We start from the raw sequence: 57,671 nt of genomic DNA, 5'->3' as shown, positions 1-57,671 counted from the left end.
GCCCATGCGCCTATATGGATGCTTACAATCCTTCAACCGTATTTAGCTCCATTGACACGCAAGGTCGGTATGCGTATGGTAATCAGCCGTATATTGCAGGATGGAATTTGGCTCGATTTGCCGAGACACTTCTGCCGCTATTGCATGAAGATGAAGAACAGGCCGTGCAACTTGCTCAGGATGCGATCGCACAATTTTCGGAATTGTACCATCATCATTGGCTTAAGGGAATGCGGGCCAAACTGGGCTTGTTGAATGAAGAGACAGAAGATGAAGCCCTGATCAAAGACCTTCTTGAACTCATGGAGAAGCATAGTGCAGATTACACGAATACGTTCTTGGCATTGACCTTTGATAACTTGGAAGGGACAACTTTGTTTGGCACGACAGAATTTGCTGAATGGAATGAGCGGTGGCAAGCAAGATTGGACAGACAGCATGGAGAGAAGGAAGTTTCTCGGCATTTGATGAGAACGAGTAATCCGGCAGTCATTCCTCGCAATCATCGGGTCGAAGAAGCACTTGAGCGAGCGGAGAATTACGGAGACCTTAGCGTGATGGAGAAGCTTTTGGCTGTTCTTTCCGATCCGTTCGCGCACTCACCTGAACAGGCTGAATATGCCGAACTGCCTGCACAGTGCAATACTTCGTATCAGACTTTTTGTGGGACCTGATTGAACAGTGTGTAATGAAGAGGCTGCCTTAGGCAGCTTTTTCATTTTTTCCATTATGTCATACAATAATTATAGAAAAAGTGATTTACTTTTACAGGCAGGTGCATTCAACCAACAGATCGGTGATCCTTATCTGTACTGGTATATGAGAAGTAAACGACAGGAGCTTGAGCGGATGCAACCTACTAAAGAGAGGTGATTGAGTTGAGTGAGCAAGATATTAATGACGTATGTTATGGCTATGCGTTATCATTTGTCAAAAAAAGAATGAATCTGAACAAGGATGGGAAGCCTTAACTTCAAATGAACAGGAAATTGCTGCTCTATGCAGGAGCAGCAACTTGATATGCTGGAGCAGCAATGTTGGAACAATGAGGATCAGATTGCAGAGAAGGCACATCACTATTATCACGGAAAGTTGAACATGATGACCATATAAGTTGAGTTTATGTGCTTGTCCATTGTTATATTTAAAGTTTGCATACTTGACCTTGCAATGACTCCAACGTTCGGCTATACTTGCTATAAATTAAATACATGAATCACGTTGATGGAGCGCAGTAGCGGCTTTGTCCCTGTTACAGAAAGTCAGGGGTTGATGGAACCTGATACATACAAGGGCTGCGAATTACACTCTGGAGTACTTGGGTAATGCCAAGCGGATGGGCAAACGATATATTGCCGAAAGTGGTATGGATAGCGTGTTAAGGTCACGTGTTGTCCATGCAATTTGGGTGGTACCACGGTTATGATAATCGTCCCTGTGTCTAGTGAAGACAAGGAGGCGATTTTTTTGTGTCCAAAAAAGCCGTTCCAGCGTGTAGTTTCTTAATTTAACGTAAATCATGACTGAATCTAGAGGATCGAAAAGGGGTTTTTACGAATGAATATTATTGATGAACTAGAGTGGCGCGACGCCATTAACCAGCAGACCGATGCAGAGGGATTGCGTGAACTGACTGAAACCAAATCAGTCTCATTGTACTGTGGAGTTGACCCTACGGGGGATAGTATGCATATCGGACATCTCATTCCCTTCATGATGCTGAAACGTTTTCAACTGGCAGGACACCGTCCGGTCATTCTGATTGGTGGAGCTACAGGTACGATTGGTGATCCAAGTGGTCGTCAGGCAGAGCGATCCTTGCAAACGATGGAACAAGTGCAGGAGAATGTGGATGCACTGACAGCGCAGATGAAAAAGTTGTTCGTAACAGACGGTGATAATCAGGTTCGTATGGTGAACAACTACGATTGGACACACAAAATCAATGTGATTGAATTTTTACGCGACTACGGCAAAAACTTCAACCTCAATACGATGCTGGCCAAGGATGTAGTTGCGAGCCGACTGGAAGGCGGAATCTCATTCACCGAGTTTTCCTACCAGATTCTTCAATCCCTCGACTATCTGCACCTGTTCCAGAACGAAGATGTGCAACTGCAAATCGGCGGTTCGGATCAATGGGGAAATATCACGAGTGGTCTCGATCTGATTCGTAAAAAAGAAGGATCTGAAGTAAAAGCGTACGGTCTGACCATTCCGCTCATGCTCAAATCTGACGGAACTAAATTCGGTAAAACAGCTGGTGGCGCAATCTGGCTTGACCCGAACAAAACGACACCATTTGAGTTCTACCAATTCTGGGCGAATACAGATGATCGTGATGTCATTAAATACTTGAAATACTTTACTTTCCTGAGCAAAGAAGAAATTGAAGCTTTGGCTGAAAAGGTAGAGACAGAGCCGCACAAACGTGAAGCACAGAAAGCACTCGCGGAAGAAATGACAAAATTCGTTCACGGCGAAGAAATGCTCGAACAGGCTAAACGTATTACAGCAGCGCTGTTTAGTGGAGATATCCGCTCCCTGACAGCTGATGAAATCGAGCAGGGCTTCAAGGAAATGCCAACGTTTGAAACAGACGGCGAAGCGAAAAATATCGTCGACTGGCTCGTGGATCTGGGGCTGGAGCCATCCAAACGTCAGGCACGTGAGGATGTCACTAAAGGTGCGATTTCCATGAATGGTGAGAAAATTACTGAGCTAGAATTCACAGTTTCTGCAGAGCATGCCATTGGCGGTAAATTCATCATTATCCGTAAAGGTAAAAAGAACTACAGTCTGGTTAAGCTTCATCCTAGTGTCTGACAATTAAAACGTACACTTATACAATTACAGAAACAAACAAAAAGACCGCCTTCCATCTCTGTCAGGCGACAGAGGGGAGGCGGTCTTTCGTATATCAGGCCAGTGTGAGTGACCTATCTTATTGATTTACGATCGCTGTAATCTCTTCATCCAGATCAAGTCGTACGTTCTCACGGTACGCCCGGATGTTGTATTCACTGTGCAGGTAGCGAAGAATCGCTTCAATCATGTTGGACTCGACCAGATATTGACTGCGTCCTTGGATCCAAACTTCAGCGGAATAACCTGTATCTTCTTCCCAGCTCAGTTCCACATTCACATCGGTTGGACGTACACCCTTACGTTCTGCCATATGAATACAGATTGCATTCACAATTTCATCCATGCTCAGAACCATAGAGATTAGTACCGTCCGTTTCTGTTACGGTCATCATCACGATCATTGCGACGGTCATGACGGCCATCCGCTGCAGGTTTGCGACGATTGGAGATGGCTCTGAAGAGTGCCATAGCCAGCATAACAATCAACATAATTGCTGCAACGTTCACGAGCAATCCAAGGATGTTACCCAGGGCGCCCATGCCACCGAACAGTCCGCCGAACATCATACCAGCAAGACCACCAAGCATCATGCCTTTCATGAAGCCGCCGCCACCGCCGAAGAATCCACCACCACGAGTTGCAGCTGCGCCAGTACCGGAGTTATTGCCGGAATTGGATTGATTCACGTTGCTGTTGGAGTCGGATTTCTTAGGTGTGTTGGTATAACTTTTCGTGCCGGATTTGAATCCGCCACCACGTCTTGCATCCGCAGAATCCGGATTCGTTACTCCCACTGTTGCGAACAATAATGTAAAGGCCATAAATACCATCATTAGATGTTTAACTCCAAATTTTTTCTTCATTGTAAAGATCGTAACCCCCCGATTAATTTGTTTGACACGCCCAAAAATGGGCCTTACTCATGTAATACGGTCAACTTGCAGGAACGTTTCAAATTTTGATTAAATTTCTGAAACGCTTGGGCTTGGGTCTTGAATTGCAGCTTGGCCATCAAGCAATTGAGTAACCCAGTTACACCATTCCAGGCCTGTTTGTGCATTCATTAACCCTTTTTGTACCAGGATGTAGCTTCCAAAGTCTCGGTTGCCTACACGAAGATTATCCAGAGGTATACGTGACTTCAGTTCCTCGAAATAACGTATGCGTTCCATAAACCAGCTTTTACGCTCGTTAAGAATGCGTCTCATGCTTCCGTCTTCCGCAATGCCAACACACAAGATACGCAAATTAAACTCATCGCGTGTAACCGGTGCGGTAACAGGAGTAATCATCCATTCCAAGAGCTTTTCAATGCCTTTTTCCGTAACTGCGTACATTTTCTTGTCCGGTTTGTCAGACTGTTGTACCCAGCGGGAGGCCAATAACTCATCGTTTTCCATCTTGGACAGGAGTGGGTAGATCTGGCTGTGTTTGGCCTGCCAATGCGGCTGAATCTTCAGCATCAGATCATAGCCCGATGACTCCTCGCGGGTAAGCAGCCCGAGCAATCCGTAGGAAAGTATGTTCATGCACATGTCTCCTTAATATTAGGGCTGGATCAGAGAAAACAATCAATTTTGATTTCTTTGACCGCTTTCATAAAAGTGTACACTGAAACTGTATGGTTTGACAACCTGACAGAACAACTGCCTTAATTTAGACAAAAAAAGTGCGGACCATAAGGTCCGCACTCCAAACCATTTAGAGAGATTCCTGTTGTCCATACCCCTCAGCGACAAGATCAAGCTCACCTGTGGCAGAATCGATAACCATGCCGTGGACGGGTACATTGGGAGGAAGTAAAGGATGCTTCTTGATCACTTCCACAGTATGTTTTACCCCTTCTTCGACGCTGTCAAACCCGCGCAACCACTTTTGCAAACGGATGCCGGAGTTCTCCAGGGTTGTCATGACTTCTTCAGATACGCCACGCTCAACCATATGTCCAATCATTGTCTCTGCGTGAAGGGAAGCCATACCACATTCCGTATGTCCCACAACCAGGACTTCATCTGCACCCAGTTCATAGATGGCGACAAGCACACTACGCATTACACTGCCGAAAGGCTGAGAGATAATCGCGCCTGCGTTTTTGATGATTTTCACATCACCGTTCTTCAGATTCATGGCCTTGGGCAGCATTTCCACCAGACGTGTATCCATACAAGTGATGATAACCATCTTTTTGGTTGGAAACTTGCCAGCCGTATACTTTTCGTATTCTTTGGTCTCGACAAATGATTTGTTGTAAGCCAAAATCTCTTGAATGTTGTTCATGTCTATTGCCTCCTGTTATCCAATACGACGAGCACGGCCACTTGCAATCGATGCAGCTTGTCCTACGCGCCTTTGCTTTTTTGGTATATCACCGTCAGCAGACGGCATTACTCCAACCTTTTTAGAGGTTGTTCAAAAAGTCCACTTTTGATTACGAATCATGCCTTGGGCATCATCAGCATCGAAGATGAAATTCAGCTGAAATGTCCGTTGCTCACGTAGTTTTCCTACGCTCCGCTACTCCATTTCTTCTTCATTCCATCTTCTCGGTACTGAAAACCAGACTTTTTGAACACACACTTGTAGTAGAATAATGCAATTTGCCTCTGTTAAAAGTTGATTATACTCAATGGGAAAAGTATCATCAATAGGGTATAACATTTTTTTTGAAGAGGTGAACGTTAACAATGGATAAACAAACACAGGAACATTTGGATTCCTTCCGTAATTTGGCTCGTAAAATTAAGAGTTATCATGAAGCCATTGGTTTGCTTCACTGGGATTTGCGCACAGGTGCGCCGAAAAAAGGCGTTCCGACTCGTTCGGAGACGCTGGGTATGTTGTCCACCGAAGCATTCAAACTGCAAACTTCGGCTGACATGAAGACCTACCTGGATGCATTAACTGCTCCAGCGGTATTGGAACAACTCGAAGATATAGATCGTCGTCTGGTTGAAGATTGCAAGAAAGAATATGATCGCAGTCAGTCCGTACCACCGGAAAAAGTACAGGCCTATACCGTGCTTACAGCCAAGTCGGAAACGGCATGGGAAGATGCCAAACATAACAGTGATTTCGCAGGGTTCTCACCCTATCTGACAGATATCGTTAAGTTGAAACAAGAGTTTATTAATTATTGGGGTGTGAAGGATACTCGTTATGATACGCTGCTTGATATGTATGAGCCGGATCTGACGGTTGAGAAAGTGGATGCGGTATTTGCCCGTCTCAAAGCACGTTTGGTACCTTTGCAAGAGAAGATTAATGCTTCGGACCACAAGCCGAATACAGAGTTTTTGAACCAGCTGTTTGACACCGAACAACAGCAAAAGTTCAGTCTGTTCATCCTGGAACAGATGGGTTATGACTTTGAGGCAGGACGATTGGACGAGAGTGTTCATCCTTTTGCAACAGGCCTTAACCCGGGTGATGTGCGGATCACGACACACTATCTGCAGGATGATGTAGCAAGCGCAGTCTTCAGTTCACTGCATGAGGGCGGACATGCCCTGTATGAGCAAAATATTGATGACAGTCTGGCGGGCACCCTTCTTGCCGAAGGGACTTCGATGGGTATTCATGAGTCTCAGTCTCGTCTATGGGAAAATATGATTGGTCGAAGCCTGCCATTCTGGACACGCTATTACAAGGATTTGCAACAGCATTTCCCGCAACTGAACGAGGTTGAACTGGAAGACTTCTATCGTGCAATCAACCGGGTGGAGAGTTCGCTGATTCGGATTGAAGCCGATGAACTGACCTATAACCTGCACATTATTATTCGCTATGAGATTGAGAAAATGCTGTTTAACGATGGCCTTGAAGTGAAGGATCTGCCCGAGACCTGGAATGCAAAATACAAGGAATACCTTGGTATTATGCCAACGAATGATGGAGAGGGCGTTCTTCAGGATGTTCACTGGTCCGGTGGCGACTTTGGTTACTTTGCTTCGTATTCTCTGGGTAATATGTATGCAGCTCAAATTCTACATACATTGCGCAAGGAAATGCCGGAGTTTGATACCCATATTGCCGAAGGTAATCTGATTCCAATCAAAGAATGGCTTACAGACAAGATCTATCGCTATGGCAAAAGTCGCACACCTTCCGAATTGATTGTTGCCGTAACGGGTGAAGAATTGAACCCGGATTATCTGGCCGATTATTTGGAAGCCAAATATGCCGAGATTTACAAGCTGTAGTATCCAATAAACACTATATTGAATAGCATTTAGAAGAGCTGAAGAGTCGGGCATCATTGCCCGGCTCTTTTTTGTATTTAAGTTCTTAACCTTTTGTTGGGCAGCGGCATATCCATAATAGAGAGAAACTGCTGAAACCAGTGAAGGAGGGAAAGACACATGAAATACACGCCATGGTTCGTCCGGGGCATCGTTATTCTGCTGATTATCATTGTGGCGCTCACCAGCTGTAATAAGGAAGAGAATGAAGCCAAGATTACGATAGGCGAAGTGACTCGTTCGGTATTTTACGCACCGGAGTATGTGGCCGTGGCTCAAGGTTTTTTTGAGGAGCAGGGACTTGAGGTGGACATTCAGACGACGGCTGGCGGTGACAAAACGATGGCGGCATTGCTCGCAGGTTCGGTGGACATTGCGCTGGTAGGAGCGGAGACGTCCATATACGTCTATCAGCAGGGAGCAGAAGATCCGGTCATTAACTTTGCCCAGCTCACCCAGACGGATGGTACTTTTCTGTTCGCTCGTAATCCGGAAGGCAGCTTTGATTGGGATCAACTGAATCAGAGTGTCTTCCTTGGACAGAGAAAGGGCGGAATGCCGCAAATGGCAGGTGAGTTCACGCTGAACAAACATGGTATTAATCCGCAAAGTGATCTGGAGCTGATTCAGAATGTGGACTTCGCCAACATTGCTTCTGCTTTCGCTTCAGGCACGGGAGATTACGTACAGCTGTTTGAACCGCAGGCCTCCATCTTTGAACAAGAAGGTCGGGGCAAGGTTGTTGCATCGTTTGGAAAAGAAGGTGGTCACCTGCCCTATACCGTCTTCATGACGAAACAGAGCTATCTTAACGACAATAAGAATATCGTGCAGAAGTTTACGAATGGTCTGCACAAAGCGCAAGCATGGGTAGATTCTCATACGGCTGAAGAGATTGCGGAAGTCATTACTCCTTTTTTCAAAGACATTGATCCAGCCATTCTGGTCAGTAGTGTGAACCGTTATAAGGAACAGGGCACCTATGCAACGGACCCGATCATTGATGAGACAGAGTGGAACAATCTGCTTGATGTCATGAGTGCTGCCGGGGAATTGAAACAACGCGTGGACTTGAATGCGATTGTGGATAATGCCTTCGCGGAAGAAACCACGACATCGAAGTAATGGGTATTCAGGAAAGGGAGTGAGCAGAATGCCTGAATCCGAAAGTGTGATCCGACTGGAAGGAATATCTCAAGTCTACGTTAGCGAGCGGGAAGCTTCATTGGTCATTGAAGACTTGAGTCTGGAGATTCAAAAAGGGGAGTTCGTGAGTCTGGTAGGACCGAGCGGATGCGGTAAAACGACGTTGTTGTCGATCATTGCCGGTCTGCTCACGCCTACCCGAGGAGAGGTTAAGGTTAAAGGCAAGCTTGTTGGCGGCCCTTCATCGCAGATTGGTTATATGCTCCAGCAGGACTATCTGTTTCCCTGGCGGACCATTCTGGATAACGCATTGATCGGACTTGAGCTGACAGGCAGATTGGATGAACGGAGTCGTGCGCGTGTACGTGAACTTCTGGTAAGTATGGGTCTGGCAGGAACGGAGAATCAGTACCCTTCAGAACTTTCAGGAGGAATGAGACAGCGAGTGGCGCTTGTGCGCACGCTGGCAACCGATCCGGGAATTCTATTGTTGGATGAACCATTTTCGGCGCTCGATTATCAAACCAAGCTGCAACTGGAGGATCTGGTTTCGGATACGTTAAAACAGTTTGGCAAAACCTCTGTACTCGTCACCCATGACTTGTCTGAAGCCATAGCGGTCAGTGACCGAGTCATTGTACTTGATCGCAATCCTGGCCGCATCCGTCGTGAATTTGTCATTCCCGATGGAATACGCAATTCTCAGCCGTTCCATGCCAGGGAGCAAGAAGGATTCAATGAGCTGTTTCAGGCGTTATGGAGTGAACTGGACCAGTTCGGGGGAGGTGAGAAAGACGCGTGAATCAAACGAATCCGAAGCAGGAAAAGCGTGACGAATGGATGGGGCAGCTGCATCGGAATCACATTCAGGAGGTGGCCAGATGGCGACATCAAGTGCTTGCTGTACAGTTATCCATGCTGGTATCTATGTTTTTGTTGTGGGAACTGGCAGGCAGACTTCGCTGGATTGATGTGCTGCTGTTCAGTTACCCAAGTAAAGTTTTTATTCAGATCGGCAAGGACATCGCCAGCGGCGAGTTGTGGGCGCATGTTGCGGTAACCGTAGGGGAAACGGCAGTCGGTTTTTTGTTGGGAACACTCGTTGGAACCTTGCTTGCCGTTCTAATTTGGTGGTCTCCTTTTTTGTCCAAAGTGCTGGACCCCTATATGGTTGTGTTCAACAGTATGCCAAAGGTAGCACTCGGCCCAATCTTTATCGTTATGTTCGGCGCAGGTTTTACAGCCATTGTCATGACCACGTTGTCCATCACGGTCATTATCACGACATTGGTCGTGTATAACAGCTTCAATGAAGTGGATCCCAATTATATTAAAGTGATTCGTACGTTTGGTGGAGAACGTTCCGAGATTTTTGCGAAAGTCGTATTGCCAGCTTCTTTTCCAGCGATTGTATCGACCTTGAAAGTCAACGTGGGCATGGCCTGGGTGGGTGTAATCGTGGGTGAGTTTCTGGTCGCGAAACAGGGGCTCGGTTATCTGATTATCTACGGATTCCAGGTGTTTAACTTCACGCTCGTATTATCGAGTTTGTTAATTATCGCTGCAGTTGCCACAGCTATGTATCAACTGGTTGTGTATGCAGAGCGCAAATTGCTGGCTGGGCGCAGGTGATTTAATCGTGTTTAACTGATGATATTTTCGTTTATGATATGTATACAATTTCACAAGGGGTGTCACGTTGCCCGATACCATAAAATCAAGTACCATATTTAGTATGAATATTCCGCGCAGATCCGGAATGAATGCGATGATTGGAGAAGAGGGCCTTGAGGTTCTGTCGCAACGATCTAACTTGCCAGCGTCCCTCATTCGGGGCGTGTTGCTGTGACCGGCATGCATGCGCATGTCGGTTGATGTCGTCTAGTTTACAGTTGGTTGAGTCATACTAGTCATGATGGTTCGTATCCGAAGATCTCGTCAGAGATCAGACGATCGGACAAGTAGTCCATATGAATGAGGCGATGAGCTGGCTAAGAACTTTTTTGCAGCTTAGAGGAGATGGAATGTTAAATGGGTTTTAGGGTAATTAAAACCGCAATCGCCGCATTAATGGCCGTATTGATTGCGGACTGGTGCCGCTTGCCGGGACCAACATCAGCGGGATTGCTTGCCATTCTTGGCGTGGATGTAACGAGAAAAAGAAGTATCCGCACCATATCAGCGAGATTCTTCGCTTCAGTGGTCGGACTTTTATTTGCAAGTGTACTTTTTCACTTTTTAGGCTTCCATTACTGGGTGCTGGCTGTATACATATTGATCGCATTTCCGGTGATTGTCCGGGTAGGCTTCAAGGAAGGCATTGTGACAGGTTCGGTCGTGGTGTTTCGGGTGTTTGGCGGCGGGGAGATGGACATTCATGTCATTCTCGTGCAAATTGCTTTGCTGCTGATTGGTCTTGGTTCAGCAATGGCGGTTAACCTGGCCTATATGCCGGCAGCAGATCCACAGATGCTGCGCATTCGCAAACGAATCGATGAACTTTTCTCGAAGATCTTCAAGGAATTCGCGGCGACGCTGCGTAATCCTAATGAAGCGTGGGCAGGGAGAGAACTGATTGAAGCGGATAAAGCGATTTTGGGCGGCATCGAAGCAGCCAAGCGTTCTCTGGAGAATCAGGTAATTCACCCGAATGAGGAATGGAGTGTCTACTTCTATATGCGCAAAACGCAACTGGACTCCATACAGCACATGATGCATCTGGTGTCCCAGATATATGAGAAGATGCCCCATGCGGAAATGGTATCGGAGCTGTTCGATCAACTTAGTCAGGATGTACTTACTGAATCCTACACCGGACGAACTGAAAAACTTCTTGCGGATGTGCAGGAAGAATTCAAACGTATGGAGTTGCCGGATACAAGGGAAGAATTCGAGATTCGTTCCGCAATTCTCCAGCTGTGCCGTGAACTCGCGCTGTATCTGAAAGTCGCGAAGAAGGACAAAGCACCGTCCCCAATCTCGGACCGGTCCCAATCTACAAACGAATAATAGAAAATAGTTGTCACCCTAGACGGATGCCCTGCATACACTTGTAGTGAATGATTGTATGGAGGAGGTTTAAAGATGTCATTGAGTCATAAACATCAATGTAGAGAGATTATCACGAAGGCGATCTGCGGCAAAGGTCGTAAGTTCTCTACCGTAACACATACCGTGACTCCGCCAAATGGTCCGACCAGTATTTTGGGGGCTTGGATTATCAACCACCAATATGAAGCCGTATCAGCGGGTGACGGAATTGAAGTTATTGGTACTTACGATATCAACATTTGGTATTCTTATGACAAGAATTCGCAGACGGATGTAGCCAAAGAAACAGTGTCGTATGTAGAACATGTGCCTTTGTCCTATCTGGACCCGAAACACCGGACTTCCACTGTAGAGGTATCTGCGGATGCAACGCAGGAACCTAGCTGTGTGGAAGCCACAGTATCAGCAGGTGGAAGTAGTGTAATTATCCGGGTAGAACGGGAATTCGCTGTGGAACTCGTTGCTGAGACTAAAGTTTGTGTGAAGGTCTGCACAGATGGTTGCGGTGATTACGAAGACAAGGACTATGACTTTGGCAGTGGCGATGGAGATTATGACGATCTCGATCCCGATCTGCTCGACGATGAGCTGTGAGATTGACGCCTGCATTTAATAACCGTATCATATGCGCCAGAAGGCGCGGTGAAGAGGGCGTAAGCCCTCTTTCTTCTTAATTAGTGAAAAATGGGTGGTAATGAGCCTCGCAAAGTGCCTGGAATACCTTTCACGAGAAGGCTCCGCATTGCGGGGTTATTTTTATTTTAGTTGGGTGAACCGGGAGGAGGGACGTAATGAATGTGATGGAACAAGCGGAGGAAGCAATACGCCAATATGAAAATATGACCTCAGGTGAACGTACAGAACGGTTGAAACAGGCAGGCATTGAAGTATTGTCATTGCGGGATCGTCGCAAGCGTGAACCGGGTTTGCGTGTACGCTATGATGTGGAGATAAGCTGTCTGCAAGCGATCCGGATCAAACGCAAAGATACTAGCGGCATGGGAGGAACAGAGGAAAGTCTGTTGGAGAGTGAGGGGAGTTCAACCTTGTTCAAGCGTGTTGAACGTCTTGCGATCAAAACGCTGTATACGTTAGGACTGGATCATGGGGCTGTTCGAATGGAATCCTCCGGAAGCGGTGGCTGTGCAGTAATTTCGATCGACCCGTGTCCATGGAAAGGTGTGACCAACCTTGCTGCTACCTACAGAGAAAGCTGGAGGCAGCAGCAAGGGCTTCTGGATGAGGAGCGGAGTCACAGACCCACGCCCATACTCGGGATGGACCCGGAGTTTCTTCTGGTACAGATGCCAGAATCCAAAATCGTACCCGCCTCCAGATTTCTTGAACGCACAGGAATTGCAGGTTGTGATTCCGTGACGGTTGGTGGGCGGCGTATATATCCGGTTGCCGAATTGCGGCCCGCGCCCAGCTCTGAACCGCGTGAGCTACTGGCTCACCTGATGAGGGCATTCGCAGCGGCTTCACGCAGCATCAGTGATCACTCGCTCATCTGGCAGGCAGGAGGGATGCCACAACGGGGGTTACCTCTAGGTGGTCATATTCATTTTAGCGGGGTGAATCTTACAGGGGAACTACTCCGCGCACTGGACAATTATCTGGCATTGCCACTGGCATTTCTTCAGGACCCGCGTGGATCGGGAAGACGGCCCCGTTATGGAGCGCTTGGTGACTTTCGCCTGAAATCCTATGGTGGTTTTGAGTATCGAACGTTACCCAGCTTTCTTGTGTCGCCCCTTGTTGCGAAAGGCGTAGTGGCCTTGGCAGGTCTGATCGCAAGCGGTTATACTCAATTACGGCAGCGTCCGTTGGAGAAGGCCGAGGTGCATACCGCTTTTTATGAAGGAAGACGCGAAGTAATCCAGGAACACATCCCAACTCTGGTAGATGATCTGAAGAGATTGGATGGATATGCACGTTATGAACGATATGCAACCCCGTTAATCCTTCAATTAAAACTGGGGAGAACCTGGGATGAGAGCCGGGATATTCGCAAACTCTGGAATATTCGGGCAGGTTCATGAAGAGCGGACGTTTTTTTGATATAATAAGAAACAAGTCTGTTTAAGTGCGTGTTCAAAAAGAACGGTTTTCAGTACCGAGAAGATGGGATGAAGCTAGAAATGGAGTAGCGGAGGTAGGAAAACTACGTGAGCAACTACATTGTTTTCGAAGGAAACAACCTTCGTAAGCACCCGCTTATTTCGGCTGAATGCCATATTCGATGCTGATGATGCCACTAGGCATCCTTCGTAATCAAAAGCGAACTTTTTGAACAACCTTTTTAAGTAATAGCTACGGAAGATATGGAGCAGCAACCTTTGAAGGAAGTGGCGTATAGCCAACACATAAGGCGGAGGCGCAAATACAGTGCCTGACCGTCTTATTGTCCTTCCAGGGAGCGTTTCTTCCTGACATCATAGGAACGGGATGGAGGATATTCATCATGGCTCAGTATACGCCAATGATTCAACAATATTTGCAAGTGAAGGCCGAAGCGCAGGACGCTTTTTTATTTTTTAGATTGGGTGACTTCTATGAAATGTTCTTCGAGGATGCGATTAATGCTGCCCGTGAACTTGAAATCACGCTGACCGCACGTAATGGTGGAGCGGATGACAAAATTCCGATGTGCGGTGTGCCTTATCATTCGGCTGACAATTACATACAGCGTCTGATTGAAAAAGGATATAAAGTTGCGATTTGCGAACAGATGGAAGATGCAAGTGTTACCAAAGGCATGGTACGACGTGAAATTGTACGTGTGGTCACACCCGGAACGGTGATGGAAGGCAAAACCCTGGGAGACAAGTCCAACAACTACATGGTTTGCCTGACAGGTAATCAGAATACGCTGGCGCTGGCAGCTTGTGATCTGTCCACGGGTGAGTTGTATGTGACATCGGTACCGTATTCCAAGGAATGGCTCAAGGACGAGATCGGCATCTATGAACCATCGGAGCTGGTGGGGGATGCAGCGCTGCTTGAAACGGTAGAAGCCGAGGCATCTCCAATCGGTCGCCCAGTGGTGTACACATCGTGGACAAAGAATAAGGAAGATCTGGTCCGTCAGCAGTTTGGCGAGGCCGTGTGGGCCAGATTGGAGCCTGAGCGTCAAGCATGTATTGCACGACTTTTCTCCTATCTGAGTGAGACTCAGAAACGTTCTCTTGGGCAATTAACACAGATCTCAACCTATGAGCCGGATCATTATATGATTTTGGACCCGTTTACCCGTAGGAACCTGGAATTAGTGGAAACCGTGCGTGAACGCTCCAAAAAAGGTTCATTACTCTGGTTGCTTGATCGGACGGAGACATCCATGGGTGCGAGAATGCTACGTCGTTGGGTTGATAAGCCATTGCTACAAAAAGGGAAAATCAATGAGCGTCTGGAAGCGGTAGATACGCTGTACAACCAGTTTATACTGCGTGAGGATCTGCGCGCAGAGCTCAAAGACATCTATGATCTGGAGCGCTTGGTAGGCCGTATTGCTTTTGGTAATGCCAATGGTCGTGATCTGAATTCGCTCAAGTTATCGCTGGAGAAAATTCCAGGGCTACGCCAGCATTGCGCAGGATCCTCCTCTGCAACACTGCAGCATATTGCCGAAACGATGGATGATTGCAATGATCTGCGTGAAGCGATCGGGCTAGCCATTGTGGACGAGCCGCCGGTATCGGTAAGGGACGGAGGTCTTATTCGTGAAGGATACCATGAACGTCTGGATGAATTGCGTGAGGCTTCGGTCAACGGGAAACAGTGGATTGCGGAGCTGGAAGCACGGGAGCGTGAGGCGACAGGCATTCGATCGCTGAAGATTGGATATAACAAAGTGTTTGGTTATTATATCGAGATCACCAAGTCCAATCTATCCTCGTTGCCAGAGGGGCGTTATGAACGTAAACAGACGCTTGCCAATGCAGAACGATACATTACGCCTGAATTGAAGGAAAAAGAGACGCTGATTCTTGAAGCTCAGGACAAAATGATTGATATTGAGTATGGGCTGTTCGCAGAGCTGCGCGAGCGACTGAACAAAGAGATCGCAAGACTGCAGAAGCTGGCCGAACAGGTTGCAGAGATTGATGTGTATCAATCTTTTGCGGTGATTAGTGCAGAACGCAATTTTGTACGCCCTACGCTGACCGACGGTTATGATCTGGTTGTGGAAGAAGGACGCCATCCGGTCGTTGAGGCTGTCATGCGAGATGGTGCATTTATTGCCAATCACACCGCAATGACCAAGGAAGAGGCGCGTATTCTGCTGATTACCGGTCCGAATATGGCTGGTAAGAGCACGTATATGCGACAGGTGGCTTTAATCTCCATTCTGGCGCAAGTGGGTTGTTTTGTGCCTGCGGGCCAGGCGGAAGTGCCGATTATGGATCGTATTTTCACACGGATTGGTGCCGCGGATGATCTTATTGGCGGACAAAGCACATTCATGGTGGAGATGGCCGACATTCAGGTCATGACGGACAAAGCGACACCGCGCAGCCTGATTATTATTGATGAACTGGGACGGGGAACGTCGACCAGCGAAGGTATGGCGATTGCTCAGTCTGTCATTGAATATGTGCATGATATTATCGGTTGTAAGGCTCTCGTATCGACTCATTTCCATGAGCTTGCTCATCTGGAAGAGAGCCTGGACAAGCTAGCCAATTACTCGATGGCGGTACAGGAAAGCGGCGATAAGGTTAATTTCCTGCGCAAATTGATTGCCGGAGCTGCCAGCAGCAGCTATGGTATCTATTGCGCGCGTCTGGCAGGTCTGCCTGATAGCATTATTGAGCGGGCGAATGGACTGTTGCATGGGTTTGAACATGCGGCTGCTCAAGTAGCGGTGGGCAGTGAATACATCGGAAACGAGAAGCAGGAAGCAGGCCTGAATGGAAAAGGCGTAGAATTCCAGCACACGGACTCGGCGCCAATGATCCGGGAGCATGATACTGCGGAAAGTGCAGATTACACATCTTCTATTGAAGATTCGACCGGGAAGCCGTATGCCAAGAAACCAAACAGCAAGGTACAGTCCAGTGCGAGCCATTCGGATGTGGTTCAACTGTCCATCTTTGGCGATGATGAGCCAAGTGTGGCAACGAAACCGGATGTAGTTACAGTGGATAAGCCAGCACGAGAATTCATCCGTACGATGAAAGATATCGATGTCATGAATATGACGCCTCTTCAGGCGATGCAGCTATTGAATGATCTCAAAGTGAAGGCACAGCAATTATCCTGAGTATATGGGAGGGGGAAAACCTGTGGCGAAAATACATGTGCTAGATGAACATATTGCCAACCAGATCGCGGCGGGTGAGGTGGTCGAACGGCCTGCTTCAGTCGTCAAGGAGTTGCTTGAAAACTCGGTGGATGCAGGCGCCACCAAGATTGAAGTCACGGTGGAAGAGGGCGGACTCCTCAGTATTCGTGTCAAAGACAATGGTTCAGGTATTGAGCCAGAGGATATGGAAACCGCCTTTTATCGTCATGCGACCAGCAAAATAGCTCATGGCCGAGATCTGTTCCAGATCACAAGTCTTGGATTCCGCGGAGAAGCCTTGGCAAGTATTGCCGCGGTATCCAAGGTAGAGGTGTTATCGGCAAGTGGCAATGACGGGCGAGGGCGCCGCATCGTGATTGAAGGCGGGAACCTTGTCTCTCATGAAGATGCAACCTCACCCCAAGGTACAGATTTTGCAGTGAGAGAACTATTTTACAATACACCAGCCAGACTCAAATATATGAAAACGATCCAGACGGAGCTGGGACATATTTCAGATGTCCTATACCGGATGGCGATGTCTCATCCCAACATTTCGTTCCGACTGCGTCATAATGAGAATGTGTTGCTTCAGACGTTGGGCAACGGAGATCTGCTACAAGTGGTTGCAGCGATATATGGTACAAGTGCAGCAAAAGCGATGCTCCCCATTCAGGGAGAAAGTCTGGATTACCGAGTGAGTGGGCTGATCAGCCTGCCAGAATGGACACGAGCGAACCGTGGTGGTATGTCGACGATTGTTAATGGGCGATTTGTTCGCAATTACGGTCTCAATCAGGCGATTCTCAAAGCCTACCATACCTTGCTGCCCATTAACCGTTTCCCGCTTATCGTGGTGCAACTGGAGATGCACCCATCTCTTGTGGATGTGAACGTGCATCCGGCCAAATTGGAAGTTCGCTTCAGCAAGGAACCGGAACTGTATGAATTCATAGAGACGACGTTGCGGGGTATACTCCGGCAGGAGGTATTGATTCCACAGGTCAAAAAACAGCAGATTCGACGTGGAGACGATAGTTCCTTTATCCAGGAACAATTCCTCTTTCCACGTGGTCCGCTGAAAGATGCATCTGATGCAGAAGGATATGGGCAACAAGGTCCACTCGGGAAACCTACTGCTTCACCGCTGAAGTTGACTGCGGAAGATGATGATCTGGATTTAGATGCTCCGGCGGATGTGTCTGCAGCACAACCGGTATCTGAACAGGGACAGACAGTGCCGTTGCCCGAAGCTCCACCTGAGATTACAGACCCCCCAGAGCAGTTAGAAAGTTGGAACGGGGATATTTTGCAGAAGATTGCTCGTAATGACGAAGGTCACACATCTGACAACGTGCAAGAAGGCACTAAGGATGTAAGTACAAGTTCAAGTACAAGTTCTACCGAAACTTTTTCCAGAACTGACCTCTCTTCTCAAGATGGTGCAGGTCGTGGAGCTACAGAAGAACCGCTGGCTGAGGGCACGCCGGCTACGTATCGTTCCGATTCGATGAATTCACCGGTTAGAGAAGCTCGTTCGTCGTATAATCCGTCTTCGGTTACGCGAAGTGAACGGACGTGGAAAAGTTCAGGATTTCCGGATGCCACTAAACTTGCTGCTGCCATTAAATCAGATGCATCCATGCCTGCTTTTCCAGAGCTGAGTCTGATCGGACAGCATCATGGTACGTATTTGATCGCGCAAAATGACCAAGGTTTATATTTAATCGATCAGCATGCCGCTCATGAACGCGTAAATTATGAGTACTATTACGAGAAATTTGGCAACCCTGCCCAGGCCTCACAAGAGTTATTGCTGCCGATTACGCTGGAGTTTACACCTTCGGAGACGGAAAAACTGAAAACTAGACTGGCCTGGTTCGAGCAGGCGGGTGTATATTTGGAGCATTTTGGTGGACAGACGTTCCGTGTGCGCTCCCATCCGTTCTGGTTCCCCAAAGGGGACGAGAAAGACATTATCGAAGAAATGTCCGAATGGGTTCTTAGTGAACGCAGCATAGATGTGGCCAAGATGCGAGAAGCTGCATCCATTATGTGCTCCTGCAAGGCGTCTATCAAAGCGAACCAAAAGCTGACGGATCAGGAAGCAGAAGTGCTAATTCAGCGTCTGGGTTCATGTCGTCAGCCCTACACTTGTCCGCATGGGCGGCCGATTGTGATTTCATTTTCAACATATGATCTGGAAAAATTATTTAAACGAGTGATGTAGCTATTTAGGGGGACATTATGTACATTACAACCGGTGACAAGGAGATTGCCTCTCAGGTGGAGCGTGCGCGTAAGCTCGCTGAAACGACAGGAGGTACCTACGTACCCCGCAATAGAACGTCTTTACCCAGACTGATTGAACAGTATGGTACCAACGAAATACTAGTCGTGCTCAATGGCAGAGCGCGCTTGTTTCGCAAGGATGCGACGGAGCTTGAGTTTCACCCCAGTATGGGATTTGTTCGCGCTAAACGAGTTTTAAGAGGCGAAGCTGATCCCATGCTGGAAGCTGGTTCGGTGCTTAAGGGTGACACGATTGTTGATTGTACCGCTGGACTTGGTTCAGATGCGCTGGTATTTTCGGTTGCGGCTGGTAAGAGTGGTCGGGTCATCGCATGTGAGAGTTCTCAACCGCTCTATACATTGCTGCTGGAGGGCATGTCCCATTATAAGAGCAACCAGCCCTTGGTGGATGAGGCTTTCCGGCGCATAGATCTGCGGCATGTGGATCATCTTGAGTTGCTGCGGTCCATGCCGGATCGAAGCTGTGATACCGTATACTTTGACCCCATGTTCCGTGAACCGATGATGGATTCAAGTGCTATACAGCCGTTGCGAGATTATGCGAATGCTCACGCACTGGATGAACAGAGCATCATGGAAGCGAGACGGGTCGCACGTAAACGTGTAGTGATGAAAGAAAAGCGCGGCAGCGCGGAGTTTGACAGGCTCGGTTTTGAAATACTTGATCGGGCGAATGCAAAAACCCTGTACGGAGTGATTAATGTTGAAAGTGGTAGTTAAACCAAAACCTAAACTGCTTGTGCTGGTTGGACCAACAGCAGTAGGCAAAACGAGAATGAGCATTGAGCTTGCCCAAGCATTCAATTGTGAGATTATCTCAGGCGATTCGATGCAGGTGTATCGTGAAATGGATATCGGAACAGCCAAGATTACCTCTGAAGAAATGAAGGGTGTACCCCATCATCTCATTGATATCCATGAACCGGAGTACCCGTATTCTGTGGCCGAGTTTCAGGAGAGTTGCACACGATTGATTAGTGAGATCCACGAACGCGGTAAAATGCCTTTTATTGTAGGCGGGACCGGTCTGTACGTGGAATCGGTATGTTACGGCTTCCAATTTTCCGATAGCGGTTCGGATGAAGCGTTCAGGGAGCAACAATTCAGCTATGCTGAGCAATATGGGGCGCAGGCCCTTCATGATCGATTGAGGGAAGTTGACCCGGCAAGTGCGGATCGTCTGCATCCGAATGATCAACGGCGAATTGTACGTGCGCTTGAGATCCATCATCTCACAGGAGAGAAGTGGTCTGATCAGCTGGCAGTACAGAAGAAAGAATCGCCTTATGATCTTCTTATTGTTGGCTTGACAATGGATCGCCAGAAGTTATATGCCCGGGTAGAAGAGCGGATTGATCTCATGATCGAACAAGGTCTGGTGGATGAGGTGAAATCCCTGTTGGAACGCGGAGTGGCCAGAGGTCATATTTCCATGCAAGGGCTGGGGTATAAGGAAATTGCAGCATTCTTGCAAGGAGAAGTGAGCTGGGAAGCCGCAGTAGAGTGGTTGAAGAGAGACACGCGTCGTTTTGCCAAACGGCAGCTCTCCTGGTTCCGGCATATGAAGGATATTGAATGGGTGGACATGACGGATACCGAGGATTTTGAAGGCAATTTCAAGCAGGTAAGTGACTTGATTACACGAAAATTTAACTGATTTGAGCAATGAATAGTATTAGTATTGATCTGACCACTTGGAAAGATCGTGACATATGAACCTCTATCTTGTTGCAATTTAAAAAGGGTAGAGGTTTTTGTATATAACTACAACTGATGGAAGAGTTGGAGGGTTCATCAAACAAGCAAGGAATGTGCTTGGAAACGAAGAATTTGTGCCTCTTTTGCAAATCTGGCAAGCGGTGTATAATGGATAAGTCTTCTAGTTATGAACCACGTCAAGATTGGGTGAAAACAGCAGGCAAGGGGTTTTTGTGGATTATATGAAACTGTTCATGATATAATAGCACGAGAGCTACTCAGCGATATTGAATATTACTCGAACACAATTCAAATGAACCAATGGGGGTACGGCTAATGAACAAGTCCATCAACATCCAAGATACGTTCTTGAACCAACTGCGGAAAGAAAATATTCCAGCTACGGTCTATCTGACTAACGGCTTCCAAATCCGCGGGACGATCAAGGCATTTGACAATTTTACGATCGTCATTGACAGCGACGGACGCCAGCAAATGGTCTACAAGCATGCCATCTCCACGTTCACGCCGCAACGCAGCGTATCGCTGATGCAGCAAGATAACAGCGGCGAAGCTTAAAAAATTACGAAACCTTTTCACCAACCATTTCGTCTACAAGTATAGGCAGTGAAACAGAGCAACCTGAATAAAGGGTTGTTCTTTTCATTCCGGGCAAAATATGTTTAATATATATCTGAGCCAACAGACGAATAGAAATTACGCAACCGAAAGGGAGTCAGGAGGTAACATGCCAAACGATCCGTTGTCGAGGTCTAACAATCGCAACAACAATAACAAGTCAGCAAAAAAAGCGAAGCCAAAGACCTCTAAAAAGAAAAAAATTACGGGTAAACGCGTTGGATGGACACTGTTTTTCACAATGGCAATCGCCATATTCTGTGCACTGGGCGGATATTTATTTATTATGGTGAGTGGCGAAAATCTGCTCAAAGCCAACATGGATAAAACCACAATTAATGAAACTTCAAAAGTATATGATCGCAATGGCCAATTAATGGGGGAGCTGTCGATTCAGAAGCTGGAACCCGTCAAAGAAGATGATATTCCTGAGCTGGTGAAGCAAGCCTTCATCGCAACGGAAGATAAACGATTCTACGATCATCAGGGTGTGGATATCTGGTCCATTGGGCGTGCGGCGGTTAAAGACGTCATGGCCCGTTCCATGGTGGAAGGTGGTAGTACACTAACCCAACAGCTTGCCAAGAACATGTTCTTGTCCCGTGACAAAACGTTCTTCCGGAAAGCAACGGAAGTTTCGATTGCAATGGCTTTAGAGCGCAAGTACACAAAAGACGAGATCCTGACGATGTACCTGAACCGGATATTCTTCGGTCATCAGCGTTACGGGATTAAAGCAGCATCTGAATTTTATTTTGGAGTTACCGATCTCAACAAGTTGAAGCTATGGCAGATTGCCACACTGGCAGCTATGCCGAAAGGGCCTTCTGCCTACAATCCGGTGAGCAATCCAAACGACTCTAAATCACGCCGTGGTGTGGTATTGCAGCTGATGTATGAACAAGGCTACATTACCAAGGCGGAGATGGATGAAGCGAAAGAGATCAACTATAACTACAAGCGACCAGAGAAAGAGAAGAAGTATCAGGCCTTTATCGATTATGTACTTCGTGAAGCTGAGCGAGTAACAGGCAAAACGGAAGATGATCTGAATATCGGCGGATACAAAATCTATACAACCATGGATGCGCAGGCTCAAACAGCGATGGAAACTGCCTTCACAGATGATAGTCTGTTTGAGGCAAGTAAAGATGATCAACAGGTTCAAGGCTCCATGGTTATTATGAACCACGAGAATGGCAGTCTCGTTGCCCTCCTGGGTGGACGGGATTATCAGACCAAAGGCTATAGTCGTGTAACGCAGAGTCGAAGACAACCAGGTTCAGCTTTTAAACCGATTGTGTCTTATGCACCGGCTCTTGAATCAGGAAATTACAGTGCCAACTCACCGCTAAGTAATGAGAAGCAATGTTTTGGTAACTATTGTCCTGGTAACTTGCACGGATATTCTTCAACGATCAGTATGACGGATGCCATTACGAAGTCGGAAAATATTCCTGCGGTTTGGTTACTTGATAAAATAGGCGTTAACACAGGCATTAATTTTGCCAAGAGTGTAGGTATACAGCTGACGGATGAAGACAAAAACCTGGCGATTGCCCTCGGTGGTCTAAGTAAAGGTACAAATACACTGGAAATGGCGCAAGCCTATAGTGCATTTGCCAACCTCGGAGAATACCGGCAAGCCTATGCGATTAAAGAAATTAAGGATAGTGCAGGCAAAACCACTTACAAACATGATAACTCGGACACAACGCGTGTCATGAGTGAGCAAAATGCATATCAGTTGACGCAGATGCTGCAAAACGTCGTTAATGACGGTACGGGACGTTCAGCGCGTCTGGATCGTCCGGTAGCGGGTAAAACAGGAACTGTTCAAAGTGGCATCTCTGGCAACAGTGCCAACCGAGATGTATGGTTTGTTGGATATACACCGGAATGGACTGCTGCAGTATGGATGGGGTATGACAATCCGGATGCAAATCATATGCTTAAGAACAGTAGCAAGCTGTCGGCAGCTTTCTTTGCCAAAGTCATGGGAGATGCATTGAAAGGCGTACCTGTGAAGCAATTCAAAGCACCAGCTGGAGGGCAGGCACCTCCGCCAGTAGAAGAACCAAAGCAACCGGCTCTGTCCGTAAGTGGGCTGAGTGGATCATATGATCCAACTGCACAAACCGTCTCACTGAGTTGGACTGGAACGGGTGACGGGAGCACACAATATCGGGTGTATCGTAAAGAAACCTCTGAAGCCCAGTTCAGTCATCTCATTGATGCAATAGGAGCGACCAACGCACAAGATTTAAGTGCGTTGCCTGGTCTAACCTATGAGTACTATGTGACAGCTTACGACTTGGCATCAGGACTGGAGACGGATCCTACCAATACCATTTCTCTGATGATTGAAGCGCAGGAAATGCCACCGGAGGAACCTGATCCGGGCATAGACCCAGGAACAGAGCCGGATCCTGAGCAGCCAGGTACAGAAAATCCGGATAATGGTTCACCGGATAATGGCAACTCGAACGGTAATAACGGAAATGGTAACGGTAACGGTAATGGGAATGAAAATGGCAACAACGGAAACGGAAATGGTAATAACGGAAACAATGGAAATAACGGAAATAACGGTGGAGCCGGTCAAGGAAACGGTCAACCTGGGGGAGGCAACACGCCCCCACCAGATCAGGGTACAACGGAACCAGGGGACACCGGAGAAGGTTCCGATGATGGGGCCGTAACGACGCCTGGCGAGGTTGTAACCCCGGACAGCGGAACGAGTGGTGATACTGGAGGAACAGATACACCTGCAGACTCTCAAGCTGGAACCGGCGGCTAAGCCATTTGAAACACTAAATAGTTACACCAAAAAACTGCTTCCCGAAATATCGGTGAAGCAGTTTTTTGTACTATACGGAACCTCTTTAGTAGAAGCTGATTTGACGAATAGGTGGGACAAAGGTTGATTTTGAGTGTATACCTTAAATATGGTAAGCTGTAACTATTCGTAATACGTTGTGCAGGCAGGTCCAGAGCGCTGGAGGCTATCATGCGGATGTTATTACATTGTTCACCAATATCAGAGCAGGTCACGGACCTGTAGTCGGCAAAGAGGGGTTCGTATGAAACGGAAATTCGGGGACCGCGCGAACTGGCGCCGGATTACGAACCGACAATTCACATGCCGGTTCGTTCAATCCAAGATTTTCACAGGTTATATTACGTTGTACACCATACAGGATTTGAAAGAACCTCTGTGGAAAACATATGGAGGCAGTACCTTCTGTATCGCAGATAAAGGTTATTCTTGGCTGCAGTACTATCCGAAGGGAGAGCACTTCGTGGTTACGGCGATGTTTGACGATCAGGAACGGATTGTGGAGTGGTACATTGATACATGTCGTAGTCAGGGGATAACTGATCAGGGTGTCCCTTGGTTTGATGACCTGTATCTGGATGTCGTTGTACTGAAAGATGGAGAAGTATTTTTGTTGGATGAAGATGAGCTTGAAGATGCACTGTCACGGAAGCATATTACGACGGGTGATTATGACTTGGCGAACAAGACAGCAAAGGAACTGCTGCATGCCATTGATGCACATGTGTTTCCGTACTTTCATTTATCACTGAAACACAGGCAGAGTTTGTTTGAGAACGGAGAGTTTCGAAAAAACATTCAGATTTGAGACATGTACTTCGCCGCAGAATTCTTCTTCTTGATCCTTCTAATATTGGAGCACCTGATAGAATACATTAATAATCAGGAGAGTTCAGCCCGATAAAATAGAGGTGATGGCGAATGAACGGACGGGTCATGGCTGCAGGAGAGCAACCAGGAGGCAGACCATCCAGACAAATTAATATTGTGTTGCGTAACCAGGAACCTCAGATGTTGGTCAAAGATGAAGCGGCGGCAGTCCAGGCAGCTAAGAGTATAACCAAACATACGCACTTCCAGGAGATACAGGGTGAATTGGAGCAACTGGTTGGACTTGAAAATATCAAAGACTTGGTATTTGAAATCTATGCTTTCTTACAGATTGCTCAGATGCGTACTGAAGCAGGTTTACTTAGTGGTGCGCACGTGTATCATATGATCTTCAAAGGCAATCCGGGAACTGGCAAGACCACCGTTGCCAGGATCGTTGCCAAACTCTTTCAAAAGATGGGGGTGTTGAGTAAAGGACATCTTATTGAAGTAGAGCGTGCGGATCTGGTTGGAGAATATATTGGTCACACGGCTCAGAAAACAAGGGACCTGGTCAAAAAGGCGCTCGGTGGGATCTTGTTTATCGATGAGGCATACAGTTTGGCTCGCGGTGGTGAGAAGGATTTCGGTAAAGAAGCAATCGATACGCTGGTAAAATCCATGGAAGATAATAAAAATCAGTTTATACTGATTCTTGCCGGGTACTCAGAAGAAATTGATTTTTTTCTCCAGACGAATCCTGGATTACCTTCCCGCTTCCCCATTCAAGTGGAGTTTCCAGACTATAGCATTGATCAGTTAATTCAAATCTCTGAGATTATGGCCAAAGAGCGTGACTATATTCTAATGCCACAGACCATACTCAAACTAAAGCAGCATTTGCTTCAGGAGAAAAATGATTCACTGCATGCTTTCAGCAACGCTAGGTACGTTCGTAATGCCATTGAGCGCTCGATTAGGCATCAGGCAGTTCGATTATTGGAACAATATACGGAGGGCAGTCCAGGAAAACTGGAGCTGATGACAATCCGAACAGAGGATTTGAACTTTGAGCGAAAGTAAGCGATAATATAGTTTTTACACCAGCCGGCCGGGCCAACCGGTTCGGCTTAAGGCATGCAATGGCATATTCGTGGCAATGAATATCAACAGATAAGCAATTAGAGGGAGTGAACATATACATGACAAATGGTACACATGATACAGATATGGTCAAAAAAGATCGCGCCGTTTTGGTGAGTTTAGTTACGGATGATGTAAAACGTACAGGCATCAATCCTGAGTACTCTTTAGAGGAACTGGTGAAACTTGCCGAGACAGCCGGAGTGGAAGTCTTAAGTGTACTTTCTCAGAACAGGGAAAAACGGGATACCAAATGGTTTATTGGTAAAGGCAAAGTGGAAGAACTCCGTGCGATTGCGGAGGAACTCGGTGCAACTACAGCTATTTTTGATCAGGAATTGTCAGGTGCACAGGTTCGTAATCTGGAAGAGACCCTGGATCTTAAGATTATTGACCGTACGCAATTGATTTTGGACATCTTCGCACAGCGTGCCAACACAAGAGAAGGTATCATTCAAGTGGAATTGGCTCAACATAGCTACTTGCTGCCACGTTTGTCGGGTCATGGCAAGAACCTGTCCAGACTCGGTGGCGGAATTGGAACCAGAGGTCCGGGTGAAAGTAAGCTGGAGACCGACCGTCGTCACATCCGTGGTCGCATCGATGATCTGAAACGTCATCTGGAAGAACTGACACGTCATCGTAAATTGCATCGTGAACGCCGTAAAAAGACAGGTATTGTTCAGGTAGCTCTTGTTGGTTATACCAATGCTGGCAAATCAACATTGCTCAAGCAGTTGACTGCTGCAGATGTTTATATTCAAGATCAGTTATTTGCTACACTGGATCCAACATCACGTACCATGGAGCTTCCGAGTGGCAAAGAAATCGTACTTACCGACACGGTTGGATTTATTCAAAATCTTCCGCATGATCTAATTGCAGCTTTCCGGGCAACGCTGGAGGAAGTAAATGAAGCAGATCTCATCCTGCATGTTGTGGATGCCTCATCGGCAATGCGTGAAGATCAGATGCGAACGGTTAACACGATTCTGCAAGAGCTTGGTTCAGGGGACAAGCCACAGCTAGTACTTTATAACAAAAAAGATGCATGCACACCTGAACAGCTTGAGATGCTTCCATTAGATAAAGACCACATCAAAGTAAGCGCATTAGACTCAGAGGATCTGCTTAAAATCCGCGAATTGATTCAGACAGAGCTTACAGGTGACACGAAGCGCTTCCGTATACCGGCAGAACGTGGTGATCTTACGTCCGTACTCTACAAAATTGGTGACGTAGTGGATACCAGTTTTGAAGAAAATGATGTGATATATGAAGTGGAACTGCAAAAAGGTGAGTATGAGAAATTTGGTCATATGCTTGAAGATTTCATTGAATTGTAATACTCATGACATATTGATGTGATAAGTTGACACAATAATAGATATGAAACGTCAGATTCGTGCTATGAAGGGGAATGAAGTAAGATGGTAAGCTTTGATTCAGAAATATCTGAACTTCAACATCAAGTGGAGCGTCAGATTGAAGGACAACTACAACAGATTGATCGGATCACGGATCACAACCAATGGAAGGTCATTCATGCTTTTCAACAGCGAAAAGTAAGTGATTTCCACTTTGCAGGTTCAACAGGTTATGCGTATAACGATCGTGGACGTGAAGTGCTTGATGAAGTATATGCTGAAGTTTTCGGTGCAGAGGCTGCGTTGGTACGTCCTCATTTTGCTTCAGGTACACATACGATTAGTACAGCTCTTTTTGGAGTGCTGCGCCCAGGTGACGAATTATTGTACATCACGGGTAAGCCTTATGACACATTGCATAAAGTTATTGGCAAACCCGGCGATGGTACTGGTTCGTTACGCGATTTTGGCATCGGTTACCGTGAGACGGCCCTTACTGCTGAAGGTAAAGTGGACTGGGCAGAAGTTAAGAAAAACATCACACCGACTACGAAAGTCATTGGAATTCAACGTTCACGTGGTTATGACTGGCGCTCTTCCTTTTGTGTTGAAGAGATCGCTGAGATGGTTACGCGTGTTAAAGCGCTGAAGGAAGATGTCATCGTATTTGTGGATAATTGTTACGGTGAATTCACGGAGGAACGTGAACCGACAGAAGTCGGAGTTGATCTGATGGCAGGTTCATTGATCAAGAATCCGGGTGGAGGCATTGCGGAAACCGGTGGATACATATGTGGGAAGGAACAGTACGTACAGCTGGCAGCTTATCGTCTGACAGCCCCGGGAATTGGGGGAGAGGTGGGAGCGATGCTGGGGACAACAAGAGGCATCTACCAAGGACTTTACATGGCTCCGACAATTGTAGGACAAGCTATCAAAGGAAGTACGTTTGCTGCCGCAATGTTTGCTGAATCCGGATTTGTAACCAAACCGGCTTGGAATGAAGCTCGTACAGATCTGATCCAGGCAGTTCAGTTCAGTTCTGCTGAGCATCTGATTGCCTTCGTGCAGGGCATCCAGCGTGCAGCCGCTGTGGATAGCCATGTGGTTCCTGAACCATGGGACATGCCTGGTTATGAGCATCCTGTCATTATGGCGGCAGGTACATTCATTCAGGGCGGAAGTCTGGAATTGTCAGCCGATGCACCTATTCGGGAGCCTTATATCGGGTATATGCAAGGCGGGTTAACGTACTCTCATGTCAAATATGGCGTTTTAATGGCGTTACAGACCATGAAAGATCGTAAATTATTGTGAGTTTATCTAACACATCATTGACACTTGGTAACAACTAAATGTACAATAGGGTGAAGAATAGATGACTGGAAGGTTGATGAACATGGGTGATGAAATTCGCAGAAATATGGCCTTATTCCCGATTGGTATCGTAATGAAACTTACGGATCTGTCCGCACGGCAGATTCGTTATTATGAGCAACACAGCTTGATTGTTCCTGCGAGAACGTCAGGTAATCAACGTTTGTTCTCTTTTAATGACGTAGAGAGATTGCTAGAGATCAAGGCTTTGATTGAAAAAGGAGTTAACATCGCAGGGATCAAACAAGTGATGAATCCTGTTTCAAAAGAATCCGAGGAAGCTACAGTTATCACGCCAGATACTGAAGTCAAACGCAGAGAGCTGTCCGACACGCAGTTGCACCGCTTGCTGAAGCAGCAGCTTGTATCAGGTAAGAGACCTGGTCAAGTATCTCTCATTCAGGGAGAGCTTTCCCGTTTCTTTAATAAATAGTAAGTTCGCATAACTTGGCGAGTGAGACGAAATCATGTACTTGTGATGTCAGACTCCTTGACCCGTGGAACTTTCTAATGTACAAATATAACAGGCAAGCCAAATACGCAGATAAGAAAGGGAGAGGTTATAGTGAGTTATACAAAAGAAGACATTCTCCGCATTTCGAAAGAAGAAAACGTACGATTCATTCGATTGCAATTTACTGATTTGCTTGGAGCTATCAAAAACGTTGAGATTCCTGTGAGCCAGTTGACTAAGGCTCTGGATAACAAAATGATGTTCGATGGATCTTCCATTGAAGGTTATGTACGTATTGAAGAGTCCGACATGTACCTCTATCCAGATCTAGATTCTTGGCTTATTTTCCCATGGGTTGCAGAGAACCGTGTTGCACGCCTGATTTGCGACGTATATCTTCCGGATGGTAATCCGTTCCCAGGAGATCCGCGTGGCATCTTGAAACGAAACCTGAAAGAAGCCCAAGATATGGGATTCACTTCCTTTAACGTCGGTCCTGAACCCGAGTTCTTCTTGTTCAAAACAGACGAAAAAGGAAACCCGACTAACGAACTGAATGACCAAGGTGGTTATTTCGACCTTGCGCCTACGGATCTTGGTGAAAACTGTCGTCGTGACATCGTTATCACACTTGAAGAAATGGGCTTTGAGATTGAAGCTTCCCACCATGAGGTAGCTCCAGGTCAGCATGAGATCGACTTTAAATATGCTGATGCTCTGAAAGCAGCAGACCAGATCCAAACGTTCAAACTCGTTGTTAAAACGATTGCACGTCAGCATGGTTTACATGCAACATTCATGCCGAAACCGCTGTTTGGTATGAACGGATCCGGTATGCATTGTAACCAATCCTTGTTCAAAGGCAATGAGAACGCATTCGTTGACGAGTCGGACGAGTTGGGTCTGAGCAAAACTGCACGTCACTTCATGGCTGGAACTCTGAAGCATGCGCGTGCGTTTGCAGCAATTACTAACCCAACTGTGAACTCATACAAACGTCTTGTACCTGGTTATGAAGCACCTTGTTATGTAGCATGGTCTGCTAGTAACCGTAGCCCAATGATCCGTATTCCAGCTTCACGTGGTCTGAGTACACGTGTTGAGGTTCGTAACCCGGATCCGGCTGCTAACCCTTACCTGGCTTTGGCTGTTTTGTTGAAAGCAGGTCTGGACGGAATCAAACGTGAGCTTTCCTTACCAGCTCCAATTGACCGTAACATCTACATCATGTCAGAAGAAGAGCGTGTAGAAGAAGGCATTCCAAGCTTGCCAGCTGACCTGAAAGAAGCATTGAATGAATTGATCCGCAGCGAAGTCATCTGTGACGCTCTCGGCGACCACGCCTTGGCTCACTTCTATGAGCTGAAAGAAATTGAGTGGGATATGTATAGAACACAAGTCCACCAATGGGAACGTGATCAATATATCACGTTGTACTAATAGCTTAATCCCTTGGCGCTCTAGCGCTGAGGGTTTTTTCTTTTTGTGGGCGGGAGTAGATCAAATCAACGAAAAAATAAAGTACCCACAGAATCCCCCGAATTATTCTTCAGCGGCCAATATAACTTTTCAATATTTTGTCTGTCACCAAGGCTAAAATGTTTATCACAAAATCCAGTAGATCGTTGATTTAGATCTTTGTAAAACTTCCTTTTATAGAAGGGGAACTTTCCTATGTTTTACTTAAGGTCTGCATTTGATAAGTGGTATCTCAATAAGTTTTTTATACTGCATTACAATACTCACCTGTCTTTTAACCTATTAAAGAGAAAAAGAAGTTAGCCTTATTTTTAAAGCGCAAAAAACTCGAACTGAATTGGAAGTGAGAGACTTACATAATACCTTCTAAGGCAACCTGATATACATGAAATAGAAAGAATAGTACCTTTCCCACTCTATGGATCAAGCAAAACAACTGGTGACAGCACAACGTGCATTTTTTTTATACAGGACAAATCAAGAATATCGACTATAGGATTAATGCTCTTCAGGAGCTTAGAAAAGGAATTGAAAAGTATCAGCAACGGATTCAAGATGCACTTCGGGCTGATCTGAACAAATCCGAGACAGAAGCTTATGGTTCCGAGATTCGTATTGTGCTGGGTGAATTGGAATTTGCATTAGAACACCTGCAGGAATGGGCTGCACCAAGACAAGTCCCAACCAGTTCGGCTATGTCGGATGGGGTGAGTACCATTTACCCTGAACCATACGGAGTGGCTCTTATTATTGCACCTTGGAATTATCCTTTCCAATTGGCCTTCGGTCCACTGATTGGAGCAATTGCAGCCGGTAACTGTGCAGTTATTAAGCCTTCTGAATTAACACCGTCCGTATCTCGTCTGACGTACGATCTGATTCAGGAGATCTACCCTCAAGAGTATATTGCCGTTATGGAAGGTGAAGTTGAGGCTAGCACAGCATTGTTAAAAGAGAAGTTTGATTATATTTTCTTCACAGGCAGCACGGGGGTTGGGCGCATTGTTATGAAGGCAGCAGCAGGGCATCTGACTCCTGTAACCCTGGAGCTAGGGGGTAAGAGTCCGGCTATAGTTCATAGCGATGCAGATCTGAAGCTGGCAGCACAGCGTCTTGTTCGCGGTAAGTTCCTGAATGCGGGGCAAACTTGTGTTGCTCCGGATTACTTGCTCGTGCATGAACAAGTTCATGATGAACTGATCGATCTGATTGGTGCAGAGATCAAAGATAAATTTGGAGATGATGTGCTACAGAACGCTGATTTTCCGCATATTGTCAACGCACGTAACTTTGATCGATTGTCGAAATTCCTTAATGATGGTAAAACGCTAATTGGTGGACGTTCTGTGCGTGAGCAGTTGCTTATTGAGCCGACTGTACTTGGAGATGTGAACTGGGAATCACATGTCATGCAAGAAGAGATATTCGGTCCGATTCTTTCTGTATTTACGTACTGTGACCTGAACCCGATGCTGGATGAGATCGTCCGCCGTCCAAAACCATTGGCGTTATATCTCTTCACACAGGACGAGCAGCTGGAGAATCAGGTTCTGAATCAAGTATCCTTCGGTGGGGGATGTATTAATGACACACTTTCTCATATGACATCTCATTATCTCCCGTTTGGTGGTGTAGGAGAGAGCGGTATGGGCTCATATCACGGACAACAGAGTTTTGATGTGTTCTCTCATCACAAGAGTGTTCTGAAACGCAGTGAATAATTAGCCGATAAAACAACATAAAACAAGCAAAGAGGTTGTCCTGTTCGTTAGGGCAACCTCTTTGCTTGTATTATTCCATTGCATCTAGTTTTGTTACTCATGTTTAATGAATATCTCGGAAAAGGCCAATGACTTTACCCAGAATACTAACGTGTTTCAAACGTAAAGGTTCGAAGGTCGCATTCTCCGGTTGAAGGCGAATATGATCTTTCTCTTTGTAGAACGTTTTCACTGTAGCTTCATCGTCTTCAGTCATTGCAACGACGATATCCCCGTTATCAGCAGTTTGCTGTTGACGGACAATAACATAATCCCCGTTAACGATTCCAGCTTCGACCATACTATCTCCGACTACCGAAAGCATAAACACTTTCTGTTCGCCTACATAGTGCGTAGGAAGAGGGAAGTAGTCTTCAATGTTCTCGGTTGCAGTGATGGGAACCCCGGCTGTAACCTTACCAACGACAGGAATACGTGCAACGCTATGAGCAAATTGATGAGAATGCTCAGATTCTTCCTGGCTCAAAAGCTCAATAGCTCTTGGCTTGGTAGGGTCGCGTCGGATCAACCCTTTTTTCTCCAAACGATCCAAATGTCCATGTACTGTTGAGCTGGAAGCCAGTCCAACCGCTTCACCAATTTCCCGTACGGAAGGAGGATACCCCTTCAACCGGACTTCATTTCGTATAAACTCCAGAATAGCCTGCTGCCTGCTGGATATCTTCGACATACCGTATCAACCCCATTTTAGTAACGTTTGGGAAAATTATAACATAGAACCTCCGTTCGTACAAACATAAGTTCTAAATAAAATGGCATTAAATCAGTGTTTTTTAACTTTCAGAACAGAATTTGTACAAAAGTTAGAGCAGAATACTACAAATACTGTGCAAGAGAAATTAAATAAGGATGTCTCTCCTTCAAAAAAAGAAGCGAACAATTGTTCTAAAAAGCTATTGAACAAAACAAATGTTCGTGTTATATTGATTCCAACAGATAGGAACAAACGTTTGGAGGCGGGTATTAAATGAGATATTCTACTTATCAAAGCATTTATGAACCAATGAATTCGGAACTGGTGAAGTCCAACATAGGGAACTACAAGAAGGTTTTAGCACGTTTCAAGATTTCTTCATGGATGTTAAAGGTGGCCATTACCTCTTTGATTATATTTATTGGATGTAGCACTGTTTTAACTGTATTTGCTGGCAATGAGAATGATGTTCTTCCAGGAGGAAAGGTAGCCATTTCAGAAGGGGAAACATTATGGAGTATTTCTTTGGAACACAAACCGTCGAATATGGATACACGTGTTTATATAGAAGCAATTAAGAAAGTGAATCAACTTCATACGACTTCGATCCAAGTGGGTCAGGTATTAGCTCTACCGCAATTTGCAGAATAAAATACACATTACTGTGTCTTAGCGCGTGTCAGCTTGACAAGCTGCCTTTATCATGGCAAAGTTAATATGACTTTGTATTTTTGGAGGGGACAAGCTTGGATATAGATAGTCTGGTAGCACGCATAAACGAATTGGCTCGTAAGCAAAAGTCCACTGGATTGTCGGAGGAAGAACTTACTGAACGTGCCGAGCTAAGAGAGATTTATTTAAGTAATATTCGCAGCAATTTCAGACAACAACTGGATACCATTGAGATTGTTGATGATGAGAATGACAAAGGCCACCAAGGCAAACTCAAACACTAACGAAACCTAATGATATCATTATGATATTTAGGTTTCTTCCTGTTATTTTGAGGGTGCAATCTATAGGGGGAAATATTGGTTTACAGTTATGTAAGCCGATACAAAGACACATAAGGGGGATTCTCATGTCGCGTTCGTTCGAGAGAACGGTTAAGAAAAATTCCAAGCAGTTAAATCAGCAACGCAAAAAAAGTGGTCAACCAATCACAGGTACACCAGGTGAAGAAGTCTTTAAAGGACGCAGCCTGTTGTTCCCTATATTTTTGATCGGTCTTGCCTTTTTGTATCTGTTTATGAGCACATTCCTTGTACAAGCTCCAATGACAACCTGGGACTGGGTGACTATGCTGCTTTACGTATTTTTGGCAGTCATCTTCATGCTTCGTCGTCCGTATATCAAGATCAGCAGTAATCGGATTATAACGACGAAGGGGAATCGTGAACGTTCAATCGGGGTTGATGATATCGTCAAATTCAGAATTGAACCAGGTACAGTCGTTATCGAACATAACAGTCGCGGGAAAAGATGGGTGTTTACCAAGTTATTGAATCGCTACGATACAGATGCGATCGCAGAACGTTTGCTGAAGTTTGCAAAAGCACACCAGATCACCGTGGAAACCGTTGAAAAGTAATTATTGCATAAAGGGGTAGATGATCGGAATGGCGTTAAAAGCGATTTTGTTCGACCTGGATGATACTTTATTATGGGATGAGCGTAGTGTTCGAGAAGCTTTTCATGAGACTTGTCTAATCGCAGCGCGAGAGACTGGACTTAAACCGGAAGAACTTGAAGAAGCCGTTCGGAACGAGGCACGTGGACTGTATGAATCATATGAAACCTTTCCTTTTACCAAAATGATTGGAATCAATCCGTTTGAAGGCCTATGGGCTAACTTTACCGGTGGAGATCAACCTGAGTTCCGTCAGTTGGAACAACTTGCTCCTGTTTATCGTAAAGAATCCTGGCGTCGTGGCTTGTTGAAGTTGGGTATAGATCGGGAAGATCTTGCTGAACAACTGGCTTCGCAGTTTGGCGTAGAACGGAGATCCAGACCCCATGTATACGAAGAAACGATGGATACTTTGCGTCAACTACAAGGGAAGTACAAACTTCTGCTGTTAACGAACGGTTGTCCAGCTTTGCAACAAGAGAAGTTGGACGGTGTGCCTGAATTGACTCCTTTCTTTGATGAGATTATTATCTCGGGTAACTTTGGAAAAGGAAAGCCGGATCCTTCGATTTTTGAACATGCCTTGAGTAAACTGGGAGTTAAACCGGAAGAGAGCATGATGGTGGGAGACAAGTTGACGACGGATATTCGTGGTGCGTTATCAACTGGCATCCAATCCGTATGGATTAACCGTGAACATAAGACCAACAATGAAACGTATGGACCTGACCATGAAATAACGCATTTATCGGAATTAGATCAGCTTATTGCTAATTTCTGAGCAGATCAGCTATAACATCTTACCTCAGCACCCTGAAACATTGGAGGCTTCACTGAACGATAATGTCGTTCGTGAAGTTGCCAATGTTTTTTTATTGGGCACTATTGGCTAATTTACCTTGTTAAATGAGATAATAATTTTTTTGCTAAAAGTTATTGAAATTAAGGGGAAGCTGGATTAGAATATAACTAACATACTAGTATGACTAGTATATAGATTGTCCTAAAGCAATTTCTTTTGACTTAATTCATCGAATGGAAGCAGGAGTTGTTGCTTATTATTTTTGGTTTATTGTAAGCGCTTCACCTGTTTAAAGACCTTCTTTCGATTTGGAGATCACACCACCTGGCAAGTGCTAATTCATGATGTGAAGCACCTTGGATTGTGTGATTCTACATAACACACTAAAATGGTATCGCTTACATTCGGCTATTATCTATTTTGTAGTGGGGGTGAAGTTGAAGGAGTTGTTGTCTTCTACAACAGGAGAAACAATGGGGTTGTACATGAATTACTCTTACTTATCAAGTCCTGGATCGGAGTGAAAACACATGGAGTCGGAAACCGCTAAAACAACGTTAACCATGACATCTTTACGTAAAGAGAGCAGATTACGAACGGCAGCAACCTTGTTTCGCAAAGACTGGCAGCTGTATTCACTATTGATCCTTCCCATCATCTATCTCCTTATTTTCAAATATGGACCGATGATTGGTAATGTGATTGCGTTCAGACGTTTTGTTCCTGGGGGAAGTATATTTGGAGAAACGTGGGTTGGATTACGATACTTCAAAATGTTCATTGAGGACCCTACCTTCTGGAGAGTATTCGGTAATACGCTGATGTTGGGTGGACTTGCGTTACTCTTTACATTCCCGGTTCCAATTATTTTTGCCTTGATGCTTAACGAAGTGAAAAGTAAACGATTCAAAAAGTTTGTACAGACCGCGTCTTATCTGCCTCATTTTCTGTCCATCGTTATCGTTGCGGGTATGATCCTGCAACTGACAGCAGTGAATGGTTCCATTAATGGACTGGTGGCTTTCTTCACCGGAGACAGTATTCCTTTTATGCAGCGGGCTGAATGGTTCAGAACAATCTATATCACTTCAGAGGTATGGCAGGGTATGGGTTGGGGAGCGATATTGTATCTGGCTGCACTGACAACCATTGATGATTCTTTGTATGAAGCTGCGCGTATTGATGGAGCCAATCGCTGGAAGCAAACGATTTATGTAACGCTTCCAGGTATCTTGCCAACCATTGTGACGTTATTGATTTTGAACATGGGTAATTTCCTGGCTGTTGGATTTGAAAAGATTTTGCTCTTGTACAATCCGCTTATTTATGAGACATCTGATGTAATCTCCACTTACCTGTATCGGGTCGGACTGGAATCCAGTAACTTCAGTTATGCTACCGCAATTGGCTTATTCGAATCGCTGATCGGTCTGATTCTGGTGTTCTCCGTAAATGCCATCTCACGCAGACTGACACAAAGAAGCTTATGGTAAAGGAGGAGCATCATGCAGGAATCCAGATCTTATAAGGTATTTAAAGTTTTTAATGTCATCTTTCTGCTATTCGTGGTATTTATAACGCTCTATCCATTCTTGAATGTCGTGGCACAATCCTTCAGCAGTGAGTCTTATATTAATTCGGGCAAGGTTAGTCTGTTTCCAAGAGGATTCAATGTGGAGACGTATAAGACCATCTCACGTGACAGCATGTTCTGGACCAATTATAAAAATACGATTATTTACACCGTGGTAGGTACGTTAATCTCCATGTTCATGACGACTATTTTCGCATATGCCCTGTCCAAAAAGAGGTTGATGGGTCGCAAGTTTCTGACGATGTTCGCCGTGTTCACGATGTTCTTCAGTGGTGGACTGATTCCAAACTATGTCTTGATTAATTCTCTTGGCTTCAACAACACCATGTGGGCACTTGTTGTTCCTGGCGCAATTAGCATATACAACATGCTGATCATGAAGTCATTTTTTGAGAATATGCCTGAAGAACTGGAGGAAGCTGCCTCTATTGACGGGTTGAACACCTACGGGATCTTGTTACGCATTATATTGCCGCTGAGTAAAGCGGTTATGGCAACCATGGTGCTGTTCTACGCAGTGGGCCATTGGAATTCATGGTTCCCAGCCTTTCTGTATTTGGACAAAAAAGAACTATTCCCAGTCACCATTTATTTGCGCAATATGATTGCAGGAGCGACCAGCGGGGCATCTGCCGGTGCAACCTCAGCTGATAACCTGACACAGATTGCTGCCAATATTAAATCTGTAACGATGGTATTAACCATCTTGCCGATACTCACGATCTATCCATTTGTTCAAAGATACTTTGTAACCGGTATCATGTTGGGGTCTGTTAAACAGTAATACGTAGCAACTAGAATGATTCACATGATTAACTTTTAGAGGTTATTTAAAAAGTTTTAAGGCAAGGTCAACCTAAACCAAATTCAGGGGGATAACCTAAATGAATCAAAAGCCACGTAAGTTTGTCGGTAAAATGGTTTTGACAACAATGATGACCGTCGTTCTGGCAGCATGTAGCAGCGGTACTGGAACTGGAGGTGACGTCACAGAAGTTCAGACCAACGCTGCGATGGAGAAGTACAATGTAGGGGACACATTTAAAGCGACAGAGCCATTTAATCTTTCCATACTATATAGTGATCAACCTAGTTATCCATATAAAAAAGACTGGTTACTTTTTGATAAAATCACCGAATTGACGGGTGTTACGCTTGAGCCAACGATTGTACCTATGAGCGACTACTCTCAGAAGAGATCTCTGTTGATTAGTTCTGGTGATGCACCACTGGTTATTCCTAAAACGTACCCAGGTGAAGAGTCTGCATTTGTATCTTCCGGTGCGATTTTGCCGATTAGCGACTATATTGATTTGATGCCGAACTTCAAGGATAAAGTGGAAAAATGGGGATTGGAAGATGAACTCGAAGGACTTCGACAGGAAGATGGAAAGTACTATGTACTTCCGGGTCTTCATGAAGAAGTATGGCCAGATTACACACTACTCGTAAGAACAGATGTTTTTGAGGAAAATAACATTGCCATCCCGACCACATGGGACGAATTGTATGATGCAGCCAAAAAGCTAAAAGAGATCTATCCGGATTCCATTCCGTTTTCGGACCGATTCCAATTCAATAGTACGTTGAACATCGCTGCTACCGGTTTTGGCACCAAGGCTGGATGGGGTTTTGGTAATGGACTGACGTATAAAGAAGATCAGGATCAATTTGTGTACACGGCTACTACACCGGAGTATAAGGAAATGCTAACGTACTTTAACAAATTGGTATCCGAAGGGCTGCTCGATAAGGAGAGTTTTACACAGGATGATGATCAGGCTGTACAGAAATTTGTATCCGGCAAATCATTCATGATTAATGGTAATTCCCAAACGGTGGTGTTGCACCGAAATGATATGAACAAAACGCTGGGAGAGGGTAAATTCTCGGTTGCGAAGATTACAGTACCTGGTGGACCAAAAGGACAGCTGATGTCCGGGTCGAGACTTGAAAACGGTGTCATGATTTCCGGGAAAATTCAAAAGAGCGAAAATTTCAAAGCCATTATGCAATTCGTTGATTGGCTGTACTACAGTGATGAGGGGCAAGAGTTCGCCAAGTGGGGCGTAGAAGGTGAAACATTCACCAAAGAAGATGGGAAACGTAAATTGGCAGAGGACGTTAACTACAATGGTTTGAATCCGAAAGGAACGAAGGATTTGCGTATTGACTATGGCTTCTCTGGTGGTGTATTTGCCTATGGGGGTACTACAGATCTGCTGCAATCCATGTTTAGTGAAGAAGAGTTGAAATTCCAGCAAGATATGAAGGATACCAAAGAAGTTATCCCGGCAGAACCACCAATTCCATACTCTTCTGAAGATCGTGAACGGGTGACACTTCTGAGTACACCACTGAAAGATTATTCGGACCAGAATACACTTAAATTTATCTTGGGTGAGCGTGACTTGTCTGAATTCGATACTTTCGCCAAAGAACTGGACAGTCAAGGATTATCTAATTATCTGAAGCTGGCAAATGATACGTACAAAGCCTACAAAGAAAACAAGCAATAACATAGTTGATGCTGGCCGGATTACCGTTTCACTCCGATATTTAAGTGGAACGGTAATTTGTGCTAAGATGAATGAATACGGCTGAGAGAAAGAGGTCAAGGCATGTCACTTAATCAAAAAATTAGAGGCTCGACCCGGGCATATTCATATAATCTGTTAAAAGAACGAATTCTTCATCTGGAACTTAAGCCTGGTACCAAGATTTCAGAGAAAGAGATTGCAGATGAACTGCAGGTGAGCAGAACACCCGTGCGGGAAGCATTCATGAAGCTTGCTGAAGAAGAACTGCTGGACATTATTCCACAGAGTGGAACCATAGTTTCTCATATCAACTTGGAGCATGTGGAAGAAGGCAGATTTATGCGGGAGAAGATGGAGAAGGAAATCGTGACTTTGGCTTGTGTTTCGTTTCCTGAGGAGTTCCGATTCAGACTCGAAACCAACATTGCAATGCAGGAAGTATGTATAGGGAAAAACAATTTCTATCGACTGTTCGAACTGGATGAAGAGTTTCATCAGATTTTGTTTCAGGGCACAGGGAAGCTTAGAACGTGGAAAATGTTGCAACAGCTGAATATCCCGTTTAATCGGTTACGTTTATTACGTCTAGCGGAGGATTCCAACCTGGAGGTCATTATCTCGCAGCACAAAGAGATTTATCGACTTATCACAGAGCGTAATACGGAGCAAGCGGTTCAGGTGATGGAGGCTCATCTCAGACTGGTCGTGATTGAACAGGAATCGATAAAAGCAAAATACCCACATTATTTTATCTAGTACGCAGATGTTGTAAAATACGCTCCATGCCAAAACCCCTGTTCAAATGAACAGGGGTTTTGGTTTATTAAATCGCAACAAGCGAGTCTTAGCCTTGTTTGATAAACGTAGGATCAGGATACGGATCTGCAATCCAGCCATCTTTTTCGATGAACAGACGTACAGCAATGATCTGTTTGTTCTCCATTAAAGTGAAGAAGTGCGGTGTATTCTCCGGTACGGAGATGACGTCTCCAGGAGACAGTTCTACATTAAAGTAGCCTACATCATCTGTAGCTTTGATAACAAAGATTCCTTTACCGGCAACAATTGCACGGATCTCATCTTCAGCGTGGGTGTGGATCTCTTCGAACTTGGCCAGTTTCTCTTCGATATCAGGTGTCTGTTCGGACAACGTGATGACATCCCAGATCTGATATCCGCGACGTGCAGCCAAATCTCTGATTTCATAATCGTAAGTTTCCAAAACCTCGGTTTTCTGATCATCAGTCAATCCAAAGTTATTTTGCAGATCAGTGTTCAGTTTGGATGCGTCCCACTTCTCATATAATACTTCGTATTTGTTCAAGAAATTTCGAACGTTTTCGTCACCAGTGATGCGTTCGTTCGTATTTCGGATTACAATTTCAGCCATGTTCTTTCCCTCTTTTCCACTTGGTTTAATTGAATTATATCGGATTGCTCTGTTTTTGTCGATTCTCAAATTCCGTTCATATTCGAGCAAACCCGCCATCTTACGGGAGCAAAACCGATCTTTCACATTAAGTTAGTTTCTGTTAAACTAAGATTTAACGTTTTGCGGGGGTGAAGATATTGGATAAGATTAGTCTACACGATGCATTAAAACAACGAATATTAATCCTCGACGGTGCAATGGGGACCATGATTCAACAAGTTGATCTGACTGGTGAAGATTTTGGCGGCGAAGATCTGGATGGATGTAATGAAATGTTAGTGCTTACTCGTCCAGAGCTAATCCAGCGCATTCATGAAGAATATCTTGAAGCTGGCGCTGATCTGATTGAAACTAACACATTTGGTGCAACATCAGTCGTACTTGCTGAATACGATATTCAGGATCGTGCACGAGAGATCAACCTGGAAGCAGCCAGAATTGCGAAAGCTGCAGTTGATCGTTTTTCTACACCAGAATCTCCACGTTATGTGGTAGGTGCGATGGGACCAACAACCAAAACACTGTCTGTTACTGGGGGAGTGACGTTCCAGGAACTGATCGACAGTTATTTGGAGCAAGCGCTTGCTTTAATAGAGGGAGGCGTTGATGCGCTACTGCTTGAAACCTCACAGGATACCCTCAATGTAAAAGCAGGCAGCATTGGAATTCAGCAGGCCTTTGAACAGAGTGGCATTACCCTGCCACTGATGATATCAGGAACAATAGAACCAATGGGTACGACCCTTGCAGGTCAGAACATCGAATCCTTTTATATCTCCTTAGAACACCTTAACCCAATTTCGGTAGGACTAAACTGTGCTACAGGTCCAGAGTTCATGCGTGATCACATTCGCTCGCTTTCTGGAATGGCATCGGTTGCCGTTAGTTGTTACCCGAACGCGGGTCTTCCAGATGAGAATGGTAATTATCACGAGTCCCCAGATTCTCTTGCTCAGAAAATTGGTGCTTTTGCCGAACAGGGTTGGTTGAATATTGCTGGTGGATGTTGCGGAACAACTCCCGCACATATTCGGGCCATGCGGGATACACTAGCCCAGTACCCCCCAAGAGAAATGAACGGAACACACCCACCTGCACTGTCAGGTATAGAACCGATCTACATCGAACAAGACAATCGCCCATATATGGTCGGAGAGCGTACGAACGTGCTGGGATCACGGAAGTTCAAACGGCTTATTGTTGAAGGCAAATATGAAGAAGCTTCGGAAATAGCTCGTGCTCAAGTGAAAAACGGAGCGCACATTGTCGATGTATGTGTACAAGACCCAGACCGTGAAGAGTCTGAAGACATGGTGAAGTTCCTTGAACTCGTTGTGAAAAAAGTAAAAGTTCCACTCATGATCGATACGACAGATGCTTCAGTAATTGATCTGGCCCTCCAGTACTGCCAGGGTAAAGCAATAATTAACTCCATTAACCTTGAGGATGGCGAAGAAAAATTTGAGCTGATCACGCCATTGCTGCATAAATATGGTGGTGCGGTTGTCGTCGGAACGATTGATGAACGCGGTCAGGCGATTAGTCGGGAGGACAAGCTTGACGTAGCCAAGCGCTCTTACGATCTACTGGTGAACAAATATGGACTCAAACCAGAAGACCTGATTTTTGATACGTTGGTGTTCCCGGTAGGTACGGGAGATGAACAGTACATTGGTTCAGCGAAAGAAACCATTGAAGGTATAAGAGTGATCAAGGAAGCGATGCCTGAATGTCATACGATACTCGGGATCAGTAACATTTCATTCGGACTGCCTGAAGCAGGTCGTGAAGTGCTGAACTCTGTATTTTTGTATGAATGTACCAAAGCAGGTCTCGACTATGCGATCGTGAATACAGAGAAACTGGAGCGTTATGCCTCCATTCCGGAAGAAGAACGCAGACTTTCGGAAGAGCTTTTATATAATACAAATGATGAAACACTGGCGGCGTTTGTAGCGGCGTTCCGCAACAAGAAGGTTGAGAAGAAGGAAAAAATCTCGAACCTTTCATTAGAAGAGCGTCTCGCTTCATATGTTGTGGAAGGAAGTAAAGAGGGATTGCTGCCGGATCTCGAACAGGCACTTGCCAAATATACAGCACTTCAAGTGATTAACGGTCCACTGATGCGGGGGATGGAGGAAGTAGGTCGTCTCTTTAACAACAATGAGTTGATTGTAGCTGAGGTGTTGCAGAGTGCGGAGGTTATGAAGGCTTCTGTGGCATATTTGGAGCAATTCATGGAGAAGAACGAGACTTCTGTTAAAGGCAAGATCATTCTGGCTACGGTCAAGGGTGATGTTCATGACATCGGTAAGAATCTGGTAGAGATCATCCTGTCCAATAACGGTTACCGGATCATTAATTTGGGTATAAAAGTACCACCAGAACGTATCATTGAGGCATACCGAGAAGAAAAAGTCGATGCAATCGGCCTCTCGGGTCTATTGGTAAAATCAGCGCAGCAGATGATTCTTACCGCTCAGGATTTACGAACAGCAGGTATTGATGTGCCTATTATGGTTGGCGGAGCGGCGCTGACACGTAAATTCACCAAAAACCGTATACGTCCTGAATATAACGGAATGGTTGTATATGCTAAAGATGCAATGGATGGGCTGGATCTGGCGAACAAATTGATGAATCCCGTTACACGTGAAGCGATGCAACTGGAGATGGAAGCTGAGAAAGAAGCAGATGCTTCGGGGGCTGTAGCCGTTCAGTCTCTTCCAGAGCTTACACGGGTGGAGCGTTCGGATATCGCCTTAGATAATCCGGTTCTTGTACCGCCTGATTTGGATCGGCATACCATGCGCAACTACCCGTTATCACACATCCTGCCATACGTGAACATGCAGATGTTGCTTGGACATCATCTGGGGTTACGCGGTTCAGTTGAACAACTGCTTGCTTCAGGTGATAAGAAGGCTACTGATCTGAAAGCAGTAGTGGATGATATCATGCAAGAGGCTGTTCGTGACGGAATTATTCAGGCGCATGCCATGTATCGTTTCTTCCCTGCTCAGTCCAGTGGTAACAGCATCATCATCTATGATCCAAAGGATACCAGTAATATCTTGCATACTTTTACGTTCCCACGTCAAAAAGTCGAGCCGTTCCTGTGCCTGTCCGACTTCCTGAAGCCTGTTGAATCCGGTCAGATGGATTACGTTGGTTTCATGGTTGTTACGGCTGGACACGGTGTGCGTGAACTATCCACTGCGTGGAAAGATAAAGGGGATTACCTTCGCTCGCATGCTCTGCAATCCGTAGCGCTCGAAGTAGCAGAGGGATTAGCTGAACGTGTGCATCATATGATGAGAGACATCTGGGGATTCCCGGATTCTGCTCAGATGACCATGAAGCAACGTCACGGTGCACGCTATCAAGGGATTAGGGTATCCTTTGGATATCCGGCTTGTCCGGATCTGGAAGACCAAGGGCCGCTGTTCAAGTTGCTGCAGCCTGAGGATATCGGTGTTGAATTGACGGAAGGTTTCATGATGGAACCCGAAGCTTCCGTATCAGCGATGGTATTCAGCCATCCGCAAGCTAAGTATTTTAACGTAGAAAAGGCATAAATCAGTAGAGTGTCAGGCAAAGCCCTCCGCATTGTCGGAGGTTTTTTGCTGGCAACAGAAAGAGGTGCGATCCAGAATGGAACTATATTTCCTGGGAACTAATGCTGGTGTACCTACGCTACAGCGGAATGTAACTTCCATTGGGCTACGCATGTTGGATGAGCGCAGAGCTTTGTGGTTGTTTGACTGCGGGGAAGGAACGCAGCACCAGATTTTGAGTTCTCCGCTTAAACTAAGCAAATTGGAGAAAATATTCATTACTCACCTGCATGGTGATCATGTATTTGGACTTCCAGGGCTGCTTTCGAGCAGAGCCTATCAGGGTGGAACTACACCATTAACGGTATATGGTCCCCCAGGTACGGAACGAATGATAAGTACTACAATGGAGCTTAGCCAATCCAGGGTTAATTATGATTTGAATATCGTTGAACATACGGGCGGAGTCCTATTTGAAGATGACAGTTTTATCGTGGAAGCAGCTTTGCTTGAGCACCGGATTGACAGCTATGGGTACCGGATCACGGAAAAAGATCGTCCAGGCAGCCTGGACCCAGCCAAACTGGCGGAATATGGTTTGAAACCAGGGCCATTGTTCGGTCGGCTGAAACGTGGAGAAACCATTACGCTCGATAACGGCCATTCGCTTCGTCCTGAAGATGTATTGGGAGCCCCAAAACGCGGCATGGTGATTACCATATTGGGTGACACACGTCCATGTGACAATGTACATCCGCTTTCCTTAAATGCAGATGTACTTGTACATGAAGCTACATTCATGCATGATCTGGCCGATACAGCGCATGAGTACTATCATAGTACTTCAAAACAAGCGGCAGAAGCGGCTAGAGCAGCCAATGTAGGGCAACTGATCATGACTCACTTTAGCTCACGTTATAAGGATGAAGATCAACTGCAGCCACTTTTGGAAGAGGCGCAGTCTGTATTCCCAAATACAAGACTTGCCAATGAACATCAACTTATTCCTGTCGTGCATCGCAAGCAAGAATCTTAACCATGAATGCGAACCAAGGCACGGCTAAACACGTCACATGAAGAACCGGGTAATTGCACGGGACTGAGGGAGAGGAACTCCCGCGGTCCCTTTTGCAATCTGGTCGGAAAGCGTGTAGGATGGGCAATATGAAGAGGGAAATGATTCAAATTATTTTCCGGGAAAGCGCAGGAAATGACAAGCTTGTACAGAAGGCGCGCGAGTTAAACCGTCGGTGTTCGATTCGGTTCGACTTGCCCGCGTGCATATGCCAGCAAGCCCATATTTTTTGCCTGAATACATAGGTTCGCGTTAAAGTTTGAGATAAATGATTAAGGACATGAAACGTTAATGGGATAAAGAAAGGAAGTGCTGTGTGTGATTAAGGCCTATCTGATTGACTTGGATGGTACGCTCTATCATGGCAGACATCGTATCGAAGGAGCCGATCAGCTTATTCGAACACTGCAAGAGCTAGGCAAGCCATATTTATTTGTAACGAATAACTCTTCTCGTACCCCACAAGGCGTGGCAGATCATCTGAACGGGATGGGGATACCTGCGGATGCGTCTGAAGTATGTACTTCTGCAGTGGCAGCTGCTGAATACGTTGCAGAAGAGTCACCGGGTGCGAAAGTGGCCTGTATTGGAGAAACAGGACTGCTGCAAGCCATAAAAGAAGCAGGGCTACAGTTGACGGAAGATGCCCCAGATTACGTCATACAAGGGATTGATCGTGAATTTTCCTATCAGAAATTGACCAAGGCTCTCCGGTGGATTAATGAGGGATCAAAATTCATCATGACCAACCCGGACTTGCAGCTCCCTTCGGATGATGGGCTGACACCCGGAGCTGGAGCGATCGGAGCAGCAATTGAAGCCGCAACCGGCGTTCATCCTACCGTTATTGGCAAGCCATCGAGCGTTATAATGAAGTCAGCCATTAGCCGGCTGAACTTGGCGTCTCATGAAGTGGCAGTAATCGGAGACAATATGCGTACCGATATTGCAGCGGGGGTGGCAGCAGGATGTGAGACATTGCTGGTTCTTACCGGTGTGACAACACGGGATAATATGGATGGACACATTCAAGCAGCCAAGGCTCGACCTGATCATGTGTTTGAAGATTTGCATAAATTGATGGAGTGGCTGTCGCAACAGACAGACCAAGCTTCCAAAAAGGGGTAATGTATGATGCCGGAACTGCCGGAAATGGAAAATTACCGGACCTTGCTGTCCGAGAAAATACTTGATCTACCGATTACAGGTGTTGTAATTAATCGCGATAAAACGATAAATACGGAGCCTGATCTGTTCATCAGTGAACTTACAGGCAACCGCATCATATTTGTTGAGCGCCGAGCGAAGCATCTGATTTTCCACTTGGCCAATGGCAAACGTCTGGTCCTGCACCTCATGTTGGGCGGTATGATTTTCTGGGGCACGGAAGAGGAGCGTCCTGATCGTTCCACACAGGTGGAAATCCAGTTTGGAGATCACATTTTATTCTTCATCGGTCTGCGCTTGGGGTACTTACATCTGCTTACCTCAAAAGAAACCGAAGAAGCGATGTCTGATCTTGGACCTGAACCTCTGGATCGACGGATGAACGTTGAACGTTTTGCTTCTCTGTTAAAAGGTCGTCGGGGTACGCTTAAGACGACTTTGGTGAACCAGCATATTATTGCGGGGATCGGCAACTGTTATTCCGATGAGATTGCTTTTGCTGCAGGTCTGAGACCAAGCTCCAAAACGCAGAACATTGCGAGTTCGCCGGAGCTGACGGAGCGCTTGTTCCATTCGATGCAGTCCGTGCTTCGCGAAGCAGCTTCTGAGGGTGGTTATATGGAAATGCCACTGATGCAAGGGGACACCAAAACAGGAAGCTTTGACGAGCAATGTCGGGTGTACGACCGTGAAGGAGAGACTTGTCCACGTTGTGGGGGAACCATTGAACGAGTGGAAATTACGGGCAAGAAGGCATTCTTCTGTCCGAAATGCCAGCATGAGGCCTAAATCCGGAATCGGGACACATGTCAGTACCAGAGGCGGATTTCTTCAGGCTGCCAAAAGAGCACATGCGATGGGGGCAACGGCATTTCAGTATTTTCCGAAAAACCCGCGTAGTCTCAGCCTGAAAAGTCTGGATCTCAAGGATGCTGAGCAGTGCAGGGATTGGTGTGAACAGCAGGGACTTGCTTCCATTGCACATTCCCCCTATCCCACGAATCCGGCGTTGGGCATGACCCGTGGAGAGGCGGGGTTTCATGCTACGATAGCATCTATTCGCAATGACCTTGAAATTTCAAATGCTTGCGGTTCTGTCGGGACGGTGGTCCATTTTGGACATATCAAAACGAGCGATCCGCTGGAGGGCTATCAAAACCTGATACATTGTCTGGATACCGCCTTGGAAAATTGGGATGGTCATTCGAAAGTGCTGCTTGAAAATCAGGCAGGTGATCATGGCCCGATGGGCACTACAATGGAGGAAATGATACAGATTCGCAAATTAAGCCGATATCCGGAGCATATTGCTTTTTGTTTTGACACATGCCATGCTTTTGCTTCAGGTTTGTGGTCTTCAGGCAACGAAGCGGCGATGCTCGATAAGGGCAGGGTGCTGGGATACTGGGATGATGTTGCTGCTGTACATTTTAATGATTCCAAATATGCGTCTGGCTCGTGTAAGGATAGACATGCGAGGATCGGACAGGGTTATCTCGGGTACGATTCGATGAAAGCATTGTTAAATGCACCTGAGTTCCGAAAGGCGGTTGTTGTGCTCGAAACCGAAGCGGGCGAAGATGGAACGCACCGTGATGATATAGCGCTCATGCGTTCCTGGTTATAATAGGGAGAGGAGCGATTGTATGCATGTTTTTTTGGATGACTATCGGGCGTGTCCGAAAGGATTTGTTCTGGCAACGAATGCTGAAGAGTGCCTGATGCTGCTAAGAGAAGGTGACGTGGACATTTTGTCTCTGGATTATGAGCTTGGTCCGGATTCACCGAGTGGCGGTGAGGTTGCGGCATCCATAGTACGAGAAGGGTTGTTTCCGCGCGAGATCTATTTGCATACGTCCAGTATGTTTGGGAAACGTCAGATGTACGAGATGTTATATAGCAATAAACCCGATTCGGTAACCATTCATAATGGTCCAATGACGGGTGAGGTCATGCTGCGTGTTGCTGCGGGAGAAGAAAGCTAATGAAGCCAATTACATCCAAAATGTTAATGCGCGGCGTATGGGAAGGCATGCCACAGGCTGTATTTATATATACACCTTTATGTGGGACATGTGCGGCAGCCCGTCGGATGTTGGAGGTCGTTGAGCACATGCTGCCAGAAGGTATTTTATCCGAAATGAACATTCATGACATTCCTGAACTTGTACAACAATTTCAAATTTCAAGCGTACCAGCCGTGATGCTGTTTGACGGCCAGCAAGATGTTCCAAAAATGGTTTATCGGATGAGCTCTGTAGAGCACTTGCTCTCTGAGATCCGGAAGGCGGTGCTGAAATGAGTATAATTTCAATGGAACATGTCTCACTTAGACGAGAAGAGAATCAGATTTTGGATAACGTACATTTGCGCATCGAACAAGGTGAACATTGGGTTATTCTAGGTCGGAATGGTTCTGGCAAAACAACATTACTGGAAATGATGAACGGATATATGTTTCCAAGCCAGGGACGTATTGAAGTACTTGGTAATCTGTATGGACAATGTGACGTCAGGGAAGTTCGTAAGGAAATCGGTTATATCAGCCAAACGTTGATTGAGAAATTAACACCCCGAGATCCGGTATGGGAGGTCGTCGCTACAGGAGCGTACGCTTTTTTGCGTTTTTATCAGACGATTCCTGATGAAGTGAAAGCCAAGGCGATGAGTTTGTTAGATGATATGGGCTTTGCCAACCTGACCAACAACCCGCTTGGAACGTTATCCCAGGGAGAGCGCAAAAAAGTCATGCTTGCTCGTTCATTAATGGCTGAGCCAAAATTGCTGATTATGGACGAGCCTTGTGCCGGACTAGACTTGTATGAACGTGAGAAAATGCTGGCTGAGATTGATCGTCTGCGCCAGCGTAACATTACAGTTGTGTATGTAACACATCATGTTGAAGAGATCGTACCTTTATTTACCCATGTGGCCTTGATCCGCGATGGACGTATTGCCGCGGCAGGCCCTAAGCATGAAGTTTTGACACAAGATACAATTAAGCATACGTACGATGTCCCGGTCGATATCCAGTGGGATGACGGTCGTCCGTGGATACGCGTACGTTCTGGAGGGTAACACAATTTGAGTACACAATCGTCTTGGGAAGAAGGCAACTTCTCCCGTTTTATATGCACAGCCAATCATGGCTTTGCCCCTTATGCTCAGGAAGAGTTGCGCCGCACGTTTGGTGCGGTCAAGAGCACGGTACTCGTACCAGGAGAAATTTTGCTTGCGGGTCTGCCTGTAGCGGAAGAAGAAGTTGCAAGTAAGCTGTGGGAAGAGTATCCAACGTTTTTACGTCATATTCAGCCTGTTCAGTTTCAGGAGAATACAGAAGATTCGGAACAGTCTATTGAGAAATTGATTGCATTCGTTCTGAATCATAAGGAATTGTCCGGCATCCCTGTCGTACTGCAGGTACGGAAGACAGAAGGATCCTTTTGGCAAGAAAATGCGGCCTCATTGAAGCAATTGCTGACAGAAAAGCTGGATGAGCTAGGTTGTGAATGGGTCGTACGTGATGCTGAATATGTCATTTCCGTATTTGCTGCGAATGATATGTTGTATGCTGGCGTATCCAGACCTGAACAGAATCTGTCAGACTGGAGCGGGGGAGCTGTACGTTTTCAAAAAGAAGACGGACAGATCTCGCGGGCTAAGTTCAAATTACTTGAAGCTGAGCAAACGTTTGGTATTGACTTCACTTCTTTTCATAAAGCACTCGATATCGGTGCAGCACCAGGCGGATGGACCTCGTTCCTGCTTGAACGCGGGCTTGAAGTAACGGCGGTAGATCCGGCGAAGATGGATCCGACCCTGCTGACATCACCCAAACTGACTTTCTTGAAAAAAAATGCGGGGGATGTTCGTTTCCGCGAAGGTGAATTTGATCTGCTCGTATGTGATATGAGTTGGAGTCCCAAGCTGATGAGCCGACTTGTATCGGATCTTCTGTATAGCCTTCAGCCCGGGGGAACAGCCATCGTTACCGTGAAACTGTTGCATAAAAAGCCGCTCGCGCTCATTAAAGACGTCATTGATACGTTTGAGCGTTCACGGATGCAGATTCAACGTTCCAAGCAGTTATTCCATAACCGCGAAGAGATTACACTTTATATGGTCAAATATTAAGAAATTGATTCGATTAAGTTCATTAAACTTTGTGCTTTACAATCTATTCCTGCCTGTACTATAATGATACCAATATTAACCATAACAAACCTGAGGGAAAGCATCCCGAAGTGAACGAAACCGGATATCCGGTCTGTTCTTCTTCGGTGAAGCTTTCCCTTTTTTGTTGTGTATTGAAGGAGGAATTAATATGAGACATCCGGCGAGGCTGGAACAAGGAAGCCTGCTGGGAGGTAGATATCGTATCGTATCCATTCTGGGTACAGGCGGAATGAGCCATGTATACGAGGCGGAGGATCTGAAGTTGCCAGGCAAGATTTGGGCAATTAAAGAAAGCGTAACGGATATGCCATATGAAGGCAGTATGGAGACGGAGGCAGCGCTGCTGACATCTCTTCGCCATCCAAGATTGCCGCAAATCGTTGATTTTTTTGTCCCGGATGAAGATGGGTACACGTACTTGGTGATGGAATACATCGAAGGATTAACGCTCAGTGAGTATTTCAAGCAGTGTCGTGGGAAGATCCCGATGGAGCAGTTGACGGAGCTTGTCCTTCAATTGCTGGATGTGTTGAGTTATCTGCATAATCTGAATCCGCCTGTGATCTATAGGGATCTGAAACCATCAAACATCATGGTCACGCCGGAACATGAAGTAAGATTAATTGATTTTGGCATCGCCAGAAGCTACAAAAAACAAAGTGTAGAAGATACGGTCAAGTTGGGAACAGCTGGTTTCGCCGCACCTGAACAATATGGCTCAGGTCAGACCGATGCCCGTTCAGATCTATACGGACTTGGTGCATTGCTCCTGTATCTTATGACAAGTGGGGCGTATACGGAATGGATTCAGGGTGTGGAAAGCTCTATCCGAAGTGATGTTCCGCGGACATACATCCCTGTGGCGAGAAGACTGTTAAGGTATAATGCCGAGGAGCGATTCCAATCTGCCGATGAGGTACGGAAGGAACTGCTCCGAATACCCGGGGGAATAACGCCCAGTGGAGAGACGACGATGACCTTGAATGGCGGAACAAGAGTTATTGCCCTGACTGGTGCTTCACCTGGTGTAGGGGTTACTCACACAGCCATAGCTATTAGTCATTATCTAGAAAGGAAAAACTTCAAAGTAGCTGTGATTGAAATGTCACCTCGTTCTCAATCCTTTGCAAGAATCCAACAAATCGCACAAGCGGGTAAACCGGTGCCTGTAGGCAGACAGTTTGCAGTGGATGGTGTGCATTATTGGAAACAATCCGGACGAGCGGATATTTTATCTTTGCTTGGGGGGAGCTATCAATTCATCGTGATGGACCTCGGCAGTGGTCAGGACCAGAATAGGTTGGAAGAATTCCTGCGTGCAGATCTACCGATTGTTATAGGCTCAGGTGCCGAATGGAGACAGGCGGAGATTGGCGCTTTTGTTCGATCCCATCATCGGTATCCACGAGATAAATGGATATATTGTCTGCCCCTGGCAGCAAGTGAAGCTGTTCAGCGTATTCGTAAAGCACTGGACACAACAAGTGTATACGGTTTGCCGTTACACATTGATCCTTTTGACAAGGACGTACAGATGGATAAAGTGTTTTCTCATATTTTAACGCATATGATGGCACAGCAGCCCAAGAAACGTTCGTTCTTTTCACGAAGGAAAGTACATGATTAGAGGAGATTACGAAAGGAGAGCCTCTGTTGTCTAAATTAAGAAAACAAAGCCGTCAACTGATCTATGCCGGGCTTATCGGAGCAGGAACTATAGGGTTGGTGTTCGGAGGATATGTTATTTATAATGTCAAAACGATGGGTGATGTCAGGTCAGCCGTAGAAGCCCGTTATTTATCAGCATATGAGGAAAAGGAAGCTGAATTAAAGCAGCAATGGAATTCGGGAGCACAAGGCTGGGTTACGATTCGGGATATCGAAGCAGGTGAACCGATATTGCCTGAAGATCTGAAGCTTCTTGCAGTCCCGGACGCACAGGCGCCGCGAAACCTCTGGTCCAGTACCAAGCAAATGGAAGGCCAAGTGGCCAAAATAGAGTTGAAAAAGGGAACAGCCATTACCACCGAAATGGTATATGAGGATACGCCGGCTCCGCCTGATTTAAGAAATCGAGAGCTGCAAGTTGTCCTACTGCCGTCTTCACTCGTTAAAGGAGATATTATAGATGTGCGTATCCAGTTCCCCACAGGACAAGATTATGTTCTCTTATCGAAGAAGAAAGTGGAACGACTAAACGCAGCTACCTTATGGATTACGATGACGGAGGAAGAGATTCTGTCACTCTCAAGTGCAATAGTAGATGCCTATTTACATAAAGCTTCAATCTATGCCTTAACCTATGTAGAACCACAATTTCAGACACCTGCAATCGCGACGTACCCTGCCAATTCAGAAGTGTTAAAACTGCTGGAGAGTGATCCGAATATTGTTCGACGAGCCGAGCAGGAGTTATCCAGACAGGTTCGAAGTTCGCTTGAAAGTTCTCTGGCTGCCTCCATGACAGCACCGTCAAAAGGGGTAGAACAGGATGTGGCACAATCCTCAGTTACTTATAACAGTCGTCCATCAGCGAATAATCCGGCAACATCAGATGGAGTGATGTGGAATGATGGATCAGGAAACGGAGCAGGGGCTGTTACGGAAAGCATGGATAATTCTGCTCAAGCTTCACAATCAGATGAACAGCAGAGTCTGCTAACGGGTGGAGAGTAGGCACCCATCCGAAGATTTCACTGAGTAATTCATATAACAAAGAGTTTGAGAAAAGAAAGGGAGTTAAGCATACATGCATACATGGATCTTTGCAGGTTTATGTGAGAAGAATGATCTGATGCTGTATCTGTGCAAGATATTGGCTTCGACAGGCAGCAAGGTCTTGCTTGTAGATGGAACCTTACAACAGAAGTATGGGCACGGTGTAGGGGACAGTCAGCAATCTTTGCGAATTACGGAATTTGAAGGATTTGATATCGCTTGTCATTTTGTCACTTCATCAGCAGTAGAGAATCATCTTGAAGTAAATGGCGAGCGATTGGATAGTTATGACTATGTGTTATATGACATGGAGACCTCCCACTTTGCTTCGCGCAATCTTTGGTTAAGCGCCGATGTAAGAGTCTGGGTGAGTGATTACGAGCGTTACAATCTGGAACGTGGCAAAGGCTGGTTAAAACGGTTGCTTGAAGAACAGTCATTACCTGTTGAGTTGTCATTCCAGCGTATTTTGATCAATGGGGTAGACTGCAAGCTTGAAGCTCGTTATCTGTGGGCGTATCTGGAAGGTAGCCCGTTTGGTTGGACAGGAGAATCTTTAGTGCTTCCGTGGGATGAGTTAACAGCGGCGGTTAAGCTTGAGAATGAGCATCATCGCAGAGTTCTTCTTGGTCCTCTATCCCGAAATTACAAAAAGTCGTTATGTCGCGTGGTCGAGCAGTTAACAGGTTGGGAAAGTGTTCGCAGTCGTCGGGCAATGAAAGAAGCAGAAAGGATGAGAGCATGAGTACCATTACCTTTTGGAGTCCTTTTGCAGGATCAGGTTGCACCTCAAGCACATTAATTAGTGCCTATGCAATGGCACTTCACTATAGGACAAGGGTGTTACTTGTTAATGCAGGCCTTGTCGGAACTGGCACAGAAGCTGCTCTGCCATCTAATGAGACGGATTCCACAGATTCTGTGTTTACCTTCGAAGAGGGCGGCTGGGATGCGGTTGAACGGCTGCATTCGAGCGGAAGTCTGAACAAGCACAATCTCAGGGATTATACCAAGCCACTTCTGAAGGAAAGACTTGATTTCCTGACTGGAAGAATGAATGAGATGGAACGTTCTCCGCAGGAACATGGAAAGACGGTGAAAAAGTTACTGAACGTAGCTAACGAATATTATGATCTGGTTCTTCTGGATGCGGATCAATCCGGTGTGGACTCGCAGCTCATGCTGCAACAGGCGGACTATGTTGTAATAAACCTTGATCAAAACATGCGAAATTTGGAGTTGTTCTTTGAAGAGATCCTGCCAGAACGAATGAGCAATCAGAATATGCATGTTGTAATTAACAAATACGATCCGCATTCACGTGCAACCATTTCCAATATTCGACGCCGATTCAAATACAAGGGGACGATATCTGCTATACCGTATACAACCGGATATCTGGATGCAATGAACCGGCGAGATGTTGCTAAGTACTTGCAGTTGGAGAGTTTGAGTGAAAATAAGGATACTCGCAAAGGGAGCTTCGCTGCAAGCATGAGCGGACTCGCTCGCCTGATTATGGACGGCGCAGGTATGCGCACGGTTCTGAAGAGGCTGGAAAGGGGAGCCTGAACCTCCGATGATCTGGAATACCATATGGATAAGTTTAATTTTGATTCTGTGCCTGACATACCTCTGGTTTAAGTATAGAACTTTTCTTCGTGAAAAGAATGCTCGTGTTCCTGAACAGGAATCATTCACAATTGACATATTGATTGAGAAGGTGAAGAACTCACTTCATGAGCTTAGTCATAGTCAACTCGCGGATGCAGGTCTGCACGAAGAAGAATATCGTCGAAGAATCAATCAACGTGCCGAGATGAGAAAAGCCCTTAAAGGCTGTGTCTCAGGCAGTATCAGCGACAAAACATATGTCAAAAACCTGATAGGAGATCTGTTGATTCGAAGCATAGGTCTGAACAAATCGAATGTAGATGAAATTATTTTGTTCGGTGAACCTGATTTATTGACGATCCAGGACCGATTCGAAATTGTGTTCTATCTGTACCTACAGCAATTCGGTGTAAATGCTCTTTCCCGAATGATTGATACCTACGATCTTGGCAGGCTGAGAATGGAGGAAGGTTCAGACGATGGAGGGAGTTATTATATCTCCGAGGAGGATATTCAGTATGTGTTCGAGTGCGAATATCGAGAACTTGGATTTAGAGAAAAGACAGATATCATTGTGCAACGTATCTATCAACATTATAAAGGGTTCTCGGTTGTTGATGAAATAAGGGACCAACGTATTGACGGCGTTAGCGGTGGTGTCAGCGGTATGCTGGATGCTATTCATAATATGGGACTTCGAAAACCGGCAACATGGAATGATTTGCTGGATCAAGGACTCGAGGATGATACGCATCAAGAACCGCTTAACGGAATGCAAAGTGTCTGGGTTTTCTATAAAGGTAAGTCCATCCACCTGTCCTTTCTGTCATTCGGCAGCATTAGGGAACTGAAACGGGTCTGCCAGAACATATACAAATACAATTATCCGGGACAGTTGTCGGAAGCGAGTGGGTACAAGGTGAACGAGATGAAAGACGGCTCACGTGTCGTAGTGGTTCGTCCTCCTTTTGCAGAATCCTGGGCATTCTTCGTCCGAAAGTTCGATATTCCGAATGCTTCACTTGAACAACTGATTACGGGTAACAACGCAGAACTGCCAATAACATTGCTTCAATATCTAATGAAAGGAAGCCGGATTACAGCTGTAACCGGGGCGCAGGGGTCTGGCAAAACAACGTTGCTTATGGCTATGGTCAAACACATCTATGCATCGTATACTCTTCGGGTTCAGGAGATGGCGTTCGAACTTCAATTAAGACGGATCTACAGCCGACGTAATATTTTGAGTTTCCGAGAGACCGAACATATTTCAGGTCAACAAGGGCTTGATTTGCAGAAAAAAACGGATGGTACCGTAAATATTCTTGGTGAGGTTGCGAGTGATGAAGTGGCTGCATGGATGATTCAAATGTCACAGGTTGCCAGTCTGTTCACCCTGTTTACACACCATGCCAAAACTTTTCGGGATCTGGTCTTCTCTCTCCGTAATTCCTTGCTCAAGACAGGCATGTTCCATCATGAACATATTGCTGAGGAGCAGGTTGTAAGTGTCATTAATTTCGATGTTCATATGAAGAAAGATGCTGAGGGACGAAGATATATTGAACGTATTACGGAGTGTCTTCCTCGTGCGAATCAAGGTGACAGCGTGGAAGACAGGGCAGGTTTTGCGTTTCGTAATGTTGTGGAGTACAGAGATGGAGCGTATGTTGCGACAGCCCCTATCTCTTCGGGAAGTATAATCGACATGCGAGAACAGATGACATTGCAGGATGCCGAGAAGTTTGAACAATTTATGGAGCAACATTGGGGTGATCAGGATGACCATTAAATGGATTCTGCTCCTCGTATTAAGTATTTGTGCAGGAGGGTTGCTGATCACGCTCTTGGTGTTAAGCTTGCTACGTCGCAGAGGAGGTGGCTCAACAAGTCAATCCGGCGTTATTCTTACGCCCAGCGTGAAGGGATTCAAGGGATTGGGATCACTCTTGTTGCAGTCTTACCGCCTTGGAATGAAAGTCCCACTGCTATCATCCTATATTCTACAAGTGCAGAAGCGTATTTCATTCCGTCACGTGGGGGATGAGCCGTCACTTCGAAGAATGACGATGACAGTGGTTCTGATTATTCTGGGAGGCTATGGAGGCATAAGTATCATTCTGTTTCTTCTGCAGCCGGGTATCGCTTTTGTAATATTGTCCGTGCTCTGTGCTGTGGTGC

General features: G+C 45.8%; 51 protein-coding genes and 1 other annotated feature (2 of these 52 only partly in view). Of the genes, 45 read left to right on the top strand and 6 right to left on the bottom strand.

Annotation, left to right across the window (positions count from 1 at the left end):
* Positions 1-674: the end of a protein adenylyltransferase SelO gene (locus M1D71_RS17035; RefSeq protein ID WP_458122926.1), read on the top strand. It extends 796 nt beyond the left edge of the window; 674 of the gene's 1,470 nt are visible here — the last part of the coding sequence; its start codon lies beyond the left edge, outside the window; it ends in the stop codon at positions 672-674.
* A gap of 538 nt (positions 675-1,212) precedes the next feature.
* Positions 1,213-1,440 (top strand) — a binding site (T-box leader).
* Between the two features lie 117 nt (positions 1,441-1,557).
* Positions 1,558-2,826 (top strand): tyrosine--tRNA ligase, encoded by a 1,269-nt coding sequence (gene tyrS, locus M1D71_RS17030; RefSeq protein ID WP_458122925.1) that lies wholly within the window; start codon positions 1,558-1,560, stop codon positions 2,824-2,826.
* 118 nt (positions 2,827-2,944) lie between these two features.
* Here tyrS and M1D71_RS17025 read toward each other — a convergent pair whose 3' ends face one another.
* The 4 genes from M1D71_RS17025 to M1D71_RS17010 form a co-directional block, all read right to left on the bottom strand.
* Positions 2,945-3,223, bottom strand: coding sequence for a YxcD family protein (locus tag M1D71_RS17025; protein ID WP_017687903.1), 279 nt, complete (start codon positions 3,221-3,223; stop codon positions 2,945-2,947).
* Between the two features lie 5 nt (positions 3,224-3,228).
* Complete coding sequence (locus M1D71_RS17020; protein ID WP_458122924.1) at positions 3,229-3,732, bottom strand: hypothetical protein; 504 nt, start codon at positions 3,730-3,732, stop codon at positions 3,229-3,231.
* A gap of 99 nt (positions 3,733-3,831) precedes the next feature.
* Positions 3,832-4,398, bottom strand: a complete 567-nt coding sequence (locus M1D71_RS17015) for a PadR family transcriptional regulator (protein WP_458122923.1) — start codon at positions 4,396-4,398, stop codon at positions 3,832-3,834.
* A gap of 172 nt (positions 4,399-4,570) precedes the next feature.
* Positions 4,571-5,146, bottom strand: a complete 576-nt coding sequence (locus M1D71_RS17010) for a beta-class carbonic anhydrase (RefSeq protein ID WP_458122922.1) — start codon at positions 5,144-5,146, stop codon at positions 4,571-4,573.
* Between the two features lie 407 nt (positions 5,147-5,553).
* Here M1D71_RS17010 and M1D71_RS17005 point away from each other — a divergent pair, with 407 nt between their 5' ends.
* From M1D71_RS17005 to M1D71_RS16910, 20 genes are all read left to right on the top strand, one after another.
* Positions 5,554-7,068, top strand: coding sequence for a carboxypeptidase M32 (locus tag M1D71_RS17005; protein WP_458122921.1), 1,515 nt, complete (start codon positions 5,554-5,556; stop codon positions 7,066-7,068).
* A gap of 159 nt (positions 7,069-7,227) precedes the next feature.
* The gene (locus tag M1D71_RS17000; protein ID WP_458122920.1) at positions 7,228-8,232 is read left to right on the top strand and encodes an ABC transporter substrate-binding protein; all 1,005 of its coding nucleotides are present in this window, start codon (positions 7,228-7,230) and stop codon (positions 8,230-8,232) included.
* Positions 8,233-8,260: 28 nt separating this feature from the next.
* Complete coding sequence (locus M1D71_RS16995; protein WP_458122919.1) at positions 8,261-9,055, top strand: ABC transporter ATP-binding protein; 795 nt, start codon at positions 8,261-8,263, stop codon at positions 9,053-9,055.
* Between the two features lie 38 nt (positions 9,056-9,093).
* Positions 9,094-9,885, top strand: coding sequence for an ABC transporter permease (locus M1D71_RS16990; protein WP_458127281.1), 792 nt, complete (start codon positions 9,094-9,096; stop codon positions 9,883-9,885).
* A gap of 399 nt (positions 9,886-10,284) precedes the next feature.
* Complete coding sequence (locus M1D71_RS16985; RefSeq protein ID WP_145322142.1) at positions 10,285-11,262, top strand: aromatic acid exporter family protein; 978 nt, start codon at positions 10,285-10,287, stop codon at positions 11,260-11,262.
* A 75-nt stretch (positions 11,263-11,337) separates the two neighbouring features.
* Complete coding sequence (locus tag M1D71_RS16980) at positions 11,338-11,898, top strand: outer spore coat protein CotE (RefSeq protein WP_062835006.1); 561 nt, start codon at positions 11,338-11,340, stop codon at positions 11,896-11,898.
* A 197-nt stretch (positions 11,899-12,095) separates the two neighbouring features.
* Complete coding sequence (locus M1D71_RS16975; protein ID WP_458122918.1) at positions 12,096-13,346, top strand: putative amidoligase domain-containing protein; 1,251 nt, start codon at positions 12,096-12,098, stop codon at positions 13,344-13,346.
* Positions 13,347-13,768: 422 nt separating this feature from the next.
* Complete coding sequence (gene mutS, locus M1D71_RS16970; protein WP_458122917.1) at positions 13,769-16,570, top strand: DNA mismatch repair protein MutS; 2,802 nt, start codon at positions 13,769-13,771, stop codon at positions 16,568-16,570.
* A 22-nt stretch (positions 16,571-16,592) separates the two neighbouring features.
* On the top strand, positions 16,593-18,821 hold the full coding sequence (gene mutL, locus M1D71_RS16965; RefSeq protein WP_458122916.1) for a DNA mismatch repair endonuclease MutL: 2,229 nt from the start codon (positions 16,593-16,595) through the stop codon (positions 18,819-18,821).
* Positions 18,822-18,838: 17 nt separating this feature from the next.
* The gene (locus tag M1D71_RS16960) at positions 18,839-19,624 is read left to right on the top strand and encodes a class I SAM-dependent methyltransferase (RefSeq protein WP_458122915.1); all 786 of its coding nucleotides are present in this window, start codon (positions 18,839-18,841) and stop codon (positions 19,622-19,624) included.
* The gene (gene miaA / locus M1D71_RS16955) at positions 19,614-20,561 is read left to right on the top strand and encodes a tRNA (adenosine(37)-N6)-dimethylallyltransferase MiaA (protein WP_458127280.1); all 948 of its coding nucleotides are present in this window, start codon (positions 19,614-19,616) and stop codon (positions 20,559-20,561) included. Before M1D71_RS16960 ends, miaA begins: the two co-directional genes overlap by 11 nt.
* A 377-nt stretch (positions 20,562-20,938) precedes the next feature.
* Positions 20,939-21,181: an RNA chaperone Hfq gene (hfq, locus tag M1D71_RS16950; RefSeq protein WP_017687918.1), complete on the top strand. Its 243-nt coding sequence runs from the start codon at positions 20,939-20,941 to the stop codon at positions 21,179-21,181.
* A 169-nt stretch (positions 21,182-21,350) separates the two neighbouring features.
* Positions 21,351-24,041, top strand: a complete 2,691-nt coding sequence (locus M1D71_RS16945; RefSeq protein WP_458122914.1) for a PBP1A family penicillin-binding protein — start codon at positions 21,351-21,353, stop codon at positions 24,039-24,041.
* A 283-nt stretch (positions 24,042-24,324) separates the two neighbouring features.
* Positions 24,325-24,888: a DUF402 domain-containing protein gene (locus M1D71_RS16940; protein WP_145322132.1), complete on the top strand. Its 564-nt coding sequence runs from the start codon at positions 24,325-24,327 to the stop codon at positions 24,886-24,888.
* A gap of 113 nt (positions 24,889-25,001) precedes the next feature.
* Positions 25,002-25,973: an AAA family ATPase gene (locus tag M1D71_RS16935; RefSeq protein WP_458122913.1), complete on the top strand. Its 972-nt coding sequence runs from the start codon at positions 25,002-25,004 to the stop codon at positions 25,971-25,973.
* Positions 25,974-26,092: 119 nt separating this feature from the next.
* On the top strand, positions 26,093-27,379 hold the full coding sequence (gene hflX, locus M1D71_RS16930) for a GTPase HflX (RefSeq protein ID WP_458122912.1): 1,287 nt from the start codon (positions 26,093-26,095) through the stop codon (positions 27,377-27,379).
* A gap of 84 nt (positions 27,380-27,463) precedes the next feature.
* On the top strand, positions 27,464-28,717 hold the full coding sequence (locus M1D71_RS16925; protein ID WP_458122911.1) for a methionine gamma-lyase family protein: 1,254 nt from the start codon (positions 27,464-27,466) through the stop codon (positions 28,715-28,717).
* Positions 28,718-28,799: 82 nt separating this feature from the next.
* On the top strand, positions 28,800-29,210 hold the full coding sequence (locus tag M1D71_RS16920) for a MerR family transcriptional regulator (protein ID WP_111273725.1): 411 nt from the start codon (positions 28,800-28,802) through the stop codon (positions 29,208-29,210).
* 132 nt (positions 29,211-29,342) lie between these two features.
* The gene (gene glnA, locus M1D71_RS16915; protein WP_091029299.1) at positions 29,343-30,671 is read left to right on the top strand and encodes a type I glutamate--ammonia ligase; all 1,329 of its coding nucleotides are present in this window, start codon (positions 29,343-29,345) and stop codon (positions 30,669-30,671) included.
* A 491-nt stretch (positions 30,672-31,162) separates the two neighbouring features.
* Complete coding sequence (locus M1D71_RS16910) at positions 31,163-32,431, top strand: aldehyde dehydrogenase (protein WP_458122910.1); 1,269 nt, start codon at positions 31,163-31,165, stop codon at positions 32,429-32,431.
* A gap of 103 nt (positions 32,432-32,534) precedes the next feature.
* Here M1D71_RS16910 and lexA read toward each other — a convergent pair whose 3' ends face one another.
* Positions 32,535-33,161, bottom strand: coding sequence for a transcriptional repressor LexA (gene lexA, locus M1D71_RS16905; RefSeq protein WP_017688034.1), 627 nt, complete (start codon positions 33,159-33,161; stop codon positions 32,535-32,537).
* Between the two features lie 297 nt (positions 33,162-33,458).
* Between lexA and M1D71_RS16900 the strand changes: the two genes are divergently transcribed.
* The 8 genes from M1D71_RS16900 to M1D71_RS16865 all read left to right on the top strand — a co-directional run bounded on the left by M1D71_RS16900 (position 33,459) and on the right by M1D71_RS16865 (position 40,507).
* Positions 33,459-33,836, top strand: coding sequence for a LysM peptidoglycan-binding domain-containing protein (locus M1D71_RS16900; RefSeq protein ID WP_458122909.1), 378 nt, complete (start codon positions 33,459-33,461; stop codon positions 33,834-33,836).
* Between the two features lie 95 nt (positions 33,837-33,931).
* Positions 33,932-34,141, top strand: coding sequence for a DUF896 domain-containing protein (locus M1D71_RS16895; protein ID WP_458122908.1), 210 nt, complete (start codon positions 33,932-33,934; stop codon positions 34,139-34,141).
* A 125-nt stretch (positions 34,142-34,266) separates the two neighbouring features.
* Entirely contained in the window at positions 34,267-34,776 is a 510-nt protein-coding gene (locus M1D71_RS16890; RefSeq protein WP_017688037.1) for a hypothetical protein, read from the top strand.
* A gap of 28 nt (positions 34,777-34,804) precedes the next feature.
* Positions 34,805-35,596 (top strand): HAD family hydrolase, encoded by a 792-nt coding sequence (locus M1D71_RS16885; protein ID WP_458122907.1) that lies wholly within the window; start codon positions 34,805-34,807, stop codon positions 35,594-35,596.
* A gap of 584 nt (positions 35,597-36,180) precedes the next feature.
* Positions 36,181-37,110, top strand: a complete 930-nt coding sequence (locus M1D71_RS16880) for an ABC transporter permease (RefSeq protein ID WP_458127279.1) — start codon at positions 36,181-36,183, stop codon at positions 37,108-37,110.
* 12 nt (positions 37,111-37,122) lie between these two features.
* Complete coding sequence (locus M1D71_RS16875) at positions 37,123-37,995, top strand: carbohydrate ABC transporter permease (protein ID WP_036613592.1); 873 nt, start codon at positions 37,123-37,125, stop codon at positions 37,993-37,995.
* A gap of 100 nt (positions 37,996-38,095) precedes the next feature.
* Complete coding sequence (locus tag M1D71_RS16870) at positions 38,096-39,730, top strand: ABC transporter substrate-binding protein (RefSeq protein ID WP_458122906.1); 1,635 nt, start codon at positions 38,096-38,098, stop codon at positions 39,728-39,730.
* A gap of 102 nt (positions 39,731-39,832) precedes the next feature.
* Positions 39,833-40,507: a GntR family transcriptional regulator gene (locus M1D71_RS16865; RefSeq protein ID WP_458122905.1), complete on the top strand. Its 675-nt coding sequence runs from the start codon at positions 39,833-39,835 to the stop codon at positions 40,505-40,507.
* Between the two features lie 88 nt (positions 40,508-40,595).
* Here M1D71_RS16865 and M1D71_RS16860 read toward each other — a convergent pair whose 3' ends face one another.
* Positions 40,596-41,141 carry an acireductone dioxygenase gene (locus tag M1D71_RS16860; protein ID WP_458122904.1) on the bottom strand — a complete coding sequence of 182 codons (546 nt, stop codon included), beginning with the start codon at positions 41,139-41,141 and terminating at the stop codon, positions 40,596-40,598.
* A 179-nt stretch (positions 41,142-41,320) separates the two neighbouring features.
* Between M1D71_RS16860 and metH the strand changes: the two genes are divergently transcribed.
* The 15 genes from metH to M1D71_RS16785 all read left to right on the top strand — a co-directional run.
* Positions 41,321-44,761: a methionine synthase gene (gene metH / locus M1D71_RS16855; protein WP_458122903.1), complete on the top strand. Its 3,441-nt coding sequence runs from the start codon at positions 41,321-41,323 to the stop codon at positions 44,759-44,761.
* 76 nt (positions 44,762-44,837) lie between these two features.
* Positions 44,838-45,776: a ribonuclease Z gene (gene rnz / locus M1D71_RS16850; protein WP_458122902.1), complete on the top strand. Its 939-nt coding sequence runs from the start codon at positions 44,838-44,840 to the stop codon at positions 45,774-45,776.
* Between the two features lie 357 nt (positions 45,777-46,133).
* Entirely contained in the window at positions 46,134-46,943 is an 810-nt protein-coding gene (locus tag M1D71_RS16845; protein WP_458122901.1) for a TIGR01457 family HAD-type hydrolase, read from the top strand.
* A 6-nt stretch (positions 46,944-46,949) separates the two neighbouring features.
* Positions 46,950-47,771, top strand: a complete 822-nt coding sequence (locus M1D71_RS16840; RefSeq protein WP_458127278.1) for an Fpg/Nei family DNA glycosylase — start codon at positions 46,950-46,952, stop codon at positions 47,769-47,771.
* Positions 47,761-48,609: a deoxyribonuclease IV gene (locus M1D71_RS16835; RefSeq protein ID WP_458122900.1), complete on the top strand. Its 849-nt coding sequence runs from the start codon at positions 47,761-47,763 to the stop codon at positions 48,607-48,609. Before M1D71_RS16840 ends, M1D71_RS16835 begins: the two co-directional genes overlap by 11 nt.
* Positions 48,610-48,628: 19 nt before the next feature.
* On the top strand, positions 48,629-48,967 hold the full coding sequence (locus tag M1D71_RS16830) for a cyclic-phosphate processing receiver domain-containing protein (protein WP_124115277.1): 339 nt from the start codon (positions 48,629-48,631) through the stop codon (positions 48,965-48,967).
* On the top strand, positions 48,967-49,284 hold the full coding sequence (locus tag M1D71_RS16825) for a thioredoxin family protein (protein ID WP_062834898.1): 318 nt from the start codon (positions 48,967-48,969) through the stop codon (positions 49,282-49,284). The genes M1D71_RS16830 and M1D71_RS16825 overlap by 1 nt, the downstream gene beginning before the upstream one ends.
* Positions 49,285-49,286: 2 nt before the next feature.
* The gene (locus M1D71_RS16820; protein WP_458127277.1) at positions 49,287-50,060 is read left to right on the top strand and encodes an ABC transporter ATP-binding protein; all 774 of its coding nucleotides are present in this window, start codon (positions 49,287-49,289) and stop codon (positions 50,058-50,060) included.
* 6 nt (positions 50,061-50,066) lie between these two features.
* Positions 50,067-51,116 (top strand): SAM-dependent methyltransferase, encoded by a 1,050-nt coding sequence (locus M1D71_RS16815; protein WP_458122899.1) that lies wholly within the window; start codon positions 50,067-50,069, stop codon positions 51,114-51,116.
* A gap of 190 nt (positions 51,117-51,306) precedes the next feature.
* Positions 51,307-52,785: a serine/threonine protein kinase gene (locus M1D71_RS16810; RefSeq protein ID WP_458122898.1), complete on the top strand. Its 1,479-nt coding sequence runs from the start codon at positions 51,307-51,309 to the stop codon at positions 52,783-52,785.
* A 26-nt stretch (positions 52,786-52,811) separates the two neighbouring features.
* On the top strand, positions 52,812-53,834 hold the full coding sequence (locus tag M1D71_RS16805) for an SAF domain-containing protein (RefSeq protein WP_458122897.1): 1,023 nt from the start codon (positions 52,812-52,814) through the stop codon (positions 53,832-53,834).
* A gap of 73 nt (positions 53,835-53,907) precedes the next feature.
* Entirely contained in the window at positions 53,908-54,621 is a 714-nt protein-coding gene (locus M1D71_RS16800; RefSeq protein ID WP_458122896.1) for a hypothetical protein, read from the top strand.
* Positions 54,618-55,448 (top strand): hypothetical protein, encoded by an 831-nt coding sequence (locus M1D71_RS16795; protein ID WP_458122895.1) that lies wholly within the window; start codon positions 54,618-54,620, stop codon positions 55,446-55,448. The genes M1D71_RS16800 and M1D71_RS16795 overlap by 4 nt, the downstream gene beginning before the upstream one ends.
* A gap of 7 nt (positions 55,449-55,455) precedes the next feature.
* Positions 55,456-57,282 (top strand): pilus assembly protein CpaF, encoded by a 1,827-nt coding sequence (locus tag M1D71_RS16790; protein ID WP_458122894.1) that lies wholly within the window; start codon positions 55,456-55,458, stop codon positions 57,280-57,282.
* On the top strand, positions 57,272-57,671 hold the 5' portion of the coding sequence (locus M1D71_RS16785) for a hypothetical protein (protein WP_458122893.1). It continues 1,667 nt past the right edge of the window; 400 of the gene's 2,067 nt are visible here — the first part of the coding sequence; the start codon lies at positions 57,272-57,274; its stop codon lies off the right edge, out of view. Before M1D71_RS16790 ends, M1D71_RS16785 begins: the two co-directional genes overlap by 11 nt.

Source organism: Paenibacillus sp. Z3-2, from assembly GCF_054161325.1.
The sequence above is the reverse complement of the archived record's forward strand: the minus strand, read 5'-3'. Positions and strand labels throughout refer to the sequence as shown.

Excerpts from the sequence above, each read along its gene's own strand:
- hflX (WP_458122912.1), top strand. The coding sequence starts at position 26,093 with ATGACAAATGGTACACATGATACAGATATGGTCAAAAAAGATCGCGCC.
- M1D71_RS16985 (WP_145322142.1), top strand. The coding sequence starts at position 10,285 with ATGGGTTTTAGGGTAATTAAAACCGCAATCGCCGCATTAATGGCCGTA.
- M1D71_RS16880 (WP_458127279.1), top strand. The coding sequence starts at position 36,181 with ATGACATCTTTACGTAAAGAGAGCAGATTACGAACGGCAGCAACCTTG.
- M1D71_RS16925 (WP_458122911.1), top strand. The coding sequence starts at position 27,464 with ATGGTAAGCTTTGATTCAGAAATATCTGAACTTCAACATCAAGTGGAG.
- M1D71_RS16840 (WP_458127278.1), top strand. The coding sequence starts at position 46,950 with ATGCCGGAACTGCCGGAAATGGAAAATTACCGGACCTTGCTGTCCGAG.
- M1D71_RS16885 (WP_458122907.1), top strand. The coding sequence starts at position 34,805 with ATGGCGTTAAAAGCGATTTTGTTCGACCTGGATGATACTTTATTATGG.
- M1D71_RS16810 (WP_458122898.1), top strand. The coding sequence starts at position 51,307 with ATGAGACATCCGGCGAGGCTGGAACAAGGAAGCCTGCTGGGAGGTAGA.
- M1D71_RS16825 (WP_062834898.1), top strand. The coding sequence starts at position 48,967 with ATGAAGCCAATTACATCCAAAATGTTAATGCGCGGCGTATGGGAAGGC.
- M1D71_RS16790 (WP_458122894.1), top strand. The coding sequence starts at position 55,456 with ATGATCTGGAATACCATATGGATAAGTTTAATTTTGATTCTGTGCCTG.
- M1D71_RS16940 (WP_145322132.1), top strand. The coding sequence starts at position 24,325 with ATGAAACGGAAATTCGGGGACCGCGCGAACTGGCGCCGGATTACGAAC.
- M1D71_RS16980 (WP_062835006.1), top strand. The coding sequence starts at position 11,338 with ATGTCATTGAGTCATAAACATCAATGTAGAGAGATTATCACGAAGGCG.
- M1D71_RS17005 (WP_458122921.1), top strand. The coding sequence starts at position 5,554 with ATGGATAAACAAACACAGGAACATTTGGATTCCTTCCGTAATTTGGCT.
- M1D71_RS16800 (WP_458122896.1), top strand. The coding sequence starts at position 53,908 with ATGCATACATGGATCTTTGCAGGTTTATGTGAGAAGAATGATCTGATG.
- M1D71_RS16835 (WP_458122900.1), top strand. The coding sequence starts at position 47,761 with ATGAGGCCTAAATCCGGAATCGGGACACATGTCAGTACCAGAGGCGGA.
- M1D71_RS16830 (WP_124115277.1), top strand. The coding sequence starts at position 48,629 with ATGCATGTTTTTTTGGATGACTATCGGGCGTGTCCGAAAGGATTTGTT.
- M1D71_RS17020 (WP_458122924.1), bottom strand. The coding sequence starts at position 3,732 with ATGAAGAAAAAATTTGGAGTTAAACATCTAATGATGGTATTTATGGCC.
- M1D71_RS16945 (WP_458122914.1), top strand. The coding sequence starts at position 21,351 with ATGCCAAACGATCCGTTGTCGAGGTCTAACAATCGCAACAACAATAAC.
- M1D71_RS16865 (WP_458122905.1), top strand. The coding sequence starts at position 39,833 with ATGTCACTTAATCAAAAAATTAGAGGCTCGACCCGGGCATATTCATAT.
- M1D71_RS16890 (WP_017688037.1), top strand. The coding sequence starts at position 34,267 with ATGTCGCGTTCGTTCGAGAGAACGGTTAAGAAAAATTCCAAGCAGTTA.
- M1D71_RS16900 (WP_458122909.1), top strand. The coding sequence starts at position 33,459 with ATGAGATATTCTACTTATCAAAGCATTTATGAACCAATGAATTCGGAA.
- M1D71_RS16920 (WP_111273725.1), top strand. The coding sequence starts at position 28,800 with ATGGGTGATGAAATTCGCAGAAATATGGCCTTATTCCCGATTGGTATC.
- M1D71_RS17025 (WP_017687903.1), bottom strand. The coding sequence starts at position 3,223 with ATGGTTCTGAGCATGGATGAAATTGTGAATGCAATCTGTATTCATATG.
- M1D71_RS16860 (WP_458122904.1), bottom strand. The coding sequence starts at position 41,141 with ATGGCTGAAATTGTAATCCGAAATACGAACGAACGCATCACTGGTGAC.
- rnz (WP_458122902.1), top strand. The coding sequence starts at position 44,838 with ATGGAACTATATTTCCTGGGAACTAATGCTGGTGTACCTACGCTACAG.
- mutS (WP_458122917.1), top strand. The coding sequence starts at position 13,769 with ATGGCTCAGTATACGCCAATGATTCAACAATATTTGCAAGTGAAGGCC.
- M1D71_RS16795 (WP_458122895.1), top strand. The coding sequence starts at position 54,618 with ATGAGTACCATTACCTTTTGGAGTCCTTTTGCAGGATCAGGTTGCACC.
- M1D71_RS17000 (WP_458122920.1), top strand. The coding sequence starts at position 7,228 with ATGAAATACACGCCATGGTTCGTCCGGGGCATCGTTATTCTGCTGATT.
- M1D71_RS16875 (WP_036613592.1), top strand. The coding sequence starts at position 37,123 with ATGCAGGAATCCAGATCTTATAAGGTATTTAAAGTTTTTAATGTCATC.
- M1D71_RS16935 (WP_458122913.1), top strand. The coding sequence starts at position 25,002 with ATGAACGGACGGGTCATGGCTGCAGGAGAGCAACCAGGAGGCAGACCA.
- lexA (WP_017688034.1), bottom strand. The coding sequence starts at position 33,161 with ATGTCGAAGATATCCAGCAGGCAGCAGGCTATTCTGGAGTTTATACGA.
- M1D71_RS16990 (WP_458127281.1), top strand. The coding sequence starts at position 9,094 with ATGGGGCAGCTGCATCGGAATCACATTCAGGAGGTGGCCAGATGGCGA.
- M1D71_RS16960 (WP_458122915.1), top strand. The coding sequence starts at position 18,839 with ATGTACATTACAACCGGTGACAAGGAGATTGCCTCTCAGGTGGAGCGT.
- tyrS (WP_458122925.1), top strand. The coding sequence starts at position 1,558 with ATGAATATTATTGATGAACTAGAGTGGCGCGACGCCATTAACCAGCAG.
- hfq (WP_017687918.1), top strand. The coding sequence starts at position 20,939 with ATGAACAAGTCCATCAACATCCAAGATACGTTCTTGAACCAACTGCGG.
- M1D71_RS17015 (WP_458122923.1), bottom strand. The coding sequence starts at position 4,398 with ATGAACATACTTTCCTACGGATTGCTCGGGCTGCTTACCCGCGAGGAG.
- M1D71_RS16975 (WP_458122918.1), top strand. The coding sequence starts at position 12,096 with ATGAATGTGATGGAACAAGCGGAGGAAGCAATACGCCAATATGAAAAT.
- M1D71_RS16870 (WP_458122906.1), top strand. The coding sequence starts at position 38,096 with ATGAATCAAAAGCCACGTAAGTTTGTCGGTAAAATGGTTTTGACAACA.
- M1D71_RS17010 (WP_458122922.1), bottom strand. The coding sequence starts at position 5,146 with ATGAACAACATTCAAGAGATTTTGGCTTACAACAAATCATTTGTCGAG.
- M1D71_RS16995 (WP_458122919.1), top strand. The coding sequence starts at position 8,261 with ATGCCTGAATCCGAAAGTGTGATCCGACTGGAAGGAATATCTCAAGTC.